This is a genomic window from Rhizobium sp. P1_C7 (genome assembly GCF_056406295.1).
The window spans coordinates 114096-170610 of record NZ_JBFUAL010000008.1 but is presented as its reverse complement, the minus strand read 5'-3'; the positions used below and the strand labels follow the sequence as shown (position 1 = coordinate 170610).

The window sequence follows — 56515 nt, the reverse complement described above, 5'->3', positions numbered from 1 at the left end:
TATAGAGGTGCCAGAGGCCCTTGAGGTAGATCTCCCACGCGGTCATGTCGACTGCCGAACGTCCGCGAAGGGCAGCGAATTCGATGGTGCCGAGTTCCGGTTCGATCGTCCCGGTAATCTCGGAAGCGATTTCGTCCTGAACGTCGAAAATGTCAGCGAGCGTGCGGTCGTAGCGCTCCGCCCAGAGCAGCGTTCCGTCGCTGCCGTTGAGCAGCTGAGCCGTGATCCGGATCTTGGTGTTCGACCGTCGAACGCTGCCTTCCAGCACGTATTTCACGCCGAGCTCTTCAGCGACCCTGCGGGCATCCATTGCGCGTCCCTTATAGCTGAAGGACGAGTTGCGCGCGGCCACGAGCAGCCACCGGCAGCGCGCAAGCGTTGCGATCAGCTCGTCGGTAAATCCGTCCGAAAAGTGTTCCTGCCCTTCCACGCTCGACATGTTGGCGAACGGCAGGACCGCAATCGAGGGTCGCTTCTGGATCGGCAATGGAGCGGCAGTGGGCACCTCGGGGACGGTCTCGTCCTGTCCGGCCGGCGACCAACGCCAAACACGCACGGGATGATCGATGTTCTTGAGCCTGCGGTTGCCAAAGTCGGTTGCCCTGAAGTCCAGTTGGGAGCTGACCTGATCGCAAACCTGTTGCGAGACGCAGATCCCGCCCGGCGGAGCCAGCCCCTGCAACCGAGCGGCGACGTTGACCCCGTCGCCGTAGATGTCGTCGTCTTCGGCCAGGATGTCGTCGAGGTGGATGCCGATGCGCCAAAGCATCCGGCGCTCCGTGGCGACGCCCTCGTTGCGCAGGACGATTGCGTTCTGGATCTCCATCGCGCAGCTCAGGGCATCCACAACGCTGGCGAACTCCGCAAGCGTCCCGTCGCCGATGAATTTCACGACATGCCCGTTGTTGCGCGTGATCGCGGGAACGATGATCTCGGAGTTGCGCGCCTTCAACGTCGCGAATGTCCCTGCTTCATCGAGGCCCATCAGCCGGGAGAAGCCGACAACATCGGCATCCAAGATTGCTGCCAGTCGCCGCGTCATCCGCCAACCTCCTGGTCCGAAGAGGATATCACGGGACGAGGGGAAGTTCCATCAAACGAACCTGTGTGCCGTCTCGACCACGGCATGGGGCGGCTCGCCGCTGGCCGATGGAGGCAAGAAATGCGGTACGTACGTCTTGCGGGCGAGGGCATGCCGTGATTAAGTCCGGACCTTCGATTTTCGCCCACTGGGCAAATCTGCCGTCCAGCTGGAATCGGCTTGCGGACGGCAAACTAAGTGGTAGAACTCTACCAGAAACGTTTACGGTCAATGTTCAGGGAGGAATCTGACATGAAAACGATCAAAGGCCCCGGCTTGTTCCTCGGGCAGTTTGCGGGCGATGCTGCACCTTTCAACTCGTGGGATTCGATTACCAAATGGGCCGCCGACATCGGTTACAAGGGCGTGCAGGTTCCTACCTGGGCGAGCCAGCTGATCGATCTTAAGAAGGCTGCGTCTTCCAAGGATTATTGCGACGAGTTTGCCGGCAAGGCGCGTGAAAACGGCGTCGAGATCACAGAGCTTTCGACCCATCTGCAGGGGCAGCTGGTTGCCGTTCATCCGGCCTATGACGAAGCTTTCGACGGCTTTGCCGCACCCGAAGTGCGTGGAAACCCGAAGGCCCGTCAGGAATGGGCGGTCGAGCAGGTGAAGATGGCACTGACAGCCTCCAAGCACCTCGGTATCAAGGCCCATGCGACCTTCTCGGGCGCGCTTGCCTGGCCGTTCATCTATCCGTGGCCGCAGCGCCCGGCCGGTCTTGTCGAGACCGCCTTCGACGAGCTTGCTCGTCGCTGGAAGCCGATCCTCGATCACGCCGATGCCAACGGCGTCGACGTGTGCTATGAGATCCATCCCGGCGAAGACCTGCATGACGGCATCACCTTCGAGATGTTCCTCGAGCGTGTCGGCAATCATCCGCGCGCCAACATGCTCTACGATCCGTCGCACTATGTCCTGCAATGCCTCGACTATCTCGACAACATCGACATCTACAAAGACCGCATCAAGATGTTCCACGTCAAGGATGCCGAGTTCAATCCGACGGGACGTCAGGGCGTCTACGGCGGTTATCAGGGCTGGGTCGAACGTGCCGGCCGCTTCCGGTCGCTCGGCGATGGCCAGGTCGATTTCGGTGCGGTGTTCTCGAAAATGACGGCCAACAATTTCGACGGCTGGGCCGTGGTCGAATGGGAATGCGCGCTGAAGCATCCGGAAGACGGTGCCCGCGAGGGCGCCGAGTTCGTCAAGGCGCACATCATCCGCGTCACCGAGAAGGCGTTCGACGACTTCGCCGGCAGCGGCACGGACCAGGCGGCGAACAGACGGATGCTCGGGCTTTAAAGACAAGACCCCTCCCCAACCCTCCCCACAAGGGGGAGGGACGTGGCTGCGGCGCTGCCGCGAGTCTTCTCCCCCGCGGGGGAGATGCCCGGCAGGGCAGAGGGGAGATATCTCGAGCTATCAGATTTTCAGGAGGAACCAATGGCAATCGAAGCATCATCGGAACATACGCGCGAGCCGCGCATCCGCCTCGGCATGGTCGGCGGCGGCGCCGGCGCCTTCATCGGTGCGGTGCACCGTATCGCCGCCCGCATCGACGACCAGTATGAACTCATTGCGGGCGCGCTGTCGTCCACGCCTGAGAAGGCGATGGCATCGGGCCGCGATCTCGGTCTCGACCCGTCACGCACCTATTCCAGCTATCGCGAGATGGCGATCCGCGAAGCAAAGCTGAAGAACGGCATCGAGGCGGTCTCGATCGTCACGCCGAACCATGTGCACTACGACGCTGCCAAGGAATTCTTGCGCCGCGGCATCCATGTCATCTGCGATAAGCCGCTGACGTCGAACCTGGCGGACGCCAAGAAGCTGAAGAAGGTGGCCGACGAGAGCGGCGCGCTCTTCATCCTGACGCACAACTACACGGGCTACCCTATGGTCCGTCAGGCGCGCGAGATGATCGCCAGCGGCGAACTCGGCGATATCCGCATCGTGCAGGCCGAGTATCCGCAGGACTGGTTGACGGAAGCGGTTGAACAGAGCGGCGCCAAGCAGGCCGTCTGGCGCACCGACCCGGCTCAGTCGGGCGCGGGCGGTTCGACAGGCGACATCGGCACGCATGCCTACAACCTCGCCTCCTTCGTTTCCGGTCTCGAACTCGACAGCCTTGCTGCCGATCTCGACAGCTTCGTCGAGGGCCGCCGTCTCGACGACAACGCTCACGTCATGCTGCGCTTCAAGGCGAAGGGCAGCGAGAAGCCGGCCAAGGGCATGCTCTGGTGCAGCCAGGTGGCGCCCGGTCACGAGAACGGCTTGAAGGTGCGAGTCTACGGCACCAAGGGCGGTCTCGAATGGGTGCAGGCGGATCCGAACTATCTCTGGTACACGCCGTTTGGCGAGTCGAAGCGCCTGATCACTCGCAACGGTGCAGGCTCCGGGCCGGCTGCGGCCCGCGTCTCGCGCATTCCGTCGGGTCACCCCGAAGGATATCTCGAAGCGTTCGCCACGATCTATACGGAAGCCGCTCATGCCATCAACGCCCACAAAAAGGGCAAGGCTGTCGACAAGGACGTGGTCTATCCGACAGTCGACGACGGCGTAAAGGGCGTGGCATTCGTTGACGCCTGTGTTGCGTCTTCGAAGAAGAACGGCGCCTGGGTCAAAGTCTAGGCCTCAATCGGCTTTGGCACGCTCCGTCTGACTTGCCAATTGTCTCGAAATGGATCCTCGCCTCAAGAGGCGAGGATGACGGAGTGATCGCACTTGTTCATTCACCCGCGCATGCGCGGGGTGCTTTGCTGTGACGAGCGAGGGGTGAGGGAGGTCGTGGGGGGGGGCGCAGCAGACTGCCACCATTTTGCGCAGGGTTGGCTGTCGGGGTACGATCTGAACAGTTCCACACCGATCTGCAACGTTGCAGTTTTGTCATGGACTCTCTGTACTTTGCGATCCGTCTTGGCTAAACCGCCGCCAAAATGGTCAATCCACAACTTCAAGGACGGGATTCCAGATGATCGCTCCGAAGACTCTCGCCGCCCGCTTTCCGGGCGATTTCACCTTTGGCGTCGCAACGGCCGCCTTCCAGATCGAGGGTGCCAGCAAGGCCGATGGCCGAAAGCCGTCGATCTGGGATGCGTTCTGCAACATGCCGGGCCGCGTCTATGGCCGCCACAATGGCGACATCGCCTGCGACCACTACAATCGTCTCGATCAGGACCTCGACCTCGTCGCATCGATGGGTGTCGACGCCTATCGCTTCTCGATCGCCTGGCCGCGCATCATTCCCGACGGAACGGGTCCGGTGAACGAACGTGGGCTGGACTTCTACGATCGTCTGGTCGACGGATGCAAGGCGCGGGGCATCAAGACGTACGCCACGCTCTACCACTGGGACCTGCCGCTGACGCTGATGGGCGAGGGTGGCTGGACCGCCCGCTCGACGGCCCATGCCTACCAGCGCTACGCCAAGACCGTGATGGCGCGCCTCGGCGACCGTCTCGACAGCGTCGCGACCTTCAACGAGCCGTGGTGCATCGTCTGGCTCAGCCACCTCTACGGCATTCACGCCCCGGGCGAGCGCAACATGCAGGCAGCGCTCCATGCTATGCACTACATGAATCTTGCCCATGGCCTCGGGGTCGAAGCGATCCGTTCTGAAGCGCCAAACGTGCCCGTCGGCCTGGTGCTCAATGCTTCGTCGGTCATTCCGGGATCGGATAGCGCTGCCGACCGGGCGGCTGGCGAACGCGCGCACCAGTTCCACAATGGTGCCTTCTTCGATCCTGTGTTCAAGGGCGAGTATCCGAAGGAGTTCCTGGCCGCGCTGGGCGAGCGCATGCCGATCGTCGAGGATGGCGACTTGGCGATCATCAATCAGAAGCTCGACTGGTGGGGCCTCAACTATTACACGCCCCTGCGCGTTGCCGACGATCCCGCAAAGACCGGAGACTTCCCCTGGACGATCGAAGCGCCGCGGGCCAGCGACGTAAAGACCGACATCGGCTGGGAGGTCTATGCACCTGGTCTGAAGAACGTTGTCGAGGATCTCTATCGCCGCTACGAACTGCCGGAATGCTACATCACAGAGAACGGCGCCTGCTACAACATGGACGTTGTCAATGGTGAGGTGGACGACCAGCCGCGTCTCGATTACTACAGCGATCACCTCACAGTTGTCGCCGACCTGATCAAGGACGGCTATCCGATGCGCGGCTACTTTGCCTGGAGTCTGATGGACAATTTCGAATGGGCGGAGGGCTACAAGATGCGCTTCGGCCTCGTTCACGTCGACTACGATACGCAGGTACGCACCGTCAAGAAAAGCGGCAAATGGTATGCCGACCTTGCGACGCAGTTCCCGAAGGGCAATCACAAGCGCGCCTGAGGGCGCGACCGATGGCGCGAATCGTCGTCGTGCTTTAAACCGGGCTCATGGATCGGAAACCCCTCTTCCTCTATGCGCTCTGTGGCAGCCAGCGAAAGGCCTCGACCAATCGCCAGCTGCTCGAAGCTCTCAGGGATCATGCGCCCGAGGGTGTAAGCATTGAAATTTGTGAGTTGATCGGCGACCTGCCGATCTTTAATCCGGACCTGGAGGGCGAGAATACACCCGCGATCGTCAGCCGGTTCGCCGCAAGCGTCCGCGCTGCCGACGGGATCGTCGTCGCTTGCCCGGAATATGCGCACGGGTTGCCGGGCGGGCTCAAAAACGCGCTTGATTGGTTGGTCTCTGGGGACGAAGTTCCCTTCAAACCCGTCATGATTGCCCACGCCTCGCATCGCGGCGGCATTGTGCTGGAGCAATTGACCGAGGTGTTGAGGACCATGTCCCTTTCTCTCGTCCCGGCTGCATTTTTGCGTGTCGGTCTGCTCGGCAAAACCGACAGCGCGCGGGCGGCCTGCCTCCGCGAATGCTCTGAAAAGGGCATCTTGACCGCGGCACTTACAAGTTTCTGCGATGCAATCGATCACACCAAGCGCTGAGCGCTTCGGCGATTGCTATTCAACACATTGAAGCACAAGCGTTTCCCTCGATATGCATATGATAAAAAAACGTTGAATGGTGACCCGTCGTAGCACCGCCTTAACCGTTTTTTGAGTGTTGCCGGCCAGTATTTCCCGACTGGGGAGAATGCATGGCGTCGATTTTCAGCATGAAAAGACGAGTTTTAAGTGCCGGCCGTCACACAACCGTGACGGGCGTGTTGTTTTCCTTTGCCATCGTCGTGGCCGTTGTCACCACGATGGTCCTGAACGCTTTGGATCACGTGGCCCAGAAATCCAATGTGCTGGATGACGAGCGCTCGCGGGAGACGATGTCGGGCGCCTTGCAGACCTTCGTTGCGCAGCTCGCAGCCACGCTCAACGATTATGCGGCCTGGGACGATGCCGCCGCCAACGTCTACGCCGAGGACGGCCTGTCTTGGACCATTTCGAACTACGGCGAGATGTCCGTCAACAGTTCGCTCTTCGACATGGCGATCGTGGTCGGCGACGACCGGAAGCCGATCACGGCCTATCGCGACGGCAAGCCGATGGACGGTTCGCTCGATGACTTTTTTGCCCCGTCGCTCTGGACGCTCTTTGACAAAGTGAAGGCGGCGGGCCCGCGGGATACGCCGGAGGCAAGCGGCTTCGTGGCAACGAAATCCGGTATCGCCGTCGTCGGCGTGGCACTCGTGCGTGAAAAGTCAGGCGCCCTCGACGTCCCGCCCAACCGCCATCGGTATCTGATATTTGCCCGGCATCTCAATGCCCACAGGATCGAGGAGCTTGGGACGACCTATGTGATCGCCGGCCTGAGGAAGGTCGCGCCCGATTTTGCCGCGGGCTACTCCGTTAACATCGAAGATGCACAGGGCAAATCCCTTGGAAAACTCATCTGGACGCCGCGAGCGCCCGGCGACATCGGATACAGCGAGGTGCGGCCGAAGGTCGTACAAGCCCTCTGCCTGGTCGGGCTGTTCTTCTTCGTCCTTCTCATCATCGGCTGGATGGCGGGTCGCCGACTGAAGGCCGAGGAGGTCAACGCGCGCGCGGACGCGCTTCGCGACCGATTGAGCGGTCTTTTGAACCGGGATGGGCTGCGGCAAGCTGTGGACGCCTTGGTCGCAACCGCGGCGCAGACGCAGCAGAATGTGCAGGTTCTCTATCTCGATCTCGATGGCTTCAAGGAGGTGAACGATGCCTACGGACATGGCACGGGTGACCAGTTGATCCGGGCCGTGGCGGCAGGCCTCAAGGTCCTCATTCCCCATGGCGCAGTGCTGGCGCGCATCGGTGGCGACGAATTCGCGATCGCCTTTGCCTCGAAAGACGCGGAGGCCGCCGCGCTGCAGCTCTCCGAACATATCCTCGACTTCCTTGCCGAGCCGCTGGAAATCGGCCGTCGCGTCGTGGTAATTGGCGCAAGCATCGGGATAGCGGTGTCACCCGGCGGCACCGTCGAACGCGAAGAACTGGTGCGCCGCGCCGATCTGGCGATGTATAAGGCCAAGGAGGCCGGCCGCGCTCGCATGACGCTCTACGATCCGGCCATGGACGCGGATCGTGAGGAGCGCAACGCCCTTGAGTTGGACCTGCGCATGGCAATAGAAGGCGGCGACCTGACGCTTGCCTACCAGCCGCTGATCGATGCTGCGAGCCATGAAATGACGGGCGTCGAGGCGCTGGTGCGCTGGAACCGCCCCGGACATGGGCCGGTATCGCCGGAGGTCTTCATTCCCGTCGCCGAAACGAGCGGGCTGATCGAGGCACTCGGCCTCTTCGTGCTGCGAAAGGCGTGCGAAACTGCCAAGCAATGGCCGGAGCTGCGCATTTCAGTCAACGTGTCGCCCGGCCAGTTCCGCAATCCCGCCTTCACCGACTATGTCCGCTACGTGCTGCGGCAGACCGATATCGAGGCAAAGCGCGTTACGCTTGAGGTCACCGAAGGATACATGATCCAGAATCCCCAGCGTACGCGCCAGTCGATCGAGCGGTTGAAGACGCTTGGCGTCGCCATTGCGCTCGACGATTTCGGCTCGGGCTTCTCATCCATCGGCTATCTGCGCCAGTTCGGCTTCGACCGCATCAAGATCGATCGTTCGCTGGTGATGCAGATTCAGGAAAGCGACAGCCAGCGCGAGATGCTGCAGGCAACGGTCGCGCTGGCGCGTTCGCTGGATATTCCGGTGACAGCCGAAGGCATCGAAACCGAAGAGCAGGCCATCATCGTCCGGCTTTTCGGTTGCGACACCCTGCAAGGCTATTTCTTCGGCAGGCCGATGCCGGCCGAACAGATCACCGAAAGGCTGCTTGAAACGCGCGCCCGCAAAAGGAACAGGCATCGCACGAACGCCGCCTAGGCTAAATCAGGATGAGGCGAAAACCGCGCGCACCTTTCGCCATCCCCTTCTACGTCCCGATATGTTTCTGCCCGCGCTGCTTGGCGAGCGCTATCTGATGCTGGCGCTGGCGATAGCGCAACCGGTCGTCTTCACTGCGCGTGTCGTAGCAGTGGCTGCAGGAAACGCCTTCCTCGTAGTAGGGGGAGGTAATCTCTTCAGCGGTGATCGGGTTGCGGCAAGCGTGGCAGAGCTTGTGCTCGCCTTCCTTCAGCCCGTGCTCCACCGAAACCCGCTCGTCGAAGACGAAGCAGGCGCCATCCCAGAGGCTTTCGTCCTGCGGCACCTCCTCAAGGTACTTCAAGATGCCGCCCTTGAGGTGATAGACCTCGTCGAAGCCCTGATCCTTCATGAAGGCGGTCGCCTTTTCGCAGCGGATTCCGCCGGTGCAGTACATGGCGATCTTCGGCTTGTTGTGCAGGCCGGTGTTCTGGCGCACCCATTCGGGAAATTCGCGGAACGTCTTCGTCTGCGGGTCGAGCGCGCCACGGAAGGTGCCGATCGCCGTTTCATAGTCGTTGCGGGTATCGATGACGATCGTATCGGGATCTGAGATCAGTGCATTCCAGTCCTGCGGCGCGACATATGTGCCGACCACCTTGTTGGGGTCGATGTTATCGACGCCCATGGTGACGATCTCTTTCTTGAGCTTCACCTTCATGCGCAGGAACGGCATCCGCGATGCGCGGCTTTCCTTGTGCTCCAGGCTCGCAAACTCGGGCTGATCGCGCAGATGGGCAAGCACCGCCCTGACGCCGTCGTCGGGGCCGCCGATGGTGCCGTTGATGCCTTCGTGGGCGAGCAGGAGCGTGCCCTTGACGCCGTTCTTCTCGCACAGCGCCTGCAGCGGCTCACGCAAGCTCTCGAACCGCGGCACGGAGACGAAATGATAAAGGGCCGCGACGAGGAATGGGCTCGCCACGGACGTCGGTTGGTTCACAGGGTCTGTCATGCGGCTGGAAATACAGGTTTCAGCGCGCAAGCGCAATCGTCGTGCATTCGACGATAGTCAGGCGCCGTAGGCGATCCAGAGCAGTTCGATGCGGCTTGCTTCGTCCTGCGCATTGTCGCCGAAAATATCCTCGGCGGCATCAAGGGCGGCTTGCCGGTCCTGCTGTTGATGGAAAATGATGGCGTATAGCAGATGAGCGAGATCATCGGCATTGTCGAAATGGTGATGCTCGGTTTCCACGAGGTCGCAGAGCAATTCGAGATCGTAGACGCGGCCGAGCAGGTCGATCAAGTGGCTCACGACGTCGTGTTTTGCAGCCATCGCGGCGGGCCAGAGCGGGCTGAGAAGCTTGTGAAAGGCTCGATAGTCCTGGGTCCGCTTGCGCAGCGTGTGAAATGCTTCCGACGATACTCTTGCCTGACACACACCAAGCGCTTTGCGTGCCTTGCGGATCGTATCGCTCCAGCCTCTCGCCATCAACCGTCCGTGCTTTTTGTGGCCTCCGGCGAAATGGATTTCGCCGGAGGCGTTGATTGCGGCCTTCAGCGCCACGATCGTTTCAGGCACCATTGCTTCGACATCGGTGTGGGCGGCGGCAATCTGATCGCGTCGAGCGGCGAGTACCGCGACGATGCGGCCAATTGCCTCAGCCTCGTCGGCATCGCGCGCGCGGTCTTGCAGATAGGTTGCCGTCTCCACCAGTGCCGCGGCGTCGCGGAGGGTCGAGAGTGATGCCGCAATATCGCGCAGGCGCGCGTTCTCCCGCGCGTAGAATTTTGGCATTTCCCTTGAAGCGAGACGGTAGAGCGAGCGGACGCGCTTCAGCCGCTTGCGGGCCTCGTGGATGGCGTCATCAAGACCCTGCGGCCGTTCATCGAGAATCTTTATCGCGTGACGCAGCTGGCGCCGCGCGGCCTTGTGATACTGAACCGTGAAGGCGCGGTCAGGCCGTATGCTGAAGGGCATGCCGGTCGCGCTCGAATTCCGTTGCTAGCGCCTGATTCGAGTAACGAAAATCGCCGGTTACCTCGCGGCCCAGCCATGCCGGCAGTTCGGGCTTGTCGCTTTCCGACCGCATTTCGACTTCGGCGATCACCAGTCCGCCGTGCCGGCCCGAAAACACGTCGACTTCCCAAACGAAACCTTCGTGCGGGACACGGTAGCGCGTCTTTTCGATCACCACGCCGATCGCATCGTCGAGAAGCTGCTCGGCATCCGCAACCGGGATATCGTATTCGAATTCTTCCCGGGTGATGCTGCTGCGGCCGATTTTGATCGTCAGCCGAGCCTTCTTGTCGTCGAGCACACGGACGCGGACGGAGCGATCATCCATCGACGCGATATAACCCTGCCGCAGGATGGATTTTCCTTCGGCTCCGGCGCGCCAGCCATCGTTGCGTACCAGGAATTTTCGCTCGATCTCTTTCGCCATGTCTGGTGTACCTTCTGTGACGATTGTAACACGCTAGCGCAATTCTTTCGACGTTGATACCCATTCCATTCCAAACATGGCTTCGGTCTCGACAAAGTCTACCCTTGGCGTTATTCGGAACTCGGATTTCAATCGTTTAGAAGGAAACATCGGCTATGGGCGAGAAGACAGAAAAGCTCCTTTCAATCCTGAAACTTCAGCCTGTCGTTCCGGTTCTCGTCGTCGACGACGTCAAGTCGGCCGTGCTTTTGTCGCGCGCGCTCGTTGCCGGCGGCCTCAGAGCGATCGAAATCACCATGCGCACGCCGGCCGCCCTCGATGCCGTTCGCGCCGTGGCGGATGAAGTCGAAGGCGCCGAAGTCGGTGCGGGGACGATCCTCAACGTCGCTCATTGGGAAGCTGCGGTTGCGGCGGGCTCCAAATTCATCGTCAGCCCCGGCACGACGCAAGAGCTGCTCGACGCTGCACGAGCTTCCACCGTACCCCTTCTGCCGGGTGCCGCCACGGCGAGCGAAGTGATGGCGTTGCGCGAAGAGGGCTACCGGGTTCTCAAGTTCTTTCCGGCTGAGCAGGCAGGGGGCGCCGCCTATCTCAAGGCGCTTTCCTCGCCGCTTGCCGGCACGCTCTTCTGCCCGACCGGCAGCATCTCGCTGAACAACGCCCGCGACTACCTGTCGCTGCCGAACGTTGTCTGCGTCGGCGGCTCGTGGGTCGCTCCCAAGGAATTGATCGCTGCGGGCGACTGGGCCGGGATCACCAAGCTTGCTGCAGAGGCCGCTGCGCTGAAGGCCTGAGGCTTGTCGTTTGCCATCCGCTGCATACGGGCGGCTTGCCGCCCGTAGTTGTATTTGCGCTATCGCTTCCTATCTCCCTTTAGCTTTTAAAGACAGGGAGACGATGAGGAATGTTCGACGCGAAGAAGCTTCTTGAGCAGTTTCTGGGCTCGCAGGTGCCGGGCGTGGGCGGCAGCGTCCGCGACCGGGCCGGCGGTGTGGTCCAGATGGCAAAGGATAATCCCTGGAAGACCGGCGCGCTCGCTACCGCGATCCTCGGTACGAAGACGGGACGCGATATCGCCGGAAATGCGCTGGCCATCGGCGGCCTTGCTGCGATTGCGGGCCTCGGATACCAGGCCTACAAGAACTATCAGGCCGGCCAAGCGCCCGCCCAGGCACCCGTCACGCCTGCAGATGCTCCGGCCACGACGCACGCAGTTCTGCCGCCACCGTCCGATTCCGGATTCGGCGCTGCATCCCCCGCCCAAAGCAACGAATTCGTCCTGGTGCTGATCCGGTCAATGATTGCCGCCGCCAAGGCTGATGGCCATATCGACGACGCAGAGCGGGCGCTGATCTTCGACAAGATCAAGGCTGCCGACATCAGCGGCGAAGCGGCGGCTTTCGAACGTGAACTTACGCAGCCGACCGATCTGGATGCACTAATTGCCGCGGCGGTCACCGAAGAGCAGCGTGTCGAGCTCTACACAGCCTCGCGGCTGACGATCGATCCGGATTCGCGGGCCGAGCGCGGTTATCTTGATCTGCTTGCCGGGCGCCTCAGGCTTCCTGATGCGCTGGTCGATCATATCGACGCCACCGTGTCTTCCGCTAAGATCAGCCTTTGAGTGTGACGAGCGGGCCGGTTGCCTTTCGCGGGCAGCTGGCCTAAGGCCATCTCCTCATCGAGAGGAGTGCATGGCATGGCTGATCTGAAATCCGAAAGTCGTTCGCAGGCAATTGCCGCGGCCGTCATCCTCGTTTGCGCCGGCCTCGTCATCTACTTCATGCCGGCGATCGTTCTCTGGATCGGAAATTATTCCCCTTGGCTCGCAACGGCTGTCGGCATCTGCCTGGTGATGGCCTTTTTTGTCGTCTTCTGGTTGCGGGCGCGGTATCAGCGGAGCAAGGGGCGCTAGGTTCTGATGCTCGGCGTCTCTGCGGCTCCCCTCATCCGCTTGCCGCCACCTTCTCCCCGCCGGGGAGAAGGGTTTCGTGGCGGCATCCCGATCGGATCTCTCCTTTCTCCGCAGCCGGCAGAAAGCAGTGCGAAGGGTCGGATATGGGGGTGGCGGCATGACACAGCCAAAACGGTAGAGCTGCCTAACCTTGCAAGGAGGCGCCGAGCAGCAGGGAACCCATCGTAATAACCAGCACGGCACCGAGGATCTCGATCGCGTTGCCGATCCAGACCGAGGCCCTGGAGCCGCGGCCGGCGAGCCGCATGGCGGTGCCCTTGGCCGTGACGGCAAGAGTTGCGAGGATGGCGACCGTGATGGCCGTGCCCAGCGACATGGCGAAGACCGAGAGGATGCCGCCGAGATAGAGGCCGTTCAGCATCGAGAAGGTCAGCACCAGCAGTGCGCCCGAGCAGGGGCGAAGGCCAACCGCGACGATGGCCGACCAGGCCTCGCGGATGCTGAACGTCTCCGCTCCGAGCATGGTCGGATCTGGCATGTGCGACTGGCCGCAGGTCTCGCAGGACATGCCCGAAATGAACCGGTGCCCCGCCTGAAGCGCCTGCGTTTCGCCGAAGGCGTGGGTGTTCTTGCGGGCGTCGGCATCCTGCCAGTCGAGCATCATGCTGACGGGGCCGGCCGATATTGCCACCACATCGCGGCGTAGCATGCCTGTCATCATCGGGCGAAGCTTGCGGACGAGGAGCCAGATGCCGAAGAGGATGACCACCACGAAGCTGGCGATCTCCATCGCCTGCGTTGCAGCCGTCAGCGTTATGCCGGTGCCGCGCAACGCCACCCAGGCTACGCCGACGAGCAAGATCGCGACGATCCCCTGAACAAAGGCGGAGACGAAGGAGATCGCGACGCCGCGCTTCAACTCGATTTCGTTGGCTATCATGTAGGATGAAATCACCGCCTTGCCGTGACCGGGACCGGCGGCGTGGAAGATGCCATAGGCAAAGGAAAGCCCGATGAGCGCCGCAAGCTGCCGCGGATCCTCGCGCATGGCTTTCAGCGCGCCGGTCAAAGCGCGGTAGAAGGACTGCTGTTCGGCGTTGACGTAGAGCAGAAGCGGAGCGAGTGGGCCGCCGGTTGGTTGAAAACTCGGCTCCGAGCTGCCGATGCCGAGCGGCGATTGCGCATGTGCGGCGACAATGCCTGCCACAAGCGTCAGGGCGACAGTCCACAGGATCGGCCGAAGACGGTGCTTCAGCATGTCACGTCCAGTCTTGTGGCAAACAGCTTGGACATGTTGGTGCCGGTCGGATCGTTGAAGAAGGCATCCGTCAGCGACTGCTTGTTTTCGGCGATCACCTGGTCGGCGTCCGGCCGGACGACTTGATGCTTGCAGCTCTTCAGGGCGTCGCCGACCAGGACGAGCTCTTTGTCGGTCGGGAAGTCGATGGATGTGTAGAGTGTGGGATCGTAGACGCCGAAGGTCAGGCGTCCTTTGAGCGGCATCGTTTCCGCGGGCTTGACGGCAAAGAACATCAGAAGCTGTCCCTGCTTGTAGTCGACGTGGATGATATCGGGCTTCTGAACCTTGATGTTCTTCCCGTCGATCGTGAGATTCATGTAGTAGTCGTAGTCCACCAGCGAATCCCGCACCGTCTTGCCGACCTCGGCAAGCTCGTTCGGGTCCAGCTTCAGGTCGGTGTTCTTGTCGAAGTCCATGACGACGGAGGAGGAAAAGACCTCGTCGAAGCGCCAGACGTTTCGCAGCTCCGAAATGGTGCCGTCATCGCCGGCGACGACTTCCAGCCGAGCCTCGACGAAGACATGCGGATGCGCGAAGGCAGCGGCAGGCAGGAGCGACAGCAGCGACGCCGTCAGGAGGGTTGATTTTCTCATACGTCCGGTTACCGCGCGATCCCGTTGTTCAGTTTGATTCCTAGCAGAAATTGGGACGGAATTGGGACCGGCCCCCTGCGACAAACCTGTCAGGGATGCTTCTTGAACCAGTTGTGAAGATAGTCGACGAAAATGCGCACTTTGGCAGGCAGGTAGCGGCGGTGCGGGTAAACGGCATAGATGCCGCGATCTGTTGGCATGTAGTCGTTGAACAGCGTTACCAGCTCGCCGCTCTCGATCGGCTTACGGGCGATGAAGTCGGGGATGAAAGCGATGCCGATACCGGCCAGAGCCGCGCGCAAGGTCGCGTGCGGACTGTTGACCTCCAGCGGACCTGAGACTGCGACCGCAAAGGAGGTATTGTCCGGATTGTGGAAGCGGATGCTCCCCTGGGTGCGCGAATTCGTATCGACAACGAACGGCACGTTGGAAATATCCGAGGGATGCTGGATGTTGGGATAGCGCTCCAGGAACTCCGGCGTCGCGCAGAGATGGATGCGAAAATCCGAGATCTTGCGGGCGATCATGCCTGAATCCTCAAGCTTGGTGACCCGCACCGCGACATCGAAGCCTTCCTCTATCAGGTCTACGAACCGGTCGTCGGCGGCGATCTCCAGCGACAGATCCGGGTTCTCCTTGGCGAAATCGATCAGCGACTGGCCGACGTCGGCATCGACGAAGGTACGCGGCACCGAGACTTTCAACCTGCCCTTCAGCTGAGCGTTGTTCTCGCGTACGAGATCTGCGAGGTTGTCGATCTCTTTCAGGATGTCGGAAGCGGTGCGATAATAGGTATGGCCGGCCTCGGTCATGGAGAATTGGCGGGTGGTGCGGTTGAGCAGCAGAGCGCCCAATTCGTCCTCCAACTCGCGCACATACTTGGACAGCAATGCCTTGGAGCGGCCGGTGCGCCGCGCCGCGGCTGAAAAACCTTCCGCTTCAACGACATCGATGAAGGCCCGAATGCGGGTCAAGGTATCCATGGCTGTCCTCCGTTGTTGAGGAATATTGAACAAAATAAGCACCGTTGTTCAATTTATTTTTTTATGGGAGGGGCAAAAAAAATCTTGATTATGACGTCGAATATTCTTATCTCGACATCAGCCCAAAGTCGCACGTGCCCATGGGTGTCCGCCGAACCCTCGAATTGGTGAGGAAATCGGTAAGGTACCTGGAATTAACCCCTCCAGTCGCTATTCCGGCCAACCGGAAAATGCGAGGACGCCTGAAGCAACGACGGTGCGGGCCTTTTTGTTCTCTCCCTGCTTTCCATCAGCGGGGGTTACTGAAGAGGCACACCTTCATTGCCGGAAGTGCGGTAGGGAACTCCCTCCAATCCATGGCAGACAAAGCCGGATTGATGTCGCTTTCGCGGCGTTGATCCATCATTCGCGCTATCAAGCGCTTGCAAAGGTTCCGGGGTCTCCACCGGCTGGTTCCTGCGCAAGTGGTTGGTTGCCCTTTGTCCTCCGGTGTTTCCGGAGCTCTGGAATTGGAAGAGGGATTGATATGACCACTCAGCGCATCCGCGACTTTCTCGCAACCCGACGTCCCGATGGTCCCTGCCTCGTGGTCGACCTCGACGTCGTGCGCGACAACTTCTCCGCCTTCCGGCATGCGATGCCGGACAGCGCGATCTACTATGCCGTCAAGGCAAACCCGGCTCCGGAAGTCCTGAAGCTGCTCGCCGACATGGGTTCCAACTTCGATTGCGCGTCCGTCGCCGAAATCGAAATGGCGCTCAATGCCGGCGCTACCGCCGCCCGTATTTCCTACGGCAACACGATCAAGAAGGAACGCGACGTCGCCCGTGCGCATGCGCTCGGCGTCAGCCTTTTTGCGGTCGACAGCCACGAGGAAGTCGAGAAGATCTCGCGCGCCGCTCCCGGTGCCCGCGTGTTCTGCCGCGTTCTCACCGATGGCGAAGGCGCCGAATGGCCGCTGTCGCGCAAGTTCGGCTGCGTGCCGCAGATGGCTGTCGACGTTCTTGTCTATGCTCATCAGCTCGGTCTGGAATCCTACGGCGTGTCCTTCCATGTCGGCTCGCAGATGACCAAGGTGGATGCCTGGGATTCGGCTCTTGCCGATGCCAAGCGCGTCTTCGTTCAGTTGGCCAAGCAGGGCATCCACCTGCAGATGGTCAATATGGGAGGCGGCTTCCCGACCAAGTACCTGCGTGACGTTCCGTCGGCCGAGGCTTACGGTCGTGCGATCTACCAGAGCCTTCGCGATCACTTTGGCAACCAGATTCCGAAGACGATCATCGAACCGGGCCGTGGCATGGTCGGCAATGCGGGCGTCATCAAGACGGAAGTCGTGCTGATCTCGAAGAAGTCTGACAACGATGCTGCCCGCTGGGTGTTCCTCGACATCGGAAAGTTCGGCGGTCTCGCCGAGACGATGGACGAAGCCATTCGTTACCCGATCCGCACGACGCGCGACGGCGACGAGATGGAGCCCTGCGTCATTGCCGGCCCGACCTGCGATTCGGCCGACGTGCTCTACGAAAAGAACCTCTATCCACTGCCGATCTCCCTTTCGATCGGCGACGAGATCCTGATCGAAGGTACCGGCGCCTACACGACCACCTATTCGGCGGTCGCGTTCAACGGCTTCGAGCCGCTGAAGGCCTACATCATCTAATTAGCGCCGGCCCCGTAACCAGCCGGGGCGGCACCCTCACAATTTCCATTCACCGCCGCTAATAACGGTTTTGGGTACGGGAGGCCACGATGGCCGCTGTTCTTGATTCTGTCCGCGCATTCTTTGCGCCCTCTGTCTTCACCATCGACGCCGAAAATCCCGGCGACGTCGTGGCGCGCGAAGCGCTGCTTGATCGCGCCATGGGTCCTCACCGCCGCAGCAAGTCGTCGGAAAAGATCCGCCGCAGCCGCATTCCGGCGGAAGGCTTGGCGATTGTTGCGCGCGACCAGGACGGCCATGTGATCGGCACGGTGCGTCTCTGGAACGTCGAAGCCGGCGTCAATGCCGAGGGCACGCCGATCAATGCGCTGCTGCTCGGGCCGCTGGCCGTCGATGCTGTCTATGAAGGCAAGGGTGTCGGTTCGGCGCTCATGCGTGCGGCGATCCTTGAAGCGAAGAACCGCGGCCACGGTGCCATCCTGCTTGTCGGCGATGCGCCGTATTACGAGCGCTTCGGCTTCTTCGGAGAGAAGGCCCGGCACCTTGTCATGCCCGGTCCGTTCGAACGTTCGCGCTTTCTTGCGCTCGAGCTAACCGAAGGCTGGCTTGACGGCGCAGCCGGCATGATCGTCCCGTCGGGACGGATGCTGACCAGCGCGCCGATCCGCAGGGCCGCCTGAGCGACCGAGCCTGTCCCGGGCGGGGAAGGCATTTTGTGGCATCCCATCGTGGGAAACCAGATCTCAGGGGCGCCGGAAGAGCCGGCGGGTAATCCCTTATAGGTTGAACAGGCTGCGTACCTCTTGGCGTTTCCGGCTACTTGACGACGCTTGCGTCAACGAGCTGGGTTCCGGCGGTCTGAACGACATTTTCAGGTATGGCGGCAATGAAAAACATCGTGAAAGCATAGACTGCGAAGATCGTCGCTGCCCCTGTGGCTTTTAGAATCATCAATGCACTCCTATTCTCAGGAGCTTAATGTGGGCTCAAAAACTGGCTTTCCCAAGAGTTTTCTGAACGCCAGATGAACAAAAAACTGTGAGAGTAAATATTAACGATATTTTAGCAACACCTCAGCCACGACCCTCCGGCGACGAATTTCATGGTTTGTTCTGCTGATATTGCAACAAATTCAATCACGTAGCTATTTTTTTGTGCAATCTTTTTCCTCCCCCTGCGTGAGTTCCTCTATGATTGGATGGTCATCGGACAGGGAGCCGGGTTCATGAACCCGTACGCCTACCGTTCATATTTCGGCGCACGATGACGGTCGCAGAAGATGAATCAGATGCTGTCAGGCTGGATGAGTGACCGGGGGAACCAGGTCGGCAGACGCTCCTGCCGGACTGGAGACGCCGGAACATCGAATGTGATCGGGCGGGCCGAACAGCATGACGCCCAATGCCTATAGCAGTACCGCCTGCCTGTTCCCACTGCTGCAGACTGCCACGGAGGCTTTTCCGGCGCGGCTTTTCGTGCTGGCGAGGGAGAGGCCCGCCCGACGCCCCGACCGACAGACCTTTAAAATCTTAGAGGTGCTCCCAATAAAATTGCAAACGTCCCCGCATATAACAGCACCACTTCATCTCGGGGATTTCGATGATTCTGGATCTGCGGACGATCTACGTCGTTTCTGCAATGACATGCTTCGTGCTGGGGAGCGTTCACCTCGCGGCCTTTTACACTGGGCGTTTTGGACGTTGGCCCGCTTGGTGGGGGGCGAGCAATTTGCTGGTCGGCATCGGATCTTTCTTCGTCTCCCTGCGCGGGACGGTTCCTTCTTTCGTTTCATTCGATGCCGGTAACGTCACAACGATCGCCGGCTACCTCCTGATGTTCTTCGCCGTTCGAATCTTTGCTGACCGGCCGGTCGACAAACGCTATTGCGGGCTTGCCATTTGCTCCATCAGCCTGTTCGTTCTGATCTTCACGATTGATCCGACGGCGGTGTCCGCGCGGGTTTTCTATGTTTCCGTCGTTTGCTGCCTCTGCGATCTTGCAATCCTTCGAGAAGGGGTCGGCATCTTCAGGCGCGAAAAACTCTTCTCGGCCGGTGTCCTTGCCTGGCTCTACTTGCCGACAGCGGCAATCTTTCTCGTTCGAGGTCTTCTTGCGGCTACAGGGGATATTGCCGGGCCGAATCCTTTTGGAAGCAGCCTAGCGCACGGCTGGATGGCGGCGACCGCGGTGGTCTTCATCGCGCTGCGCAGCATGGTTATTGTGCTCATGGCGGCCGAGCGCAGCAGGAACAGACTTGTCGAGATAGCGCATCACGATCCGCTGACTGGCGTGCTGAACCGGGGTGGCCTGATGCAGCATCTTCCCTTGTCAAAGGTGCAATCGCTCGCGTTGCTGGCCATAGACATCGATCATTTCAAGCAGCTGAACGACCGGCATGGCCATGTTGTCGGCGATGACATACTTCGGCTCTTCGCCCAGGTCGCTCAGGCTGCACTGCGCGCTGGCGATCTCCTGTCCCGGCAGGGCGGCGACGAGTTCCTCGCGGTGCTGAAGGATGTCCCGGAGGATGGCGCCGTGGTCGTGGCCGAACGCCTAAGGCTGGCTTTCTCGGCTGCCGCTTCGCACGTGCCGGGGCTGGCAATGTCCCCCACACTCAGCATCGGCGTTGCAACAAGCAGGCAGTCAGATGTCGATTTCGAGCGGCTCCTAAGTCAAGCGGATGAGGCGCTCTATTCCTCAAAACGCCAGGGCAGGGACCGGGTCGAAGCGTTCGTGGAGCAGGAACACGCTGCCTGAGGGCTCAAACCCATTGTTGTGACAGAGACTCAAACGTCGCGAGTCCGTGTCAGGGCGTTGTTTCCTGCAGCTCAGATATTCTGATCCATGGTTTCCGCCGGGATTTCGTCGGCGCGGTGGATACGCACGACTTCCGCCGGCACTCCCGCGACCGTGCAGTGGGCCGGAACCGTCTTCACCACGACGCTGCCGGCAGCGACCTTGCTGTAGGCGCCGATCTCGATATTGCCGAGGATCTTGGCGCCGGCGCCAATCATGACCCCGCGACGGATTTTTGGATGCCGGTCACCGGTTTCCTTTCCGGTGCCGCCAAGTGTGACGTTCTGGAGGATGGAGACGTCGTCCTCGATGACCGCTGTTTCACCAATGACGATGCCGGAACCATGGTCGAGCATGATGCCGGAGCCGATGCGGGCCGCCGGGTGGATATCCGGGCCGAATGCCAGGGAGGCAAGATTGGCGAGCCAGCTTGCCATTTCCACGCGGCCGGCATTCCACAGCGCATGTGCGATGCGGTGAATCTGCAGCGCGTGAAAGCCCTTTAGGTTCAGCAGCGCATGCAGGTATGTGGTGCAGGCCGGATCGCGCTGCCGGACCGCCATCAGATCGGCTTCGACACTCGCCAGAATGTCCAGCGTCAGGGTACCGGCCAGCAGATCGATGAGGGCCGACGTTTCGACCTGAGCCACGGAAAGCCGCGAGGCGAGCACGCGCGCGACGATAACAGCATTATTTTCAGCGTCGATGATTTGCGATTGCAGGAGGTGCCGCAGGACGGGCTCGCGCTCGGCCAGTGCGGTTGCCTCCGTACCGATCGCCACCCACGCCGAGGGATCGTTGGCAATGGCAGGGATGATCTCGGCGAGGGCGTTTCCGGTCTGCGGCATGTCTTTTTCCTACGCTGCGATGTCGACGACGCCGCAATCGCCCGCTTCCGAAGCGAAGGCAAGCAGCTTTCCGTCCTTGTTCCAGCTCATCGACGTGATAGCGCCCTTGCCGGGGCGGCGAAGCAGGGCTTCCTTGTTGTCCGCGAGCCGAACCGCCAGGATCATGCCATCGATGAAGCCGATGGCAAGGATATCCTCGGCCGGGTGGAACTTTACGGATGTCGCCATGATGTTGGCGCGGGTGCCGAGCTCGAGCGGCGCCTTGCCCATCGGGCCGTCCTTGCCCTGGAACGGCCAGACGATGGCAGCGGGGGCGCCCGATGAGGCGAGCCATTTGCCCTTTGCGGACCAGGAGAGCGATTTCACCTTGGCGGGGTAGCCGGTCATGCGCATGTGGCGGGCTTCAGCGCCTGGCTTGGCATCCAGCTTCCAGCCGTGCAGGGCATTCTCCTGCATGGTGGTGACCAGAAAATTGCCGTCCGGCGAGAAGGTGACGCCGGTGTGGGCGCCTTTCCATTCGAGATCGACGGGCTTTGCAGCGGTGCCGACCCAATGCATGGAGACGCCGTTGTAGCGCGCAGCGGCAATTCGCAGTCCCTTGGGTGCAAAGGCGAGACCCTCGACTGTGCGCTCCTCGGTGAATTCCTTGGTCGTGCCGTCGGACAGGCGCACGAAGCTGCTCTTGCCGAAGGAGTAGGCGATGGCACCCTGCGGGCCGGCTGCGACCTGCGAGATCCATTTGCGCGGTGCGCTGGCAAGCTCGGTGACGCCGGCGTCCGCCGATATGCGCAGCACCTTGCCGTCTTCGCCGCCCGAAATCAGGCCGTCGCCATAGGGGTCGCGGATGCAGGTGATCATGCCCTGGTGGGCTTCGGAGACCTTTTCGCCGCCGTCCAGCCGATGAAAGCTGCCGCTGGCGTTCGCGAAGAAGGGGATATCACCTAGAAATTCGACGGCCAGAATATGGCCGTCGAGATCAAACGGGGCAACTGTTGGCATCAGGCGGCTGCCTCGCACGCCTTGAAGGAGGCTTCCAGCTTTTCGCGGTCAAGTTCGCGGCCGATGAAGACGAGACGGGTCTCGCGCTTCTCGCCATCTTTCCAAGGGCGCTGGTGATCGCCCTCGACGATCATGTGCACGCCCTGAACGACATAGCGCTCGGCGTCGTCCTTGAAGGCGATGATACCCTTCAGGCGCAGGATGTTCGGCCCTTGCGTCTGGGTGATCTTCTGGATCCAGGGGAAGAAACGCTCAGGGTTCATTTCGCCGCCGCGAAGCGATACCGACTGGACCGTCACGTCATGGATCGGCGACACGGCGCCGTGGTGGTGATGCTCATGCCCGTGATCATGATCGTGGTCATGATGATCGTGCCCGTGGTCGTGACCGTCCGCATGATGATGGTGGTCGTGGCCATGGTCGTGATCGCAATCCGGACCGCAGACGTGGTCGTCATGGTCATGATCGAGGAAATGGGGGTCGTTTTCCAGTGCACGCTCGAGATTGAAGGCGCCCTGATCGAGCACGCGCGCGAGATCGACGCCGGAACGGCTGGTCTTGTAGACGCGGGCCGACGGGTTGATGGCGCGAACGATATCCTCGATTTGCGCCAGCTCTTCCGGCGACACGAGATCGATCTTGTTGATCAGCACGACGTCGGCAAAGGCGATCTGGTCTTCCGCCTCGCGGCTGTCCTTGAGGCGCAGCGGCAGATGCTTTGCATCCACCAAGGCCACGACAGCGTCGAGCTCGGTCTTGGCCCGCACGTCGTCGTCCATGAAGAAGGTCTGGGCGACCGGCACAGGATCGGCAAGGCCCGTCGTTTCGACGATGATTCCGTCGAAGCGGCCTGGGCGGCGCATCAGGCCCTCGACGACCCGGATCAGGTCGCCGCGCACGGTGCAACAGACGCAGCCGTTGTTCATCTCGTAGATCTCTTCGTCGGACTCGACGATGAGGTCGTTGTCGATGCCGATCTCGCCGAACTCGTTGACGATCACAGCATACTTCTTGCCGTGGTTTTCCGACAGGATGCGGTTGAGCAAGGTCGTCTTGCCGGCGCCGAGGTAGCCGGTGAGAACGGTAACGGGAATTGGCTTTGGCTGCGTGGAGATTGCGTCGGTCATGAGAACCTCGAAAGATGGGGGCTCGCCCAAAGCCGGAGGCCAAGGGCTCAGAAATTTCGTCGGTTTCATATAAGGAGTTGAGCGCGGCAGTTCAAAGGGTTTTGTATGTTATAAGATCACATTACCTGGGTGATGCGGCTATACGAGTTGCGAGGCATCAAACGCATCCACATCCTGTAGCAGCTCCACCAGGCCTTTCACCGCGTGCGCGATCAGCGCTTCGCCCTTTTCCGCAGTCGCTGCGGCGGCGTTGCCGGCGACGCCCTGGGTGCTGAGGTCTGACATCCTCCAGCCGAAAGCATGCGGGCCATAGGCGCGCAGATGCTGGAAGCGGGCGGCAAATTCGGTCTGGCGCGAAGGGAAATTTGCAGCCCTGGTCATGTCGACCTTGTCTGGATCGAGTGCCAGCATCACTGACGTTTCGATGTCGCCGCCGTGGATGTCGATTGACTTTTCCTCCGGCGGGATGATGCCCGGGGGAATGCCGAAGCGGCTCCAGCTGGTGGCGACGGCCAGCATGTCGAAGCGGACGCGAGCCTCGGTGGCAACGATCGTCATCAGCGGCGAATTGCCCCCGTGGGCATTGAGCATGACGAATTTGCGGATGCCCTCTGCGAACAGTTGCTCCGCGATCCCTAGCCAGCGATCGATTGCCTCGTCGTAGCTCAGGGTTTGCGTGCCCGCCACATCCATATGTTCGATTGAGTAGCCGACGGGCTCGGTCGGCAGAAACGTCGCCGGCAGTCCGGCTGGCAGCGCCGTCTTGAGCCGGGCAACGATGCCTTCGGCGATCAGCGTGTCCGTGTCGAAGGGCAGGTGAGGGCCGTGCTGTTCGTGCGCGCCAAGCGGAAGGACGGCGATCCAGCGCCTGCGGTCATCGGCCGAAAGGTTCGGATCGTTATCCTCGAAGTCGAGTGTAGGCGCGATCATCCGGCTAAGGCCCCTTGTTTATGACGAGATCATGCGCAATGTCATAGCGCAGCGCTTTCAAGGCTTAAAGATCAAAGGGATGGCGATGGGCAAGAAGCACAAGGACGGCAAGAAGCAGAAGTCCAAGAAGAAGGACCAGACCGAGTATACGGTCGCCGATCTTTCGCCGGCTCTCACCCAGGCTGCGCGCTCCATGCGCACCGTTCTGTCCCGCAATCTGCTCGATAGCGGACTTTACGCCGGCCAGGACGGCGTCATCCTGTCTCTTGCCGAGAGCGACGGCATGACAGCCGGTGGACTGGCGCAGAAGCTCGGCGTCAAGGCGCCGACGATGACGCGCACGATCGGCCGTATGGAAGCCCAGGGCTTTCTGGAGCGCAAGGCGGACGCAGACGATGCGCGGCTCACCAAGGTTTACTTGACGGCCCTTGGCCGCGGCAGCGTAAAGGCCATCGAAATGGGATCGGCCGTATGTGACGCGCTTGCCACGCAGGAGTTCTCGGAGAAGGAAATCCGCAATCTCGTTCGAATGCTCAAGGCGATCGATGCCAACCTGCAGACGGAAGCCATTGCGCTGGATGAACCGGATGAAATCTGACAGATTTGTGAAATTACGAATTGCCTCCCCCGATTTAATCTTTTAATTAAACATTTTAAGAGCGCTTGGCTTTTCCTATGGCCGAGGCGCCCAAGAAAAACCCGCGCGTTGCCTGGGGAGGACACGTGGCTCAAAAGATCAAGCTGTCGACGATTGCCGAAACGCTCGGCATTTCCACTGCAACCGTATCTCTTGCCTTACGCGACAGTCCGCTGGTCGCAGGCACGACGCGAGACAAGATCAAAGAGCAGGCGCGGGCGCTCGGCTATATCTACAACAGGCGCGCCGCCAGCCTTCGTACCTCGCGTTCCGGCATCATCGGTGTGGTCGTGCACGACATCATGAACCCGTTCTACGGCGAGATCCTGAAAGCGATTGAGAGCGAGCTCGACCGCAGCCGCCATACCTTCATTCTCTCCAACCACTACGACTCGGTCGAAAAGCAACGCACCTTCATCGAGACGCTGCTGCAGCTCGGGGGCGACGGCGTGATCATGTCGCCCGCCATTGGTACGCCGCCGGAGGACATGCAGCTTGCCGAGGACAACGGCATGCCAGCGATCCTGGTTGCCCGTTCAATGGAAGGCTCCGCCCTGCCGACCTATCGCGGCGACGACAGCTACGGCATTTCGCTTGCCACCAACCACCTGATCGGCCTCGGCCATCGCTCCATCGCCATGATCGGGGGTACGGACCAGACCTCGACCGGCCGCGATCGCTACCAGGGCTATGTCAATGCGCTTCGCAAAGCGGAGATAGACGTCGATCCGGGCCTTCGCATTCCTGGCCCGCGCTCGATGCAGGGGGGCTTCGAGGCGGCGGTGCATTTCCTGTCTCTGCCGCAAAAGCCGACGGCGGCGGTCTGCTGGAACGATCTCGTGGCCATCGGGCTGATGAACGGGATTGCCCGCGCCGGCCTCGTGCCGGGCAGGGACATTTCCGTCACTGGCTATGACGATCTCGAGGAAGCCTCGATCTCCATGCCGGCCCTGACGACCGTGTGGAACGGCCAGGCAGAAGTCGGTCGGCTTGCCGCCCGCGCGCTTCTCGACCGCCTGGCGGGCAGTCACGAGCCTGACGGCATTCATCTCATCAAGCCCGAGATGCGTATCCGTCAATCGACCAGCCCGTATCGGGCCCGGACATAAATCAAAGAGGAAATGCCATGTCCCGCATCGCCGTTCTCGTCCCGGGGAATATACACGAGCGCGTTCTTGTGCGCCTGAAGCAGCGCTACGATGTCATCCAGGCGGACGCGCTGACGCTTGACGCCGAGACCGCTCAGCGCATTCGCGGCGTCGCTGTTTCCGGCACGCTCGGGGCCGCGGCGATCGACAGGCTTGCGAATGTCGAGCTGATTTCCAGTTTCGGCGTCGGCTATGACGGGGTCGATGCCAAGCATGCAGCCTCGAAGGGCGTCGTGGTGACCAATACGCCCGATGTCTTGAACGACGAGGTCGCGGATACGGCAATCGGTCTGCTTCTGAACACGGTCCGCGAATTTCCACGCGCCGAAAACTGGCTGCGAGACGGAAACTGGAAGCCGGGGCAGAACTATCCGTTGTCGCGGTTTTCGCTGAAGGGCAGACATGTCGGGCTGTACGGGCTTGGCCGTATCGGCCAGGAGATCGCCACCCGCCTCGAGCCGTTCAAGGTGAAGATCAGCTACCACACCCGTTCGCGCCGCGCCGATGCTCCCTACGACTACTATCCGACGTTGCAGGGTCTGGCGGAAGCCGTCGATACGATGATCGCCATCGTTCCGAAGACGCCGCAGACGCACAAGACGGTAAATGCCGAGATCCTGTCTGCGCTTGGTCCCGATGGCGTTTTTGTCAACGTCGGCCGCGGCTGGACGGTGGACGAGGACGCGCTTGCAGCAGCGTTGACGTCAGGCGCGCTCGGCGCCGCTGGTCTCGATGTCTTCTATGACGAACCAAACGTGCCGGCTGCCCTTTTGGCTATGCCAAATGCCGTTCTTTTGCCGCATCTTGCCTCCGGCTCCGTCCCGACGCGCAACGCGATGGCCGACCTGGTCGTGGACAATCTGATCGAGTGGTTCGACAACGGCAAGCCACTGACGCCGGTTCCGGAAACGCCCGCGAACTCATAAGATCCCAGAACGATCCTGCGGGCATGGCGGGCTTCGGCTCAGGCCACGACCTTCGACAGCAGCGACACGGACCTCTTGCCCGCATAATCCCGAACGGCGTCGCCGAATGCCGCGAAGATCTGATTCGACGGCTTGTCGGTCTCGGCCCAGTACTCGGGGTGCCATTGCACGCCGACGGCAAAGGCTTCGGCGTCGATGACGGAGACGGCTTCGATCGTGCCATCTTCCGCCACGGCCTCGATCTGCAGGCGCGGCGCCGTTTTCGCGATCGCCTGGCGATGCAGCGAGTTCACCTGAACCTCGCCGGGGCCGATGATGCGGGCGATGCAGGAGCCTTCCTTGACGAAGACGCTCTGGCGAATCGCATACATGCCGTCGCGGTCGACGTCGGCGGGCTTGCGGTGGTCCCAGATGCCCGGCTGTTCCTGGATTTCGCTGGCGAGCGTGCCGCCGAGCGCCACGTTCAGCTCCTGAATGCCGCGGCAGATGGCGAGCAGCGGTACGGCGCGGTCGATCGCACGGCGGATCAGGGGCAGCGTCGTCGAGTCGCGGGCAACGTCGAAGGGTCCGTCGGCATCTGTTGACTGCCTGCCGTAGAAAGACGGGTGGACGTTGCTCGCCGAACCGGACACGAGAACGCCATCCACCCGGTCGAGGATCGCATCGGTCTCATAACCTTCCTCGAAGGCAGGGATGATGAAAGCCATGACGCCGGCGGCATTCAACGCGGCGCGGACATACTGATGCTGAACGACATGCCAGCTGGCACCGTCGAAAATGCGGGTATCTGCAGGAACGGCGACGACAGGCTTCATTTTCACCCCGGGAAAAGATGGTATCGGCTATGTGAAAGACCAGAAAGGCTCCGAAGTCAACGTTTCGATGCAAGGTGGGTGCAATTGCGACGGCCAGCGGCACCTTCCCTGAAAGCGTCGCTAAGCTTCTGATTTGGATGGATATGCCCTTGTCTTCAAAATGGCGCCTTGATCTCCCAAGATTGAGAGGTAGACGCTTTTGCGTCAGCATGCTTAGTTCATTTTCATGCTGCGGGCAGGGATAAGGGTATGCCACGCAGCGCCATCTAATTGGAGGTTTTTGATGGATCGTCGTTCATTTATGAAGAAGGCAGGAACCGCCGGCGCCGGTGCGGTGGCTGCAACTGCGCTGGCGGCTCCCGCCATCGCACAGGAAAATCCGAAGATTTCGTGGCGCATGACGTCGTCGTTTCCGAAGAGCCTCGATACGATCTACGGTGGGGCGGAAGATATCGCCAAGCATATTGCTGCATCGACGGACGGCAATTTCACCATCCAGCCTTTTGCCGCCGGCGAAATCGTTCCCGGCCTGCAGGCGGCGGATGCCGTCAGCACGGGCACGGTCGAGGCGGCCCACACCTGCTCGTACTACTTCGTCGGCAAGGACCCGACCTACGCGATCGGCACCGCCATCCCGTTCGGTCTCAACGGACGTTTGACCAACGCGTGGTTCTATCAGGGCAATGGCAATAGCTTGATGAACGAGTTCTACGCGACACAGGGCATCTATGGCCTGCCGGCCGGCAATACCGGCGCCCAGATGGGCGGCTGGTTCCGCAAGGAGATCAATACGCTCGATGACCTGAAGGGCGTCAAGATGCGTATCGCTGGCCTCGCCGGCCAGGTGATCAGCAAGGTCGGCGTCATTCCGCAGCAGATCGCCGGCGGCGACATCTATCCGGCGCTGGAAAAGGGCACGATCGATGCATCCGAGTTCGTCGGCCCCTATGACGATCTGAAGCTCGGGCTGCACAAGGTTGCCAAGTACTACTACTATCCCGGCTGGTGGGAGGGTGGCCCGACAGTCCACGCCTTCTTCAATCTCGAAAAATGGAACAGCCTGCCGAAGCACTATCAGGCGGCACTCAACGATGCGTGTGCCTTTGCCAATACCAACATGCTGGCAAAGTACGACATCAAGAACCCGCCGGCGTTGAAGCAGCTGGTGGCGGAAGGTGCCACGTTGCGCCCATTCAGCCAGGAGATCATGGAGGCCTGCTTTCAGGCCGCACTTGGAATCTATGGCGAGATTTCAGCGTCGAACCCGTATTTCAAGAAGATCTACGAGGATCAGACCGCGTTCAAGCGCGACGCCTACCTCTGGATGCAGCTCGCGGAATACACCTTCGACACGTTCATGATGATCCAGCAGCGGGCAGGTAAGCTTTAAATGGGGCGGGCAGGGGCCTTTTGGGTCTGAATCCCCGGGGGCGCGCGCGGTCATGCCGCGTGGCCCTCACCTATGCTCTCCCAGTTGCCGGCTGGCGACGACACGTCGCAACCGTGCGGTAGATCCCTCCCCGCCGACGAGGAGGGCTGCCGGCAGGCGGACGAGGGAGTTTCTTTTTGGTCTATTGAAAAGCCACGGATTTTGTCCGTGGTTTTTTTGTCACTTGATCACCGGCGGCTGGCTTAGGTCGGTCGGCGGAGGCGCGGGCTTCGCCTGGTTTGGCAGGCCGTTCATCGGGGGCAAGGTGAGGCCGGGGACACCGGAGCCGCCGCCCGGTGCCATGGGCGGCAGCGACAGGCCGTTGCCTCCGAAGCCCGGCACTTCGATCTTGATCGAGTTCGGGTCGATCTGCGGACCTTTGTTGAGCCAATAGGTCACCGACTGCGGCCAGAAGATCACGATGGCGACGAGGATCAGCTGCATGCCCACCCAGGGAAGGGCTCCCATGTAGATGTCGGAGGTCTTCACATCGCGGCTGGCGATGGAGCGGAGGTAGAACAGCGCAAAACCGAAGGGCGGATGCATGAAGCTCGTCTGCATGTTCACGCAGATCAGCACGCCGAACCAGATGAGGTCGATGCCGAGGGCCGATGCGACCGGCGCCAGCATAGGGATGACGATGAAGGCGATCTCGAAGAAATCGAGGAAGAACGCCAATACGAAGATGAAGATGTTGGCGAAGATCAGGAAGCCGACCGGACCGCCGGGAATGCCCGAGAGCATGTGCTCGATCCAGCGCGAGCCGTCCATGCCCTGGAAGACAAGACTGAAGCAGGTCGAGCCGATGAGGATCATCACCACCATGGACGTGATGTGCGTGGTGGAGCGCATCGCCTCCCGTATCAGCGGCCAGGTGAGGCGGCGGTGCATGGCTGCAAGGATCATGGCACCGACTACGCCGAGCGCTCCGGCTTCCGTCGGCGTGGCGAGCCCCATGAAGATGGTGCCGAGCACGAGGAAGATCAGCACGATCGACGGTACCATGCCGGCCAGCACCTTGAGGATCAGCGCCCAGGTGAAATCGCCGCGGACTTCTTTCGGCAATGGCGGCATCGACTTTGGCTTCATGATCGACAGGATCAGGATGTAGCCCATGAAGATCGCCACCTGCAGGATCGAGGGGCCGATTGCGCCGAGATACATGTCGCCGACTGACTTGCCGAGCTGGTCGGCAAGGATGACGAGCACCAGTGAGGGGGGAATGACCTGCGTGATCGTCCCTGAGGCGGCGATCACGCCGGTGGCCAATCTTGGGCTGTAGCCGTAACGCAGCATGATCGGCAGCGAAATCACGCCCATGGTGATGACGGAGGCGGCAACCGTGCCGGTAATCGCGCCGAGCACGGCGCCGACGAGGATGACCGCATAAGCGAGGCCGCCGGGAATGCGGCCGAAGAGCTTACCCGTTCCTTCGAGCAGGTCCTCCGCCAGGCCGCAGCGCTCAAGGATGGCGCCCATGAAGGTGAAGAATGGAATGGCGAGCAGCAGGTCGTTGGACACGATGCCGAAGAAGCGCAGCGGCAGGGCCTGCAGGAAGGCTTCGCTGAAATGGCCTGTGGCGATGCCGATAATGGCGAAGAACAGGCCGACGGCCGCGAGCGAGAAGGCGACGGGAAAGCCGTAGAGCATGAAGACAACCATGCCCACGAACATTGCCGGCGGAATAATGCCGAAATCAAACAAAAGTGTTCCTCCCGGGTGGGCCTACTGAAGCGGCTTTTCGTATTTTGTGTCGATCTGGACGTGGCCGCTCAGGGCGGCGATCCGTTTGATCAGTTCCGAAATGCCTTGCAGGGTGAGGAGACCGAAGCCCAGCAGAAGGATGAGCTTGACTGGCCAGCGGATCAGGCCACCGGCGTTGGCCGATACTTCCTGCTGCTGAAACGATACCCAGAAGAAGGGCCAGCAGAGCCAGGTGAGGAAGATGCAGGCAGGAATCAGGAAGACGATGAGACCGATCGTGTCAATCCAGATCTTTGCCCTCTCCGACACCGCGCCGTAGATCAGGTCAACGCGCACATGCTCGTTCATGCGCAACGTGTGGGCAGCGCCAAGGACGACGACGAAGGCGAAGAGATACCACTGGATTTCCAGCCAGCCGTTGGAACTGTAGTTGAACGAGTAACGGATCAGCGCGTTGGCGGCGCTGATCAGGCAACAGGCGAGCACCAAGTATTCGGACAGCCTACCCACGAACTGACTGATCGAGTCGATCAGCCGGCTGACGGTCAAAAATGCCGGCATGCCTTTCCCCCTTTTTGTCGTGCCTTTTGCGGCACGCTCTCCCTTTAGTAGTGGTTTAGACTAGGGGTTTTCAAATTGGAAGGACAATGCCCCAATGTTAGAGTATGGTTTTATACGCCGGCGAAAGCAGCACGAGGCGATTTGCCGCCTTGTATCTCCGGCGGCACGGCGCTATGCCCGGTTCGGGACAAAACATCCCCTTTAAGCTGCGTAAACACTTACGAAACCACGATATTCGCGTTATGGTTTCAAAAAATTCCACCAAATCCATGGTTTACCCGAAATCAAATTTTAAAGGGTTAGCGGTATGGTTTCGCCGCACAGGGAAAGTATGGATGAAGCCACATAGCCCGGATAGGGTACCCACTGATGTGTATCTGTCGTTTGTAAGTTCTCTTTCCGGGAACCGCATGACGCTTTTGGCTGGCGTCATCGTGCATGTCGCGACCTTTCTCGCGGTCGCAGCGAAAACGCAGTCTTTCCTCTATGTCGTGCTGTCCATCGCCATTTCCCTGGTTTTCATTGCACGCATGGCCATCTTCCGGCAGTTCGATCGCGTGGACAAGGAGACATTGTCGCGCGCCGGAATAGAGCGCTGGGAGCGGATTCTGGTCGCCGGCGCAGCCTGCACCACCACTCTCCTCGGCTTTGCCAGCGGTTACGCCATTTTCATCCTGCGCGATTCCTTCGCGGAGCTGGCCTGCATTTCCGTAACCATGGCGACGATGGTCTCCGTCGTCGGCCGCAACTACGGTTCGCGCATTGCGGTAGACCTGCAGACGTTTTCCTGCTGCCTGCCGATGATCATCTGCAGCCTGATGGCGCTGGATTTCTATCGCGGCATTCTGTCGATCTTCCTCATTCCCTTCTGGCTGACGACGCGGGCAATGGCCAACGGCGTGCGCGAGTTCCTTTACGAAAACGTCATTGCGCGCCGGGAAATCACATCGATCGCCGACCGTTTCGATACGGCGCTCAACAACATGCCGCATGGGCTGGTCATGGTCGATCCGGAAAACCGGATCCAGGTGATCAACCGCAAAGCCTGCGAACTCCTGAAGATCGGCGATCCGGAGCGGCTGAAGGAGCGCGACCTTGGCGCCGTGTTGCGTTATGGCGCACGCTACAGCTTCATGGATTCCACGCAGCCGGAGCTGATCCTTCGTCAGATGACGCATGTTGCAGAAGGCAAGCTGTCGCGAACGCTCATTCATTTCCCCGAGGATCTGTCGCTTGAGTTCTCGGCCAGCCGTCGCGCCGACGGCGGCGCGGTGCTGATCTTCGAAGACGTATCGAGCCGTGTGAAGGCGGAGCAGAAGATTCTGCACATGGTGCGTTTCGATGCGCTGACAGGCTTGCCCAACCGGCAATATTTTGGCCATCTCGTTCAGGAATATCTCGACAGGAACCCGAAAAAACGTGGCCCGCTCGGCTTCATGGTGCTTGATATCGACGAGTTCAAGCATGTCAACGATATGCGCGGCCACATCACCGGTGATCATCTGCTGTGCGCGATTGCCGCCAAGGTCAGGGCCGTTTCGGGCAAGGCCATCGTCGGCAGGTTGATGGGCGACCAGTTCATCCTGTTCTTCCCGCATGCCAAGGACGTCGATGTGCTCGAAGCCGAGATCCGCCGCGTGCACGCCGATCTCCAGGGCAATTACGAGGCCGACGAGGTCAAGTTCCTGGTATCGTTGAGCGCCGGCTATGCCATCCTCGAAAGCGATGCCTTCGCGATGGACGAATGGAGCATCAAGGCCGATCTCGCGCTCTTCGAAAGCAAGTCGCGGCTGCGCGGCGGGATTACCGGTTTCGAACGCGAGATGGACGGTCGCTACATCGAGCAGCAGAAGCTGAAGGCGGATCTGCGCGAGGCCGTCGACAGCCGGGGTCTGAGCGTCGCCTACCAGCCGATGTTCAAGGCCGACGGCTCATCCATCGAATGTGCCGAAGCGCTGGCCCGTTGGGTACATCCGGAGAAGGGCTCGATCCCGCCCGATGTTTTCATTCGGCTTGCCGAAGACATGGGCATCATCTCCGATATCACCCGTTTCATACTCTTCAAGGCCTGCAGCGATTGTATGACCTGGCCGGATCATATTGGCGTTTCAGTCAATCTCTCCGCGCGCGACCTTCGCGACGCGGATATACTGTCGGTCGTCCTGGAGGCGCTTGCGCATTCAGGCCTCGACGCCCGCCGGCTGCACTTGGAAGTGACCGAAAGCTGCCTCATCGACGAGCCGGCCGCCGTGCGGACGATCCTTGCCGAATTGCGCTCACGCGGCATCACCATCGCCATCGACGATTTCGGCACCGGCTTTTCCAGCCTCAGTTATCTCGATACGCTGCCGCTCGATATCGTCAAGATCGACCGGTCCTTCGTGCGCAACATCGTCGAGGATTCGCGCCGTCTGAAGCTCCTGCGCGGGACCGTCAACCTCGCCCGCGAGCTCGGCCTGAAGATCGTTGTCGAGGGTGTGGAAACGCAAGAACAGCTCGCGGTTCTCAACAAGCACCGCAGTGCCGATCTCGTCCAGGGCTACGTGTTCTCGCAGCCGGTTCCCTCGCAGAACATTTCTATTCTGTCCCAAAACCTGAGCCGCCGCGCGTCGTCGAAACGCCGCCCCAGAGTCGCCTGACCTCCACAATTTGACTGAACGAAAGGCCCGCACAGCGTGCTTATGGGTCGGCGACCGTTAACCTTAATAATTCAAATATAACGTAAATTGTCTTAGTTCCTTGCCCCGCGTCTCATTTTCATATGATTAATGCTTCGTTAACTGACGAACGGGGCATTGTGGTGAGTACTCCTGTGACGACAAGCGATTTCAGCAACAAGCTTCTCGAGATTCTGGACCATGTCGAGTATCGGCGCATCGAAAGCAACGAGGACATGGTCGAGATAGAGCGGCTGCGCTACAAGGCCTACAAGGCCCGTGACACGTTGGCGCTCGCACCGAAAGGCCTCTTGGACGCCAGCGATTTCGACAGCCATGCCCATGTCTTCGGCCTGTATTATTATGGCGAACTGGTGAGCACGATACGGCTCCATTATGTGACACCCGAGCATCGTGTCAGTCAGTCCGCCGGCGCATTTCCCGAGGCGATGGATGCGCTCCTCGATGCCGGTCTTACCCTGATCGATCCGGCGCGCTTCGCCGCCGATCCGGAGCTGACCGTCGATCTGCCGTGGCTCCCCTATCTCACGCTGAGGCCGAGCATCGTCGCCGCGGCGTATTTTCGTGCCGACCGCGTCCTTCAGTTCTGCCGACCGCCACATGCCGCATTCTACAAGCGGGTCTTCTATGCCGATACGATCGTTCCCGGCCGGCTGGCGAAGAACTACGGCATCGACATGACGCTGATGGCGACGAATGTGATCGAGGTCGGGCGCAAGCTCCTGACGCGCTATCCGTTCTTCATCTCCAGCGCCAGTGAACAGCGCCTGATGTTCTCGCGCAATCCGGCCGATACCTTGCCGCCGCTCACCATTATCCCCACCGCACGCTTCGTGCCGGAGGGCGAATTCGGAACCGATCTGCCGCTTTGATCCCATGCGCTCAATTGCATGAGAATGCCGCTCGCCTGCGGCATTCTCATGCATTGCGCTTTCTGTGCGCTTTGTGTATGGCCTCTCAAGGGAATGTTCCTCGTGGGACCGAGGGAAGCATGGCAGTCGCGTGGCCGCACCATCATGTCGGCCGGGATTTTTGAGGGAGACGATATCATGGCCGAACATCACACCGGACCTGCCGAAGTTGGCGCGGCGATGGACTACAAGGAACATGAAAACACTTACAACATGTTCCTCGCGGCCACGAAATACGGCACCCTGTTTCTCGTAGCCCTGTTGCTCGGCATGACGGCGGGTTTCTTCACCGGTGCGGGCTTCCTCGGCGGTCTTGTCGTTCTTCTGATTGTATTTATCGCCGGTATCGTTCTGCTGCGCTAGGCGCTGCCACGAGAGAGGCGACTTTTCAAAAGAATTTAATGACGCTTGAGCGAGCAGGGAGACCTGCTGCGGTCTTGCTGACCCGGAGGAGGGGGCGGTTGGGCAATATTATTTTCGTGGCCAAAGAAACCACGGGGGACGAGACGCGTGTTTCCGCGTCTCCTGAAACCATAAAGAAGATCAAGGCCCTCGGGCTCGACGTTGTCATCGAGGCGGGCGCGGGCAAGCTTTCCAGGATACCCGACAGCGAATACGAGGCCGTCGGGGCACGGATCGGGTCGGCGGGAGATGCGGCATCCGCGGATGTCGTCCTCAAGGTACGGCGCCCAACCGAGGTGGAAATCGGCGGCTACAAGAGCGGCGCTGTCGTTATCGCCATCATGGATCCCTACGGCAACGACGAGGCGATCGCCGGCATGGCGAAAGCCGGTCTTTCCACATTCGCCATGGAACTGATGCCGCGCATCACGCGCGCGCAGTCGATGGACGTTCTCTCGTCCCAGGCCAATCTCGCTGGCTATCAGGCTGTCATCGAGGCAGCGGCGGTCTATGACCGTGCCATGCCGATGATGATGACCGCCGCCGGTACCGTTCCGGCCGCCAAGGTGTTCGTCATGGGAGCGGGCGTTGCCGGCCTTCAGGCCATCGCCACCGCGCGGCGCCTTGGTGCAGCGGTGTCCGCCACCGACGTTCGCCCCGCTGCCAAGGAACAGGTCGCCTCACTCGGGGCGAAGTTCATCGCCGTCGAGGACGAGGAGTTCAAGAGAGCGGAGACGGCAGGCGGCTATGCCAAGGAGATGTCTGGGGAATACCGGGCCAAGCAGGCGGCACTCGTTGCCGAGCACATCGCCAAGCAGGATATCGTCATCACCACGGCACTGATTCCAGGACGCCCGGCGCCAAAGCTGGTCTCGCGGGAGATGTTGAAATCGATGAAGCCGGGTGCGGTCGCAGTCGATCTCGCAGTCGAGCGCGGTGGCAATATCGAGGGCGTCAAGCCAGGCAAGGTCGCCGATGTCGATGGCGTCAGGGTAATCGGGTTTGCCAACATGGCAGGCCGCATCGCGGCCAGCGCCTCGGCGCTCTACGCCAAGAACCTCGTCACCTTCCTTGAGACCATGGTCAACAAGGAAACGAAGGCGATCGCCTTCAATCCCGAGGACGAACTGATCAAGGCGACCATGCTGACCCACGCCGGCGATGTCGTGCATCCGGCATTCGGCGGCGCGAAGAAGGGGGACAAGTAATGGCTACGGAACAAATGGACCGGGCGCTGGATCAGCTCAACCAGGCCGTGAGTGCAGTTGCCTCGGCTGCTGCCAATGCGCCGGAGGTGGCGAGTGCTGCGACCGGGGGCGTGATCGACCCCTTCGTCTTCCAGCTGGCGATCTTCGTGCTGGCGATCTTCGTCGGCTACTACGTCGTCTGGTCGGTGACGCCGGCGTTGCATACGCCGCTGATGGCCGTCACCAACGCGATTTCATCCGTCATCGTCGTCGGCGCGCTGCTTGCGGTCGGCATCTCGACCAGCGGGCTGGCGACCGGCTTCGGTTTCATCGCGCTCGTGCTCGTCTCGGTGAACATCTTCGGCGGCTTCCTTGTCACCCAGCGGATGCTGGCGATGTACAAGAAGAAGGACAAGTGAGAACCGCATGACCAGTATCGCAGCCTTCCTCTACCTCGTCTCCGGTGTCCTCTTCATCCTGGCGCTACGCGGACTTTCCCACCCGGCAACCAGCCGCAAGGGCAATCTCTACGGCATGGCCGGTATGGGGATCGCCATCCTCACAACGCTGACGCTTGCCACGCCGTCGTTCGGCGGCTTCGTGCTCATCATTCTCGGTCTTGCGATCGGTGGCGGTGCGGGCGCCTATATCGCCCGCGTCATTCCGATGACCTCGATGCCGCAGCTGGTGGCCGGTTTCCACTCGCTGGTCGGCCTTGCCGCGGTTCTGGTCGCGGCATCGGCACTCTACACGCCGGCCTCCTTCGGTATTGGCAACATAGGAGAAATCCACACGGAAGCGCGCATCGAAATGGCGCTCGGTGCGGCAATCGGTGCGCTGACCTTCACCGGCTCGATCATCGCCTTTCTGAAACTCGACGGGCGCATGTCGGGCAAGCCGATCATGCTGCCGTTCCGCCACCTGATCAACGCGGCGCTTCTGGCACTGATCGTGTTCTTCATCGTCGGATTGGGGGCTTCGGAAAGCCATTTCGACTTCTGGGCCATCGTGGTGCTGTCGCTGGCGCTCGGCGTTCTGCTGATCGTTCCGATCGGCGGAGCCGACATGCCGGTCGTCGTGTCGATGCTGAACTCCTACTCGGGATGGGCGGCAGCCGGCATCGGTTTCACGCTCGGCAACCTGGCGCTGATCATCACCGGCGCACTGGTCGGCTCGTCGGGTGCGATCCTGTCCTACATCATGTGCAAGGGCATGAACCGCTCCTTCGTGTCCGTCATCCTCGGCGGCTTTGGCGGCGAGGCGTCGTCCGGCACCACCGACAATTCCGACAAGACGGTGAAGCTCGGCTCGGCAGAGGATGCGGGCTACCTGATGGCAAATGCCTCCAAGGTCATCATCGTGCCGGGCTACGGCATGGCAGTGGCACAGGCCCAGCACGCACTTCGCGAACTCGCCGACAATCTGAAGAAGAACGGCGTCGAGGTGAAATACGCGATTCATCCGGTTGCCGGCCGCATGCCCGGCCACATGAACGTGCTGCTCGCCGAAGCCAACGTTCCCTATGATGAAGTCTTCGAGCTCGAAGACATCAATTCGGAATTCGCCCAGGCCGACGTTGCCTATGTCATCGGCGCTAACGACGTCACCAATCCGGCGGCACGCGACGACAAGACCTCGCCGATCTACGGCATGCCGATCCTCGACGTCGACAAGGCCAAGACCTGCATCTTCGTCAAGCGCTCGCTCGGCTCCGGTTACGCCGGCATCGACAACACGCTGTTCTACAAGGACGGCACGATGATGCTGCTCGGCGACGCCAAGAAGGTGACCGAAGAGATCAACAAGGCGATCAACCACTGAGGCATTCGCCAAGCCTGAGGGCACTGACCAGGATTGAGGGCGCGGAAACGGCGCCCTTTTTCGTGTCCGCCGGATGCCATGATGCCAGTTGAGAGGTTCGCTATCTTCATTCCGGTAATGGCTTTGCAGCATAGGCGCGGCTGCAATCGCCGTCAGGCCGTGCCCACCGGTGATGTCGTGCGTTCGAGTGCGCGGCGTGGTGCTGTCAGCTCCCAGCGGAGGCCCTTCGGCAGGAACTCCACCTGCACGGTGCCGCTAAAGGCGGCGGCGGCGTGGTTCTTGATAACAGTGGTGCCGAACCCGGACCGCTCCGGAGGTTTCACGGGTGGTCCGTTCTGCTCTTCCCAGGTGACGCGCAGCATCTCTTCGCTGTGGTCGTCTTCCTGGAGATTTTGCCAGTAAAGCCGGACACGGCCCTGCGGTATCGAGAGCGCGCCGTATTTGATCGAATTGGTGGCAAGCTCATGCAGGGTGAGGCCGAGGTTCTGCACGGCCTCCGGCTTCAGCATGAAATCCTTGCCGAAGATGTCGATCTGCTGAACGGCCTGCGGGAAGGCCTTCAGGTGGATGTCGATCACGCGTCGAAGCGATGCGCCGGCCCAATTCTCGCTGGTCAAGAGCTCGATGGAGCGCGAAAGGCCGTCAAGGCGATCGGCGACCGCGGCCTGGAATTCCTCCACGGTTCCGGCCTGCTTGGCCAGCTGACGCATCATCGCCTGGGCGAGCGCCAGCAGGTTTTTGGTGCGATGGACAAGCTCGTTCATCACGAAATGCAGCCGGTCTTCGGTCTGGCTGCGGTCAAAGGAGGCATTGGAAAGCGCGATGGCGACCTGGTTCGCCTCGATCACGCTGGTGTCGATCGGCGCGACGATCTGGCCCTGACCCATCCGGTTCGCCATGTCGGCGATGGACCTTATGGTGGTGCGGACCTGGCGGGCGACCGCATAGGCGGCCAAGATCGCCACCGACAGGAGCGCGATGCCACCGATGACCAGGAAACGCCAGGTCGTCAGGATCGAGGCCTGGGCACTCGCGACGGGCCCCCATATGACCGCCTTCCAGGACCAGCCCGGAATCTGGGCATAGCCGAGCATGGTCTTCGGCAACACGGTGCTGTTTTCATAGACCCCGCTCGATTCGATCAACGACGGCAAGATGCGCGGGTCGAACGGCTGGCCGAAGCCTATGCTGCTCGCGCCGGCGGAGGCGACGACATGGCCGCCCTGATCGACGACGGCAGCAGACCAGTCGGCAGGCAGTCCTTCCGTCGAGACAAGCTTGGCGAGATCCTTGGCGTTCTGGGTGATGATCAGCGCAGCGACGCGACCAAGTTGCAACGGCATGGTGACGTTGTAGACCCATTCGCCGCTGGTTCGGCCCTGAAACACATCAGAAGCCTCGATGCGCCCGGACTTGATCGCCGATCCGATGGCCGCCATATTGGCGGTCTTGCCCAGGGGTATGCCGTAGTCAACCCGCGTGTTCAGCAGTTGCTGACCACTGGCGTCCATTGCGATGACATAGAGCGTGTCTGCACGCAGCGCCGTTTCAGTTCGGTTGTGGAAGGCGGCGAAGTCGTTGCTCTCCAGCTCGGGCGAGGTGGACAGTAACCTCAGGGTTGTAGCCATGTCCTGGAGCTGGCGGTCGATGGACCGGGCGAGGGCGGTGGCGTCCTGGGCCGTTTCCCGCTTCAGGATCGAACGCTGGTTGTCCTCCAGCTGCCCGAGCAGCAAAGCGACCAGCGCGAATATCGGTAGCGACGTCGCCAGTGCCATGGCGATCAGATAAGTGCCGATCGATGCCTTGGGAAACAGCCGCGCGGAGATCTTCATCGGCGCATTCTTCGCATGCTAGGCGCACAGACGCTTGCGCCCTCGGCCCCTACGAGCATGAAAGCAAAGAACTGGATCACTGCGATTGCCCTCAATGCGCCCTCTATCTTGCCGATAGCCTGCTATCGAAACAGCTGCATGTTAGGGACAGCTCCAAATCCTTGCAACCTGCTAAAACATGTCGTCGGCATTTAGCGGGCTTCTGTGGCGAAGATGTTCAAGCGAATCTGGCGAGCCTGAACGGCGCTAGGGCAGGGTCTTCGGTGCCGGTCAGAATCTCGCTTGACGCGAGTAGTCCTGCAATCGGTGCCAAAGTTACGCCGGAGTGCATGACGGCGATATAGAGCCCCTCGCAGGCATGGCCGATGATGGGCAGGCCGTCTTTCGGGGTCGGGCGGTATCCGACCGTGAAGAAGTCCATGGTGAGCGACTGGCTCTCCAGCAGGCTTTGCCTAAGCTTGGCGAAGAGTGCCGTTGCTGTCGCCTGCTGGTCTGCCCCAGGTTCGGCCCCACCGAAATCACTTCCGGCAACAATGCGGCCCTCGGCCGTCTGGCGCATGTGCAGCGACGGCGCCATGACAAGGCCGGTCAGGCGCTTTTCGTAGGGCCGGGAATGGACTAACAGGCCAGGCGGCGTTTCGATGGGAAGTGCCATGCCGATGGAGGCCGCCAGCGGCGTGCTCCCGGCACCCGATGCCAAGACGACGTGATCGGCCTCGATCATTCCGGCTGAGGTGACGACGCCGGAGATTCTGTCGCCGCTGCGTATCAGTCCGCTGACTGCCGCGGTCATGAATTTCGCGCCGCGTGCCCCGGCATCGGCGAGCATCAGCCGGGCGGCGGCGACCGGCTCGACGGCGCCTTCCTCGGCAACCGAAAGCGCAAGATCGGGGGCTGTTTTCAGAAAAGGCTCGCGGGCGACAATCTGGTCGCGGCCGATGCGCTCGACGCCGTAACCCCAGCTGATCTGCTCTGCGGCGAAAGCTTTAAGCTTGTCCGGCGGCAGGTCCCAGCTGATGCCGCCGTTCCAGGAGAGTGGCAGGCCGGGCAATTCCCTTGCCAGCCTTCTCCATTCGCTCATCGAGCGACGGCGGAAATGAAAGTAGAATTCCGGATTGCCCCAGCTGGCATTGATCCAGGCAAAGGAACAGGGCGTGGCGACACCGCCGGTGTCTTCGGCCACGACTGTCACGCTCGCGCCGTCGCGCGCCAGATGCCAGGCGATAGAAGCACCGACAATCCCCGAGCCGACGACGACCACATGCTGTTTGGTTGCCATCGTCGTCGCCCCGATCTGCTAGTCGTTAGCCGGCGGTGGGAGCGCCTACGCGCGCAAGGCCGTCTTTCGCGGGCTGGTACTTCGCATCCAGGCCGATAGCGTGGCGGTAGGAGCGGGCGGCTTTCTGCTTATCGCCCTTGCGCTCGTAGACCAGCGCCTGGTTGGCCCAGGATTCGGCGACGTTGCCATTGAGCTCGATCGCATGGTTGAAATCGGCAAACGCGTTGTCGTCGTCGTTGAGCGCAATATAGGAGATGCCACGGCCGTTGTAGGGCTCGGGGGAATTCGGAGCGAGAGAGATCGCTTTCGAGAAGTCGTCGATCGCCTTATCCTGCTGATTGCGCTTCTGATAGATGAGGCCACGATTGTGGTAGGCGCGGCCGTCGGTCGTCCCGAGCTGTATCGCCTTGTTGAAATCGTTGAAGGCGGCGTCGACCTGACCGGCGGTGCGGTAAACATTGCCGCGGCCGATGAGCGCCACGTCGTAGTTCGGATTGATCTGCAGGGCGGCGTTGTAGTCCTGGATCGCCTGCTGCTGCTGGCCCATGTTGCGATACACAAGCGCGCGGTTGGCGTAGGCCTGATAGAACCTCGGATTGATCTGCAACGCCGTGTTGAAGTCATTCAGCGCCTGGCGGAAATCGCCGCCGCGCCCATAGGCCGAACCGCGCACGTTATAGCCTTCGGGATCTCTCGGGTTGGCGTTGATAACCGAGGTCAGCGAGGCAATATTCTCCTGCGAACCCTGCGCCTTGTCGATGCGGATAACGGCATCCGACATGTTGTTGGTCGTGCAACCGGCGAGGCCGAGTGCGGTGACGACAGCCAGTGCCGGCAGAGTGGCAATTTTCGGCAAACGCAAGGAACGGGTATTCGACATGATATCAGCCATGCGGGCTTGTTTTCCCCCGGTGCAGCCGGTCCGGCGAGGGACTGGCAAGCTTCAGCAGCAAATTAAAAAGGCGGTGGCGACATAATCGCCCCCGCCAACATACATTTGAAAACGTCGAAATAACGACAGCAGCGCTTAGCGTGCCGCAACGCCGCTTTCGCGCTGTGCCCGCTTGCGAGCCAGCTTGCGAACGCGACGAACGGCTTCGGCCTTTTCGCGAGCGCGCTTCTCCGAGGGCTTCTCGTAGTAGTCGCGCATCTTCATTTCGCGGAAAATGCCTTCACGCTGCATCTTCTTCTTGAGAGCGCGGAGAGCCTGGTCAACATTGTTATCGCGGACAAGTACCTGCACGAGAGTCACGTTCCTTTGGTTTGGTTGAGGCCTGCTTCAGCACGGCGCCAGAGGCAAAAATGTTCACTTCGCGCGGCTGCGGCCTTGCGATTGGGTGCGGGATAACAGATCATGGCGCGGAAGTCCATACGAACCAGCGGATTTGGACGGAAAAATCCGGAATGCGCCAGTCGTGGTGATTTCCGCGGTTTCATTCGAAGCGTGGCCGACGGCCCGATTGTTCGCACGCCGGACGCTGCCGGCGGCTGTGCGAAAGCGCCTAATTCCGGTTCATTCCTTGCATCGGCCGCCGTTTGCTCTATAGTGAGGCCATCGACCATTGCTTGTGACCTTTGTCAAAGAGCCAAATCGCTCCGTCAGATCTCCTCTCAAAATCGATCAAACCCAGCGAATCCTCGCCGGGTACTAACGACCATTGAAAGGCGATCGTTATGAATTCAGGTACCGTAAAGTGGTTCAACAGCACAAAGGGCTTCGGCTTCATTCAGCCGGATGACGGTGCTGCTGACGTTTTCGTTCACATTTCGGCGGTTGAGCGTGCTGGCCTGCGCGGTCTGGCCGACGGCCAGAAGATTAGCTACGACCTCGTGCGCGATCAGAAGTCCGGCAAGAACTCTGCAGACAATCTGCGCGCCGCGTAATTGTCATTCGCCTTGGCTGACCACGGATGTACTGGCAGCTGCAGGCAATGACGGAAGAGGTCGGGGTTACACCCGGCCTTTTATGCTTTTCAAGAATCACGACGATGGCTCGGTGAGAACACTATGGCACGCACTCCCAGATTTGCTGTCGGAGACAAGATAGTCCTGAAGGACGGATTCGTCCGTACGGATACAGCAGGAAGAACTTGCACGATCGCCAGCGTTCTTCCGTTCGACGGCAGTCGTGCGCAATACCGGGTCCGCTTCGAGACCGAGAATTTTGAACGTCGGATCGTCGAAAGCGATATCGACGTCATTCAGTCGGCATCTTCGGTGCCAAACATTGAAACCGTGGCGAGTGCGGAGACTGGCTCCTGGCTGAAGTCTTCCAGCATCAAGGTCAGGAAGTAATTTCCGGCTTCGCCGTCTAACTGGCAATCACGATTGCCGCATGAAAGGAAAGAGTTTGCAGGTTCTCGTCAGGGATAACAATGTCGATCAGGCGCTTCGCGTCCTGAAGAAGAAGATGCAGCGCGAAGGTCTCTTCCGCGAGTTCAAGGCGCGTAGCGCTTATGAAAAGCCGTCTGAGAAGCGCGTTCGTGAAAAGGCCGAAGCAGTCCGCCGCCAGCGCAAGCTCGCGCGCAAGAAGCTTCAGCGCGAAGGGCTTCTGCCTGCTCCGAAGAAGGCCGTGCGTCCGGCACGCTGATCTGCCCCCACCGGGCAGGCTTCGTCTAGATAGAGAGAGTGCAGATGACTTCAAAGAACGAATTCTTCAATCCGGCCAAGCTCTCATCACGCGATAAAGCGGCTGCGACCGACACGACTGCGAGAGCAATCGTGTCTGCCGAAGCCGCCGCTCGCGAAAAGAAAACGGAAAAACTGAAGGCCCTGCGCTTGCAGCAGGCCGCCGAAGCCCCGCCTGAGGCCGCCCCCGTGAAGAAAAAGCGTGCGGCCTCCAAGACCGCGTCTTCGTCCTAAGGTGTCGCACGTCCATCGGGCGTGCCACGATCAATCCATGTATCTCAAAGTGCACAATGGCATCAGGCCCTCCGGGCCTGTGCCACTGCTTGCGTGCCTCACCCGCGCCGCGCCGCTTCGATCGCCCCGACATCGATCTTACGCATCGTCATCATCGCATCAAAGGCGCGCTTTGCCTGATCACCGCCTGCCGCAAGCGCTTCGGTCAGTACGCGCGGCGTGATCTGCCAGGATACACCCCACTTGTCCTTGCACCAGCCACATTCACTTTCGTGGCCGCCATTGCCGACAATCGCCTTCCAGTAGCGGTCGGTTTCTTCCTGATCGTCCGTCGCAATCTGAAATGAGAAGGCTTCGCTATGTTTGAACGCGGAGCCGCCGTTCAAACCGATACATGCGACACCCGCAACGGTGAATTCAACGACCAACACGTCTCCCTGCTTGCCCGCCGGATAGTCTCCAGGTGCACGGATGACGGCACCCACAGCGCTGTCCGGAAAGGTCTCGGCATAGAAGTGCGCGGCGGCCTCAGCCTCTTTGTCGTACCAGATGCAGATCGTGTTCTTCGCCATTGCGTGATCCTCTCGCTGTCCGTTTCCCAACTTCTGCCTGAAATAAGACCGAGACCGACTTTCTCCAGCCCCAGGCAAAGCATTTCACTCGGACATTGCCGCTGCTGTCCACTTTACCGATCGCGGCCTTCATCAAGTTGCCTGCCCTCTTGGGCTAGCCCCATCGTGAGAACCGGTACACAGTTGCAGGCGGCAGGTTGAGCCGATGCGTCCCAGATTGGCAACCCGCAGGCCAGGCGATCGAAGGACCGGGTCGTCAACCGCGCATCTATAGCCATAGGTAAGCTGGTAGAAAGTGCCGCTCAGAGGCATGAGGGAGAAGGCGCCGGCCGTGATCGCGTGAACGGTCTCTTGGCTCATGTTGCGTAGCGGCAGGCGGGCCGCTGACGACGGAACTGAAACCCTCGCATTCGAGCCCCGGCACGCGGCGTGCATCGTGCTGGAGCACGGTGATCTGCGGAAGTCGGCGCCGCAGCAGTGCGACAACGCTTCTTTCGATTTCGATCACTGTCAGGTTCGCCGGCGATACGCCGCGGGCGAGCAATGCTTCTGTGACGATACCGGTTTCCGGGCCGAGCTCGAGAACGCGTCCGCTGCTGTCGATGCTCTTCCAACATTGCGGGGAAAATGACGCGCGGGCCACGACTGATCTCACTCGTGTCAAAACAAAAGCCCATTCACGTCGCAAAAGAAACGTTGTGCCGCTTTTGGATTTGCGATTTGTATGGCCGACGAGACGGGATCGTTCCCCCGAAGGAGATGAAGGCGGATGCGCAGATACTCGGTTTTTGCCGTGGCACGGGAGGCTCTGAGGGGTCACAAGGGCTGGGAGAGGCAGTGGACTTCGCCGGAACCTCGCGCCGAATACGACGTCATCATCATCGGTGGCGGCGGGCATGGTCTTGGTGCGGCATATTACCTTGCCAAGGAGCACGGCATCACCAATGTCGCGGTCCTGGAGAAGGGCTGGCTCGGCGGCGGCAACACCGGCCGTAACACGACCATCATCCGCTCGAACTATCTCTACGAAGAGAGCATGCACATCTACGAGCATTCGATGAAGCTCTGGGAGAACCTGTCTCAGGATCTCAACTACAATGTGATGTATTCGCCGCGCGGCGTGATGATGCTCTCGCACAATGTTCACGACCAGCAGTCCTTCAAGCGGCATATCCACGCCAACCGGCTTTATGGCATCGACAACGAGTGGCTGACGCCGGAGCAGGCGAAAGCCTATTGTCCGCCGCTCGATATTTCCGCCAGCGCCCGCTACCCCATCAATGGTGCCGCACTGCAGCGTCGCGGCGGCACGGCGCGTCACGATGCGGTTGCCTGGGGTTATGCCCGTGCGGCATCGGATCGCGGCGTTCACATCATCCAGAACTGCGAGGTGACCGGCATCCGCCGCGGCTCCGACGGGCGCGTCACCGGTGTCGAGACCAATCGCGGCTTCATCGGCGCCAGGAAGGTCGGCGTCTCGGCGGCTGGCCATACGACGACGATCATGAAGATGGCTGATGTGCGCGTGCCGCTGCAATCGAGCCCGTTGCAGGCGCTCGTGTCGGAACCGCTGAAGCCGATCTTCCCCTGCGTGGTCATGTCGAACACGGTGCATGCCTACATCTCGCAGTCCGACAAGGGCGAACTCGTCATCGGCGCGGGCACCGACCAGTACAATTCCTACAGCCAGACCGGCGGCCTGCAGATCATCACACATACGCTTGATGCGATCTGTGAACTGTTCCCGATGTTCCGCCGCGTCAAGATGATGCGCCAGTGGGGCGGTATCGTCGACAACACGCCGGACCGTTCGGCGATCCAGTCGAAGACGCCGGTTCCGGGGCTCTACGTCAACTGCGGCTGGGGCACCGGTGGCTTCAAGGCGACGCCGGGTTCGGCGAACCTGTTCGCGCATCTGATCGCTCGCGACGAGGTGCACAAGTTCAATGCCGGGCTGACGCTCGATCGCTTCCGCACCGGACGCCTGATCGATGAAGCTGCCGCTGCTGCCGTCGCGCACTGACCCGAGGACATCATGCTTCTGATCTATTGCCCATACTGTCAGGAAGAGCGCTCCGAGCTCGAATTCCGTGGTGCCGGCGACGCCCATATTGCGCGCCCCCAGAATATCGCCTCGATTTCCGACGAGGAGTTCGAGCAGTACTTCTTCCTGCGCGACAATCCCAAGGGGTTGATCTTTGAACGCTGGCGCCACCAGCACGGTTGTGGACGCTTCTTCAATGCGGCGCGCGACACCATCAGCGACAAGTTCGTCATGACCTACAAGGCAGGCGAACCGAAGCCCGAGATCGGCGCGGCCTCCGTTCCGCACGCTCCCGTCGAAACCTATGAAGCGACGGAAGGAGAGGCACAATGAGCGGTACGAACCGGATACCGGGCAAGGGTCGCCTGACACCTGCCAGAACGGCGCGCTTCACCTTCGACGGCAAGAGCTATACGGCGCTCGAGGGCGACACCGTCGCCTCGGCGTTGATCGCCAACAACATTCATCTGGTCGGCCGCTCGTTCAAGTATCATCGCCCGCGCGGCATTCTGTCTGCCGGTGCAGAAGAACCGAATGCCCTGATCGACGTCGCCCGCGACAGCGCCCGCAAGCAGCCGAACGTCCGTGCCACGGTCCAGGAAGTCTTCGACGGCATGATCGTGCAGTCGCAGAACCGCTACCCGTCGCTCGCCTTCGATATCGGCGGCATCAACAACCTGATGTCGCCGTTCTTCGCGGCCGGCTTCTACTACAAGACCTTCATGTGGCCGAAGGCGGCATGGAAGCACATCTACGAGCCGATGATCCGCCGTGCGGCCGGTCTCGGCGTCGCGCCCACGGAAACCGATCCGGATCACTATGCCAGCCGCTATGCCCATTGTGACGTGCTGGTGGTCGGCGCTGGCGTAGCCGGCCTTTCGGCGGCGCTTGCGGCCGCGCAGGCAGGCGCCAAGGTGTTCCTCTGCGACGAGCAGGCGGAAGCGGGCGGTGCGCTGCGTTTTGACAGCACCGTCAAGATCGACGGCATCGATGGCTACGAGTGGGCGCAGAAAACCGTCGCCGCGCTCAAGGCCATGGAGAACGTGCAGGTCCTGACCCGCACCACGGCTTTCGGCTACTACAACCACAACTTCGTCGGCCTGGCCGAACGTGTGACCGATCATATCGCCAACCCCGGCCGCGACCTGCCGCGCGAGCGTCTGTGGCAGCTGCGCGCCAAGCGCGTCATCCTCGCCAACGGCGCGATCGAGCGTCATATGGTGTTCCCGAACAACGACCGCCCAGGCATCATGCTGGCGTCGGCCGCGCGCATGTACCTCAACCAGTACGGCGTTGCCGTCGGCCAGAAGGTGGGCGTCTATACGGCGCATGACTCGGCCTATGAGGCAGCCTTCGACCTGAAACGTGCCGGTGTCGAGATTGCGGCTATCGTGGATTGCCGCCAGACGCCGGGCGCCGCCGTGCTCGCGGAGGCGCGTTCGCTCGGCATCGACGTTCTCGCCGGTCAATCCGTAGTCACCACCTCGGGCAAGCTGCGCATCTCCTCGATGACGGTCGCCCGCAACGGCGGCGGCTCGCCGCGCAAGATCGCAGTCGATGCGCTGCTGGTTTCGGCCGGCTGGACGCCATCGGTGCATCTGTTCTCGCAGTCGCGCGGCAAGGTTGCCTTCGAGCCGGAGACCCAGCGTTTCCTGCCGGGCACCTATGCGCAGGACTGCCTTTCGGTCGGTGCCTGCAACGGCACGGACGACCTGCAGCAGACGATCGAGGAATCGCTGGCTGCCGGCGAGCTGATGGCCCAGGCGGTAGGCAAATCGGCAGGCGGCAAGATCAGCCTCTCGGCAGAGCAGGCGCATCAATGGACGGGCGGCATGATTGGCGCCGCCGAAGGCGCAGGTCCCGAGACCAGCGCCAAGGCGTTCATCGATTTCCAGCACGACGTCTGCGCCAAGGATATTCGCCTGGCAGTGCGTGAGGGCATGCACTCGATCGAGCACATCAAGCGCTTCACGACCAACGGCATGGCGTCTGACCAGGGCAAGCTCTCCAACATGCACGGTCTGGCGATTGCAGCCGAGATGCTGGGCAGGGAGATTCCGAAGGTCGGTCTCACCACCTTCCGCGCGCCGTACACCCCCGTTACCTATGGCACGCTGGTCGCCCATTCGCGCGGGCCATTGTTCGATCCGACGCGCAAGACGCCGCTGCACCAGTGGGAGGAAGCCCACGGTGCCGTGTTCGAGGATGTCGGCAACTGGAAGCGAGCGTGGTTCTATCCGCGTGCCGGCGAGACGATGCACCAGGCGGTTGCTCGCGAATGCAAGACGGCGCGCGACGTCGCAGGCGTGTTCGATGCGTCGACGCTCGGCAAGATCGAGATCGTCGGACCCGATGCCGCCGAATTCATGAACCTGATGTACACCAACGCCTGGGACACGCTGAAGCCGGGCAAGTGCCGCTACGGCATCATGACCCGCGAAGACGGATTCGTGTACGACGACGGCGTCGTCGGGCGCCTCAGCGAAGACCGTTTCCATGTGACGACCACGACCGGCGGGGCGCCGCGTGTGCTCCACCACATGGAAGACTATCTGCAGACGGAGTTCCCGCACCTCAACGTCTGGCTGACGTCCGTCACCGAGCAGTGGGCGGTCATCGCCATCCAGGGTCCCAAGGCGCGCGAGATCATCGCGCCGCTGGTCGAAGGCGTTGACATTTCCAACGAAGCTTTCCCGCATATGAGCGTTGCCGAGTGCGCGGTCATGGGCGTGCCTGCACGTCTGTTCCGGGTGTCGTTCACCGGCGAAGTCGGCTTCGAAATCAACGTGCCGGCCGATTACGGCCAGTCGGTGATCGAAGCCGTCTGGGCCAATGCCGAGCCGCTCGGTGCCTGCGTCTACGGCACGGAAACGATGCACGTTCTCCGCGCCGAGAAGGGCTATATCATCGTCGGCCAGGACACCGACGGAACCGTGACGCCTGACGATGCCGGTCTTTCCTGGGCCGTTTCCAAGAAGAAGGCCGATTTCGTCGGCATTCGTGGACTGAAGCGTCCGGATCTCGTCAAGGAAGGGCGCAAGCAGCTCGTCGGCCTCGTCACCAAGGATCCGCAGCTGGTTCTCGAGGAGGGCGCGCAGATCGTCGCCAACCCGAACGAGCCGAAGCCGATGACCATGCTCGGGCATGTGACGTCGTCCTACTGGTCGGAAAATCTCGGCAAATCGATTGCGTTTGCGCTGGTTGCCGGCGGACGCGCGCGGATGGGCGAAACGCTCTTCGTGCCGATGCCTGACAAGACGATCGCCGTCGAGGTGACCGACATGGTGTTCTTTGACAAGGAAGGAGGCCGCATCAATGGCTGATACGGCAATTCGCAAATCCGCTCTTGCCGGACGTCATGGCGGTTCTGCCAGCGTACGGCTGACACCAGCGCCTGACGCAATCCGCGTGGCGCTTCGCGCTCCGGCGGGTTCGCTTAAGGCTCTTTCTTCCGCCCTCGGCGTGACGATCCCGGTCGCACCCAAGACTTCGGGCCGCAAGGAGGGCCGTTCGGCCCTCTGGCTCGGACCGGACGAATGGCTGGTCATCGACGAGAGCGGCGGCGACCTGATGACGGCGCTCTCCAAGAGCGGCGCGCTGCATTCGGCGACGGATGTCTCCCACCGAAATGTCGCGATCGTCGTATCCGGCCCCGGAGCCGAAGCGACGATTTCGGCGGGCTGCCCGCAGGACCTGTCGCTCGGCGCCTTCCCGGTGGGCTGCTGCACGCGCACCCTCTTCGGCAAGGCCGAGATCGTTCTGTTCCGGACGGAGGACGATACGTTCCGCGTCGAATGCTGGCGGTCGTTCGCCGACTTCGTCTTCGGGCTGCTTGCCGAAGGCGCGGAAGACGCCGCTCACTGACGGACAAGCGGAGAGGAAGGTGTTGAAAGGCTGGGGCGCGGTTTGCACGGCTTGGCCTTTGCGACCTCAAACCTTCCGCATGCATGCCATTGCTGGCTTGTCACGGCGGGTTGCTGGCCCTAATCTGCGGTGCTTCCGGGTGCGCACACTCTGCCTACGATCCGGGGGACTCCTTGCGATGATGCTGCATCACGTTTCCATTGTCACCGCGGATCTGGCACGGTCCGTTGCTTTCTACAGCGGTGTCTTCGGTCTCCGGCAGATCGAGCGGCCGCCGTTCCCTTTTCCGGGCGCCTGGTTCGCTTGTGGGACGCTGCAACTCCACATCATCGTCAACCCTGACGGTAGCTTCCGAAAGACGGCGTCCATCGATAGCGCCGATACGCATTTCGCTCTTCGAACGGAAGATTTCGAGATGGTGATCCGCAGCTTGGCCGCAAAGGGTTTCCGCGAGGATGCCGTTGAAGGCGATCCCTGGCGGCTGGTCGTCAACCGCAATGGTCTTGCGGGGTTCCCGCAAGCCTTTCTGCTCGATCCGGATCGAAACGTCATCGAAGTGAATGGCGCGCCCTGAGGGTAGCGGGTTGCGCATTCAGACGCTCTCCACCAAAGTCGTGTTGCCCCGGGCTGCGTCGGGCGGCTATCCTGCCCGTAGTTTGGGGAGGAGTGCATGAGAATCCGTGCTGCGGTACTGCGTCAATCACCCGTCTCGCCGCCGTTTGCGCTGAGCAAACCGCTTTCCATCGAAGAATTGGAGCTCTCGCCACCCGGCCGGGATGAGATCCTCGTGCGGATCGGTGCTGCCGGTCTTTGCCATTCCGATCTGTCCGTCATCAATGGCGATCGACCGCGCCCCGTACCGATGGCGCTGGGTCATGAGGCGGCAGGGACCGTCGAGGCGGTGGGTACCGGTGTGGACGATCTCGTTCCCGGCGACAGGGTGGTGATGTGCTTCATGCCGAGTTGCGGCCATTGCCTTTTCTGTGTGGAAGGGCGTCCGGCGCTGTGCGTTCCCGGCGCCGAGGCGAACGGCAGGGGCACACTGCTATCCGGTGCCCGGCGACTGAGCTGCGATGAGGTGCCTGTGCACCATCATCTCGGTGTCTCCGGCTTCGCTACCCATGCCGTTGTCTCACGCCGCTCGGCAATCAGGATCGACCCTGATCTGCCGTTGGCCGAGGCGGCACTGTTTGGCTGCGCCGTCTTGACGGGCGTCGGCGCAGTGGTGAACACGTGCCGGGTGCAGCCAGGACAGACCGTCGGGGTGGTCGGTCTCGGCGCCGTCGGGCTTGCGGCTGTCATGGGCGCTGTCGCTTCCGGGGCGGAACGGATCATTGCCGTCGACCTCATGCCGGCCAAGCTCGAGATGGCGGTATCCCTCGGGGCGACCGATATCTTTCTTGCAGGCGATGACGTCGTCGAGCAAGTCCGTGAGGCGACGAAGGGCGGGGTCGATCATGCGCTCGAGATGGCGGGATCGGTGAAAGCCTTCGATCTTGCCTACGCTATTACCAGGCGCGGCGGCACCACGGCCTCGGCGGGGCTCGCTAGCCCATCGAGCAAGATTGTCATTCCGGCGGTCAGCCTCGTTGCCGAAGAGCGACGCGTTCTCGGCAGCTATCTCGGCGGCTGTGTTGCGAGCCGCGACATCCCGCGCTTCATTGGGCTCTACAGGAGAGGGAAACTGCCGGTAAACCGGCTGTTGTCGTCGACCGGCCCGCTCGACGAGATCAACGAGGCCTTCGACCTGCTCCACGAGGGCCGTGTCATCAGGCACGTGATTGATTTTGACGCGGGCTACTGACTGGCGGGCGACCGCGCTTCAGGCGTTTTCCGGCCGATCCTTCGGGTCGAACTGGATGATGGTGATCCATTTGGCCGTCAGTGCCGGCTTTCTCTCGTTCTCGATCTCGATCGACACGTCGTAGGTCGTCATCAGCATCCCGGCGCCGCGGAAGCGGGCTTCGGAGAGGATGAAGTGACCACGGATGCGGGCTCCTACCTTGACCGGAGCGACAAACCGGACGGTGTCGAATCCGTAATTGATGCCCATGGTCTGCTCGCGCACCCTGGGCAGGCAATTGTAGTTCATGGTCGAGAGGAGCGAGAGCGTCAGGAAGCCATGCGCAATCGTGCCACCGAAAGGGCTTTCTGCGGCGCGCACCGGATCGACATGGATGAACTGGTGATCGTCCGTCGCATGGGCAAAGGCATCGATCATGGTCTGGTCGACAACGATCCAGTCCGAGAGGCCGGTTTCAGTGCCGATCAGCCCACGTACGTCCGCGAGCGAGATTTCCTTAACCATTGATTCCCCATGAAAAGGCCGCTATTCAAAGCCATACAACGGCATTGTGACGATTGCGACAAGGATTTTGTTGCAACCATGAAGCGGGTTAATTTTCCAGATAGAATGCGACGGAGCGTTGCGGCACGATGGCCTGCTCCACGCTTTTCTGCGTCCCGCCGGCAGAGAGCCGACGCCAGGATGCGCCCTCTCCGGGCAGTGAAAATGTCCGCTTCGTCGCGGAGCGATTGAAGAGCAGGGCGAGCCGCACCCTCTTGCGATTGCTGCCGTCGACGGTCGAGAGAACCATGCCCAGCGCCGGAAAGTCGGGCGTCTCCCAGTCGGACACCGTCATCGACTGGCCGGACGGCGAAATCCATTCCACATCGCCTTTTCCAGAGAAGAACGAGGCTTGCGAAAACACCTCGAAGCGTTTTCGCAGCGCCGAAACAAACGCGGTGTGAGCCATCAACTCGTCGTCCAGGGCTTCCCAGTCGAGCCAGGTGATGTCGTTGTCCTGGCAATAGGCGTTGTTGTTGCCGCGTTGGGTGCGGCCCCCTTCGTCTCCTGCGGTCAGCATGACGCTGCCGCGTGTGACGAAGAGGGTCGACAGCAGCGCCTTTACGTCGTCGCGGCGTTTCCTGATGATGTCGCGATAGCGGGTTTCTCCCTCGGCGCCGTTGTTCCACGAGTGGTTCTCGTTGTGGCCGTCGCGGTTTTCCTCGCCATTCGCCTCATTGTGCTTGCCGTCGTAGGAGACCAGGTCCTTCAGCGTGAAGCCGTCGTGGGCGGCGAGGAAGTTGACGCTGCGCGTCGCGATGGCGCCGTTGCGCGCGAAGATATCGGAGGAGCCGGCAAGGGCAGAGGCGAGCGGCCCGGTCTTGTAGACATCGCCGCGCCAGTAGCAGCGCAGGTCGTCGCGTGCGCGGTCGTTCCATTCCAGGAACGGAGCCGGAAAATTGCCGAGCTGGTAACCGCCGGGACCGATGTCCCAGGGTTCAGCAATCATGACGCGATCGGCCAGCACGTCGTCGGCAAGCATGGCCGCCAGGGTCTCACCATGCGCCTCGAAACCGGTGGCGGTGCGGCCGAGGACCGGAGCAAGATCAAATCGGAAGCCGTCGATACCCGCCCCTAGAACGAAATGGCGGAGGCTGTCGATGATCAGTTGCCTGACATAGGGATGATCGCAGGCAACCGTGTTGCCGGTGCCGGTATCGTTGACGAGTTCTCCGGGACGATCAGGAAGGTGGCGGTAGAGGGAGAGATTGTCGAGCCCGCGCAGCGAGAGCGTGGTGCCGTTGCGATCGCTCTCGCCGGTGTGGTTGAAGACCAGATCGAGTATGATGCCGATGCCTGCGGCGTGGAGCTTGGCCACTGTCTCGCGCAGTTCCGCCATGCCGCCGGGAACGATCCTCGGATCGAGTGCCATGAAGGCGACGGGGTTGTAGCCCCAGCCGTTCGTCAGGCCGAGCGGTGGCAGATGACGTTCGTCGATCCAGGCGGTAACGGGCATCAGTTCGACAGCATCGACGCCGATGCGTTTCAGGTGCGCGATGACGGATGGATGGGCGAGCGCCGCCACGGTCCCGCGTTGTGCCTCTGGCACGTCGGGGTGCAGCATCGTGTAGGGTTTGACCGCGACCTCGTAGATGAAGCCGCCCGGCCTGAAGAGTGGCTTTTGAGGTTTCACATACACATCGCGCGTCACGATCGCCTTCGGCATGAGATGCCGGGTGTCCGCGCCGAAGGTGCCGAGCAGCGGGTCGTGGCGGAACGGCCGGTCGAGCTCCTTGGCATAGGGATCGACAAGCAGTTTGGACGGATCGAACCAAAGACCGTTGTCCGGGGCGTAGATACCGTCGGCGCGATAGCCATAGCGCGTGCCTTCCTTCAGGCCGTCGACGAAAAGGCGATGCACGTGATCATCGCCCCGCCCCATCCGCAGGCGGGTGAATTCCTTGTCGCCATCGTCAAACAGGCAAAGCTCGATCTGTGTGGCATGGTGCGACCAGACGGCGAAATCGACGCCGGTTTCGAAGATGACCGCCCCGCCTTGCCCCGAATGGTTCGCCGCCATGTCGCTCCGGTCAGGTCACAACGGATGGCGCGTCGCGCCCCGTGCGGCTGCGAATATCGGCAATGTCCTCAGCCGCTGCGATCAGATCGGCAAGCGCTTCCTGGGTCTCGATGTTGTGACGGCTGGAATCCGCTTCGTAGCGCTCGATATAGACGCGCAGCGTGGCGCCCGACGTGCCGGTGCCGGAGAGGCGGAAAACGACCCGCGAGCCGCCTTCGAACAGGATGCGAATGCCCTGATGCTCGCTGACCGACCGGTCGACAGGATCGTGATAGGCAAAATCATCGGCCGCTTCGACCTTCAGCGTGCCAAAAGTCTTTCCCGGCAGCGTGGCCAACTGGCTGCGAAGGTTGTCCACGAGGCCGTTTGCCGCGTCGGTGTCGACGCCTTCGTAGTCGTGTCGCGAATAGTAGTTGCGTCCGTAGGTCTGCCAATGCTGGGTGACGATGTCCTGGACGCTCTCGCCGCGCACGGCAAGGATGTTCAGCCAGAGCAGGACGGCCCAGAGACCGTCTTTTTCGCGGACGTGGCTGGAGCCGGTGCCGGCACTTTCCTCGCCGCAGATCGTCGCCATCCCGGCGTCGAGCAGGTTGCCGAAGAACTTCCAGCCGGTCGGCGTTTCGTACATGCCGATGCCGCGCTTTTCGGCGACGCGATCAGCCGCTCCTGATGTCGGCATGGAGCGGGCGATGCCGGCAAGACCGCCGGAATATCCGGGCGCGAGATGGGCATTGGCCGCCAGGATCGCCAGGCTGTCGGATGGCGTGACGAAGATGCCGCGACCGATGATGAGGTTGCGGTCGCCGTCGCCGTCGGAGGCTGCGCCGAAATCGGGGGCGTCGTCTCCCATCATCTCGTCGTAGAGTTCCTTGCAGTGGACCGGGTTCGGATCCGGGTGATGGCCGCCGAAATCAGGCAGCGGCATGAAGTTGCGAACCGAACCCGACGGCGCGCCGAGTCGATTTTCGAAGATTTCCTTGGCATAGGGGCCGGTGACGGCGCTCATCGCATCGAAAGCGATGCGGAAGCCGAGGCTCACGAGATTGCGGATAGCGCCGAAATCGAAAAGCTCTTCCATCAGTGCCGTATAGTCCTCGACCGAATCCAGAACCGCCAGCATCATGCCGCCCGGCATTTCGTCCTTGCCGATGCGGTCGAGGTTGACGTCGGGGAAGTCGGCGATCTTGTAGCTGTCGATCACCTTGCTGCGGGCAAAGATCGCGTCGGTGATCTTTTCCGGAGCAGGGCCGCCATTGCTGATGTTGTACTTGATGCCGAAGTCTTCGGTCGGGCCGCCCGGATTGTGGCTGGCAGACAGAATGATGCCGCCGAAGGCCTTGTACTTGCGAATGATATGGGATGCCGCCGGCGTCGACAGGATGCCGCCCTTTCCGACGATGACCTTGCCGAAGCCATTGGCGGCGGCCATCTTGATCGCCTTCTGGATGACTTCGCGGTTGTAGTAGCGTCCGTCGCCGCCGATGACGAGGCACTTGCCCTGGTAGCCTTCC

The 56515-nt window shown here is 61.2% G+C and carries 54 protein-coding genes (2 of these 54 only partly in view); 31 read left to right on the top strand and 23 right to left on the bottom strand.

Annotated elements, in window-relative coordinates; translation table 11 throughout:
* A protein-coding gene (locus AC1D2R_RS14845; protein ID WP_477968027.1) for an adenylate/guanylate cyclase domain-containing protein crosses the window boundary here: on the bottom strand, positions 1–1042 show its 5' portion. It extends 731 nt beyond the left edge of the window; only the first 1042 of its 1773 coding nucleotides appear in the window; it begins with the start codon at positions 1040–1042; its stop codon lies off the left edge, out of view.
* Positions 1043–1333: 291 nt separating this feature from the next.
* On the opposite strand from AC1D2R_RS14845, the gene AC1D2R_RS14840 reads away from it, so the two are divergent.
* From AC1D2R_RS14840 to AC1D2R_RS14820, 5 genes are all read left to right on the top strand, one after another.
* Positions 1334–2386 (top strand): sugar phosphate isomerase/epimerase family protein, encoded by a 1053-nt coding sequence (locus tag AC1D2R_RS14840; protein WP_057471453.1) that lies wholly within the window; start codon positions 1334–1336, stop codon positions 2384–2386.
* 141 nt (positions 2387–2527) lie between these two features.
* A complete protein-coding gene (locus AC1D2R_RS14835) occupies positions 2528–3715 on the top strand; it encodes a Gfo/Idh/MocA family protein (RefSeq protein ID WP_477968026.1) in 1188 nt (395 codons plus the stop codon).
* Positions 3716–4055: 340 nt separating this feature from the next.
* Positions 4056–5429 (top strand): GH1 family beta-glucosidase, encoded by a 1374-nt coding sequence (locus AC1D2R_RS14830; RefSeq protein WP_477968025.1) that lies wholly within the window; start codon positions 4056–4058, stop codon positions 5427–5429.
* 47 nt (positions 5430–5476) lie between these two features.
* On the top strand, positions 5477–6028 hold the full coding sequence (locus tag AC1D2R_RS14825; RefSeq protein ID WP_477968024.1) for an NADPH-dependent FMN reductase: 552 nt from the start codon (positions 5477–5479) through the stop codon (positions 6026–6028).
* 152 nt (positions 6029–6180) lie between these two features.
* Entirely contained in the window at positions 6181–8391 is a 2211-nt protein-coding gene (locus tag AC1D2R_RS14820; RefSeq protein ID WP_477968023.1) for a bifunctional diguanylate cyclase/phosphodiesterase, read from the top strand.
* A gap of 49 nt (positions 8392–8440) precedes the next feature.
* Here the strand turns inward: AC1D2R_RS14820 and trhO are convergent, their stop codons facing one another.
* The 3 genes from trhO to AC1D2R_RS14805 are packed head-to-tail and all read right to left on the bottom strand — an operon-like array spanning position 8441 to position 10814.
* On the bottom strand, positions 8441–9382 hold the full coding sequence (trhO, locus tag AC1D2R_RS14815; RefSeq protein WP_477968022.1) for an oxygen-dependent tRNA uridine(34) hydroxylase TrhO: 942 nt from the start codon (positions 9380–9382) through the stop codon (positions 8441–8443).
* A 57-nt stretch (positions 9383–9439) separates the two neighbouring features.
* Positions 9440–10348, bottom strand: coding sequence for a CHAD domain-containing protein (locus AC1D2R_RS14810; RefSeq protein WP_477968021.1), 909 nt, complete (start codon positions 10346–10348; stop codon positions 9440–9442).
* Positions 10326–10814 (bottom strand): CYTH domain-containing protein, encoded by a 489-nt coding sequence (locus AC1D2R_RS14805; RefSeq protein WP_477968020.1) that lies wholly within the window; start codon positions 10812–10814, stop codon positions 10326–10328. The genes AC1D2R_RS14810 and AC1D2R_RS14805 overlap by 23 nt, the downstream gene beginning before the upstream one ends.
* A 155-nt stretch (positions 10815–10969) precedes the next feature.
* On the opposite strand from AC1D2R_RS14805, the gene AC1D2R_RS14800 reads away from it, so the two are divergent.
* From AC1D2R_RS14800 to AC1D2R_RS14790, 3 genes are all read left to right on the top strand, one after another.
* Entirely contained in the window at positions 10970–11608 is a 639-nt protein-coding gene (locus AC1D2R_RS14800) for a 2-dehydro-3-deoxy-phosphogluconate aldolase (RefSeq protein ID WP_477968019.1), read from the top strand.
* A gap of 110 nt (positions 11609–11718) precedes the next feature.
* Positions 11719–12438 (top strand): tellurite resistance TerB family protein, encoded by a 720-nt coding sequence (locus tag AC1D2R_RS14795; protein WP_477968018.1) that lies wholly within the window; start codon positions 11719–11721, stop codon positions 12436–12438.
* 84 nt (positions 12439–12522) lie between these two features.
* Complete coding sequence (locus tag AC1D2R_RS14790) at positions 12523–12729, top strand: hypothetical protein (protein ID WP_477968131.1); 207 nt, start codon at positions 12523–12525, stop codon at positions 12727–12729.
* Between the two features lie 184 nt (positions 12730–12913).
* On the opposite strand, the gene AC1D2R_RS14785 is transcribed toward AC1D2R_RS14790, so the two are convergent.
* The 3 genes from AC1D2R_RS14785 to AC1D2R_RS14775 form a co-directional block, all read right to left on the bottom strand.
* Entirely contained in the window at positions 12914–13987 is a 1074-nt protein-coding gene (locus tag AC1D2R_RS14785) for a nickel/cobalt transporter (protein ID WP_477968017.1), read from the bottom strand.
* The gene (locus tag AC1D2R_RS14780; protein ID WP_477968016.1) at positions 13981–14622 is read right to left on the bottom strand and encodes a DUF1007 family protein; all 642 of its coding nucleotides are present in this window, start codon (positions 14620–14622) and stop codon (positions 13981–13983) included. The genes AC1D2R_RS14785 and AC1D2R_RS14780 overlap by 7 nt, the downstream gene beginning before the upstream one ends.
* A gap of 89 nt (positions 14623–14711) precedes the next feature.
* The gene (locus AC1D2R_RS14775) at positions 14712–15605 is read right to left on the bottom strand and encodes a LysR family transcriptional regulator (protein WP_477968015.1); all 894 of its coding nucleotides are present in this window, start codon (positions 15603–15605) and stop codon (positions 14712–14714) included.
* Positions 15606–16131: 526 nt separating this feature from the next.
* Here AC1D2R_RS14775 and odc2 point away from each other — a divergent pair.
* Both odc2 and AC1D2R_RS14765 read left to right on the top strand, forming a co-directional pair.
* Positions 16132–17265, top strand: coding sequence for an ornithine/lysine decarboxylase (gene odc2, locus AC1D2R_RS14770; RefSeq protein ID WP_477968014.1), 1134 nt, complete (start codon positions 16132–16134; stop codon positions 17263–17265).
* A gap of 89 nt (positions 17266–17354) precedes the next feature.
* Complete coding sequence (locus AC1D2R_RS14765; RefSeq protein WP_477968013.1) at positions 17355–17945, top strand: GNAT family N-acetyltransferase; 591 nt, start codon at positions 17355–17357, stop codon at positions 17943–17945.
* A 136-nt stretch (positions 17946–18081) separates the two neighbouring features.
* Here AC1D2R_RS14765 and AC1D2R_RS14760 read toward each other — a convergent pair whose 3' ends face one another.
* Entirely contained in the window at positions 18082–18216 is a 135-nt protein-coding gene (locus tag AC1D2R_RS14760) for a hypothetical protein (protein WP_477968012.1), read from the bottom strand.
* Between the two features lie 648 nt (positions 18217–18864).
* On the opposite strand from AC1D2R_RS14760, the gene AC1D2R_RS14755 reads away from it, so the two are divergent.
* Positions 18865–20022, top strand: coding sequence for a GGDEF domain-containing protein (locus AC1D2R_RS14755; protein WP_477968011.1), 1158 nt, complete (start codon positions 18865–18867; stop codon positions 20020–20022).
* Between the two features lie 71 nt (positions 20023–20093).
* Here the strand turns inward: AC1D2R_RS14755 and cysE are convergent, their stop codons facing one another.
* The 4 genes from cysE to AC1D2R_RS14735 all read right to left on the bottom strand — a co-directional run bounded on the left by cysE (position 20094) and on the right by AC1D2R_RS14735 (position 23965).
* Positions 20094–20909: a serine O-acetyltransferase gene (gene cysE, locus AC1D2R_RS14750; protein ID WP_477968010.1), complete on the bottom strand. Its 816-nt coding sequence runs from the start codon at positions 20907–20909 to the stop codon at positions 20094–20096.
* Positions 20910–20918: 9 nt separating this feature from the next.
* On the bottom strand, positions 20919–21908 hold the full coding sequence (locus tag AC1D2R_RS14745) for a WD40 repeat domain-containing protein (RefSeq protein ID WP_477968009.1): 990 nt from the start codon (positions 21906–21908) through the stop codon (positions 20919–20921).
* Positions 21908–23035: a CobW family GTP-binding protein gene (locus tag AC1D2R_RS14740; RefSeq protein ID WP_477968008.1), complete on the bottom strand. Its 1128-nt coding sequence runs from the start codon at positions 23033–23035 to the stop codon at positions 21908–21910. The genes AC1D2R_RS14745 and AC1D2R_RS14740 overlap by 1 nt, the downstream gene beginning before the upstream one ends.
* A 138-nt stretch (positions 23036–23173) precedes the next feature.
* A complete protein-coding gene (locus AC1D2R_RS14735) occupies positions 23174–23965 on the bottom strand; it encodes a creatininase family protein (RefSeq protein WP_477968007.1) in 792 nt (263 codons plus the stop codon).
* Positions 23966–23996: 31 nt separating this feature from the next.
* On the opposite strand from AC1D2R_RS14735, the gene AC1D2R_RS14730 reads away from it, so the two are divergent.
* From AC1D2R_RS14730 to AC1D2R_RS14720, 3 genes are all read left to right on the top strand, one after another.
* Positions 23997–24563, top strand: coding sequence for a MarR family winged helix-turn-helix transcriptional regulator (locus AC1D2R_RS14730; protein WP_477968006.1), 567 nt, complete (start codon positions 23997–23999; stop codon positions 24561–24563).
* 125 nt (positions 24564–24688) lie between these two features.
* Entirely contained in the window at positions 24689–25711 is a 1023-nt protein-coding gene (locus tag AC1D2R_RS14725) for a LacI family DNA-binding transcriptional regulator (RefSeq protein WP_477968005.1), read from the top strand.
* A 17-nt stretch (positions 25712–25728) separates the two neighbouring features.
* Complete coding sequence (locus tag AC1D2R_RS14720; protein ID WP_477968004.1) at positions 25729–26676, top strand: 2-hydroxyacid dehydrogenase; 948 nt, start codon at positions 25729–25731, stop codon at positions 26674–26676.
* Between the two features lie 38 nt (positions 26677–26714).
* Here the strand turns inward: AC1D2R_RS14720 and AC1D2R_RS14715 are convergent, their stop codons facing one another.
* Positions 26715–27491: a gamma-glutamyl-gamma-aminobutyrate hydrolase family protein gene (locus tag AC1D2R_RS14715; RefSeq protein WP_477968003.1), complete on the bottom strand. Its 777-nt coding sequence runs from the start codon at positions 27489–27491 to the stop codon at positions 26715–26717.
* A 283-nt stretch (positions 27492–27774) separates the two neighbouring features.
* On the opposite strand from AC1D2R_RS14715, the gene AC1D2R_RS14710 reads away from it, so the two are divergent.
* The gene (locus AC1D2R_RS14710) at positions 27775–28881 is read left to right on the top strand and encodes a TRAP transporter substrate-binding protein (RefSeq protein WP_477968002.1); all 1107 of its coding nucleotides are present in this window, start codon (positions 27775–27777) and stop codon (positions 28879–28881) included.
* A 219-nt stretch (positions 28882–29100) separates the two neighbouring features.
* On the opposite strand, the gene AC1D2R_RS14705 is transcribed toward AC1D2R_RS14710, so the two are convergent.
* Positions 29101–30624 carry a TRAP transporter large permease gene (locus AC1D2R_RS14705; RefSeq protein WP_477968001.1) on the bottom strand — a complete coding sequence of 508 codons (1524 nt, stop codon included), beginning with the start codon at positions 30622–30624 and terminating at the stop codon, positions 29101–29103.
* Between the two features lie 21 nt (positions 30625–30645).
* On the bottom strand, positions 30646–31185 hold the full coding sequence (locus AC1D2R_RS14700) for a TRAP transporter small permease subunit (protein WP_477968000.1): 540 nt from the start codon (positions 31183–31185) through the stop codon (positions 30646–30648).
* A 335-nt stretch (positions 31186–31520) separates the two neighbouring features.
* Here AC1D2R_RS14700 and AC1D2R_RS14695 point away from each other — a divergent pair, with 335 nt between their 5' ends.
* From AC1D2R_RS14695 to AC1D2R_RS14670, 6 genes are all read left to right on the top strand, one after another.
* On the top strand, positions 31521–33824 hold the full coding sequence (locus tag AC1D2R_RS14695; RefSeq protein ID WP_477967999.1) for a putative bifunctional diguanylate cyclase/phosphodiesterase: 2304 nt from the start codon (positions 31521–31523) through the stop codon (positions 33822–33824).
* Positions 33825–34036: 212 nt separating this feature from the next.
* Entirely contained in the window at positions 34037–34735 is a 699-nt protein-coding gene (locus AC1D2R_RS14690) for an N-acyl amino acid synthase FeeM domain-containing protein (RefSeq protein ID WP_477968130.1), read from the top strand.
* 177 nt (positions 34736–34912) lie between these two features.
* Positions 34913–35137 (top strand): aa3-type cytochrome c oxidase subunit IV, encoded by a 225-nt coding sequence (locus AC1D2R_RS14685; RefSeq protein ID WP_477967998.1) that lies wholly within the window; start codon positions 34913–34915, stop codon positions 35135–35137.
* A 98-nt stretch (positions 35138–35235) separates the two neighbouring features.
* Complete coding sequence (locus AC1D2R_RS14680; RefSeq protein ID WP_477967997.1) at positions 35236–36384, top strand: Re/Si-specific NAD(P)(+) transhydrogenase subunit alpha; 1149 nt, start codon at positions 35236–35238, stop codon at positions 36382–36384.
* Positions 36384–36782 carry a proton-translocating transhydrogenase family protein gene (locus tag AC1D2R_RS14675; RefSeq protein WP_477967996.1) on the top strand — a complete coding sequence of 133 codons (399 nt, stop codon included), beginning with the start codon at positions 36384–36386 and terminating at the stop codon, positions 36780–36782. The genes AC1D2R_RS14680 and AC1D2R_RS14675 overlap by 1 nt, the downstream gene beginning before the upstream one ends.
* Before the next feature lie 7 nt (positions 36783–36789).
* A complete protein-coding gene (locus tag AC1D2R_RS14670) occupies positions 36790–38184 on the top strand; it encodes an NAD(P)(+) transhydrogenase (Re/Si-specific) subunit beta (protein ID WP_477967995.1) in 1395 nt (464 codons plus the stop codon).
* 152 nt (positions 38185–38336) lie between these two features.
* Here AC1D2R_RS14670 and AC1D2R_RS14665 read toward each other — a convergent pair whose 3' ends face one another.
* The 4 genes from AC1D2R_RS14665 to rpsU (AC1D2R_RS14650) all read right to left on the bottom strand — a co-directional run bounded on the left by AC1D2R_RS14665 (position 38337) and on the right by rpsU (AC1D2R_RS14650) (position 42538).
* Complete coding sequence (locus tag AC1D2R_RS14665) at positions 38337–40016, bottom strand: sensor histidine kinase (RefSeq protein WP_477967994.1); 1680 nt, start codon at positions 40014–40016, stop codon at positions 38337–38339.
* Between the two features lie 217 nt (positions 40017–40233).
* The gene (locus tag AC1D2R_RS14660) at positions 40234–41295 is read right to left on the bottom strand and encodes an NAD(P)/FAD-dependent oxidoreductase (RefSeq protein ID WP_477967993.1); all 1062 of its coding nucleotides are present in this window, start codon (positions 41293–41295) and stop codon (positions 40234–40236) included.
* Between the two features lie 25 nt (positions 41296–41320).
* Positions 41321–42187, bottom strand: coding sequence for a tetratricopeptide repeat protein (locus tag AC1D2R_RS14655; protein WP_477967992.1), 867 nt, complete (start codon positions 42185–42187; stop codon positions 41321–41323).
* Between the two features lie 135 nt (positions 42188–42322).
* Positions 42323–42538 (bottom strand): 30S ribosomal protein S21, encoded by a 216-nt coding sequence (gene rpsU / locus AC1D2R_RS14650; RefSeq protein WP_115106955.1) that lies wholly within the window; start codon positions 42536–42538, stop codon positions 42323–42325.
* Between the two features lie 431 nt (positions 42539–42969).
* Between rpsU (AC1D2R_RS14650) and AC1D2R_RS14645 the strand changes: the two genes are divergently transcribed.
* The 4 genes from AC1D2R_RS14645 (at position 42970) to AC1D2R_RS14630 (ending at position 44157) form a co-directional block, all read left to right on the top strand.
* The gene (locus tag AC1D2R_RS14645; RefSeq protein WP_477967991.1) at positions 42970–43179 is read left to right on the top strand and encodes a cold-shock protein; all 210 of its coding nucleotides are present in this window, start codon (positions 42970–42972) and stop codon (positions 43177–43179) included.
* 123 nt (positions 43180–43302) lie between these two features.
* On the top strand, positions 43303–43590 hold the full coding sequence (locus AC1D2R_RS14640; protein ID WP_477967990.1) for a cold-shock protein: 288 nt from the start codon (positions 43303–43305) through the stop codon (positions 43588–43590).
* Positions 43591–43645: 55 nt separating this feature from the next.
* Positions 43646–43885, top strand: a complete 240-nt coding sequence (rpsU, locus tag AC1D2R_RS14635; protein ID WP_007527643.1) for a 30S ribosomal protein S21 — start codon at positions 43646–43648, stop codon at positions 43883–43885.
* A 44-nt stretch (positions 43886–43929) separates the two neighbouring features.
* Positions 43930–44157, top strand: coding sequence for a hypothetical protein (locus tag AC1D2R_RS14630; protein WP_477967989.1), 228 nt, complete (start codon positions 43930–43932; stop codon positions 44155–44157).
* Between the two features lie 98 nt (positions 44158–44255).
* Here AC1D2R_RS14630 and AC1D2R_RS14625 read toward each other — a convergent pair whose 3' ends face one another.
* Positions 44256–44729, bottom strand: a complete 474-nt coding sequence (locus tag AC1D2R_RS14625; RefSeq protein WP_477967988.1) for a VOC family protein — start codon at positions 44727–44729, stop codon at positions 44256–44258.
* Between the two features lie 769 nt (positions 44730–45498).
* Between AC1D2R_RS14625 and AC1D2R_RS14620 the strand changes: the two genes are divergently transcribed.
* The 6 genes from AC1D2R_RS14620 (at position 45499) to AC1D2R_RS14595 (ending at position 52441) form a co-directional block, all read left to right on the top strand.
* Entirely contained in the window at positions 45499–46752 is a 1254-nt protein-coding gene (locus AC1D2R_RS14620; protein ID WP_477967987.1) for a sarcosine oxidase subunit beta family protein, read from the top strand.
* A 12-nt stretch (positions 46753–46764) separates the two neighbouring features.
* Positions 46765–47106 carry a sarcosine oxidase subunit delta gene (locus AC1D2R_RS14615; protein WP_477967986.1) on the top strand — a complete coding sequence of 114 codons (342 nt, stop codon included), beginning with the start codon at positions 46765–46767 and terminating at the stop codon, positions 47104–47106.
* Positions 47103–50096, top strand: coding sequence for a sarcosine oxidase subunit alpha (locus tag AC1D2R_RS14610; protein WP_477967985.1), 2994 nt, complete (start codon positions 47103–47105; stop codon positions 50094–50096). The genes AC1D2R_RS14615 and AC1D2R_RS14610 overlap by 4 nt, the downstream gene beginning before the upstream one ends.
* Positions 50089–50637 (top strand): sarcosine oxidase subunit gamma, encoded by a 549-nt coding sequence (locus tag AC1D2R_RS14605; protein WP_477967984.1) that lies wholly within the window; start codon positions 50089–50091, stop codon positions 50635–50637. Before AC1D2R_RS14610 ends, AC1D2R_RS14605 begins: the two co-directional genes overlap by 8 nt.
* Before the next feature lie 178 nt (positions 50638–50815).
* The gene (locus AC1D2R_RS14600) at positions 50816–51211 is read left to right on the top strand and encodes a VOC family protein (protein WP_477967983.1); all 396 of its coding nucleotides are present in this window, start codon (positions 50816–50818) and stop codon (positions 51209–51211) included.
* A gap of 96 nt (positions 51212–51307) precedes the next feature.
* Positions 51308–52441 (top strand): zinc-dependent alcohol dehydrogenase family protein, encoded by a 1134-nt coding sequence (locus AC1D2R_RS14595; RefSeq protein WP_477967982.1) that lies wholly within the window; start codon positions 51308–51310, stop codon positions 52439–52441.
* Positions 52442–52459: 18 nt separating this feature from the next.
* On the opposite strand, the gene AC1D2R_RS14590 is transcribed toward AC1D2R_RS14595, so the two are convergent.
* The 3 genes from AC1D2R_RS14590 to AC1D2R_RS14580 all read right to left on the bottom strand — a co-directional run.
* Positions 52460–52945, bottom strand: a complete 486-nt coding sequence (locus tag AC1D2R_RS14590; protein ID WP_477967981.1) for a MaoC family dehydratase — start codon at positions 52943–52945, stop codon at positions 52460–52462.
* An 88-nt stretch (positions 52946–53033) separates the two neighbouring features.
* The gene (gene glgX, locus AC1D2R_RS14585) at positions 53034–55004 is read right to left on the bottom strand and encodes a glycogen debranching protein GlgX (protein WP_477967980.1); all 1971 of its coding nucleotides are present in this window, start codon (positions 55002–55004) and stop codon (positions 53034–53036) included.
* 10 nt (positions 55005–55014) lie between these two features.
* A protein-coding gene (locus AC1D2R_RS14580) for an alpha-D-glucose phosphate-specific phosphoglucomutase (protein ID WP_477967979.1) crosses the window boundary here: on the bottom strand, positions 55015–56515 show its 3' portion. Its footprint extends 131 nt past the window's final position; 1501 of the gene's 1632 nt are visible here — the last part of the coding sequence; its start codon lies beyond the right edge, outside the window; it ends in the stop codon at positions 55015–55017.

Bases quoted from the DNA above. Each gene is read 5' to 3' on its own strand.
- AC1D2R_RS14595 (WP_477967982.1), top strand. From the start codon at position 51,308: ATGAGAATCCGTGCTGCGGTACTGCGTCAATCACCCGTCTCGCCGCCG.
- AC1D2R_RS14590 (WP_477967981.1), bottom strand. From the start codon at position 52,945: ATGGTTAAGGAAATCTCGCTCGCGGACGTACGTGGGCTGATCGGCACT.
- AC1D2R_RS14820 (WP_477968023.1), top strand. From the start codon at position 6,181: ATGGCGTCGATTTTCAGCATGAAAAGACGAGTTTTAAGTGCCGGCCGT.
- AC1D2R_RS14660 (WP_477967993.1), bottom strand. From the start codon at position 41,295: ATGGCAACCAAACAGCATGTGGTCGTCGTCGGCTCGGGGATTGTCGGT.
- AC1D2R_RS14655 (WP_477967992.1), bottom strand. From the start codon at position 42,187: ATGGCTGATATCATGTCGAATACCCGTTCCTTGCGTTTGCCGAAAATT.
- AC1D2R_RS14735 (WP_477968007.1), bottom strand. From the start codon at position 23,965: ATGATCGCGCCTACACTCGACTTCGAGGATAACGATCCGAACCTTTCG.
- AC1D2R_RS14640 (WP_477967990.1), top strand. From the start codon at position 43,303: ATGGCACGCACTCCCAGATTTGCTGTCGGAGACAAGATAGTCCTGAAG.
- AC1D2R_RS14670 (WP_477967995.1), top strand. From the start codon at position 36,790: ATGACCAGTATCGCAGCCTTCCTCTACCTCGTCTCCGGTGTCCTCTTC.
- AC1D2R_RS14740 (WP_477968008.1), bottom strand. From the start codon at position 23,035: ATGACCGACGCAATCTCCACGCAGCCAAAGCCAATTCCCGTTACCGTT.
- AC1D2R_RS14700 (WP_477968000.1), bottom strand. From the start codon at position 31,185: ATGCCGGCATTTTTGACCGTCAGCCGGCTGATCGACTCGATCAGTCAG.
- AC1D2R_RS14745 (WP_477968009.1), bottom strand. From the start codon at position 21,908: ATGCCAACAGTTGCCCCGTTTGATCTCGACGGCCATATTCTGGCCGTC.
- AC1D2R_RS14610 (WP_477967985.1), top strand. From the start codon at position 47,103: ATGAGCGGTACGAACCGGATACCGGGCAAGGGTCGCCTGACACCTGCC.
- AC1D2R_RS14730 (WP_477968006.1), top strand. From the start codon at position 23,997: ATGCGCAATGTCATAGCGCAGCGCTTTCAAGGCTTAAAGATCAAAGGG.
- cysE (WP_477968010.1), bottom strand. From the start codon at position 20,909: ATGCCGCAGACCGGAAACGCCCTCGCCGAGATCATCCCTGCCATTGCC.
- AC1D2R_RS14695 (WP_477967999.1), top strand. From the start codon at position 31,521: ATGAAGCCACATAGCCCGGATAGGGTACCCACTGATGTGTATCTGTCG.
- AC1D2R_RS14625 (WP_477967988.1), bottom strand. From the start codon at position 44,729: ATGGCGAAGAACACGATCTGCATCTGGTACGACAAAGAGGCTGAGGCC.
- AC1D2R_RS14805 (WP_477968020.1), bottom strand. From the start codon at position 10,814: ATGGCGAAAGAGATCGAGCGAAAATTCCTGGTACGCAACGATGGCTGG.
- AC1D2R_RS14825 (WP_477968024.1), top strand. From the start codon at position 5,477: ATGGATCGGAAACCCCTCTTCCTCTATGCGCTCTGTGGCAGCCAGCGA.
- AC1D2R_RS14605 (WP_477967984.1), top strand. From the start codon at position 50,089: ATGGCTGATACGGCAATTCGCAAATCCGCTCTTGCCGGACGTCATGGC.
- AC1D2R_RS14675 (WP_477967996.1), top strand. From the start codon at position 36,384: ATGGCTACGGAACAAATGGACCGGGCGCTGGATCAGCTCAACCAGGCC.
- AC1D2R_RS14840 (WP_057471453.1), top strand. From the start codon at position 1,334: ATGAAAACGATCAAAGGCCCCGGCTTGTTCCTCGGGCAGTTTGCGGGC.
- AC1D2R_RS14795 (WP_477968018.1), top strand. From the start codon at position 11,719: ATGTTCGACGCGAAGAAGCTTCTTGAGCAGTTTCTGGGCTCGCAGGTG.
- AC1D2R_RS14755 (WP_477968011.1), top strand. From the start codon at position 18,865: ATGATTCTGGATCTGCGGACGATCTACGTCGTTTCTGCAATGACATGC.
- AC1D2R_RS14600 (WP_477967983.1), top strand. From the start codon at position 50,816: ATGATGCTGCATCACGTTTCCATTGTCACCGCGGATCTGGCACGGTCC.
- AC1D2R_RS14630 (WP_477967989.1), top strand. From the start codon at position 43,930: ATGACTTCAAAGAACGAATTCTTCAATCCGGCCAAGCTCTCATCACGC.
- AC1D2R_RS14710 (WP_477968002.1), top strand. From the start codon at position 27,775: ATGGATCGTCGTTCATTTATGAAGAAGGCAGGAACCGCCGGCGCCGGT.
- odc2 (WP_477968014.1), top strand. From the start codon at position 16,132: ATGACCACTCAGCGCATCCGCGACTTTCTCGCAACCCGACGTCCCGAT.
- AC1D2R_RS14665 (WP_477967994.1), bottom strand. From the start codon at position 40,016: ATGAAGATCTCCGCGCGGCTGTTTCCCAAGGCATCGATCGGCACTTAT.
- AC1D2R_RS14780 (WP_477968016.1), bottom strand. From the start codon at position 14,622: ATGAGAAAATCAACCCTCCTGACGGCGTCGCTGCTGTCGCTCCTGCCT.
- AC1D2R_RS14615 (WP_477967986.1), top strand. From the start codon at position 46,765: ATGCTTCTGATCTATTGCCCATACTGTCAGGAAGAGCGCTCCGAGCTC.
- glgX (WP_477967980.1), bottom strand. From the start codon at position 55,004: ATGGCGGCGAACCATTCGGGGCAAGGCGGGGCGGTCATCTTCGAAACC.
- AC1D2R_RS14720 (WP_477968004.1), top strand. From the start codon at position 25,729: ATGTCCCGCATCGCCGTTCTCGTCCCGGGGAATATACACGAGCGCGTT.
- AC1D2R_RS14765 (WP_477968013.1), top strand. From the start codon at position 17,355: ATGGCCGCTGTTCTTGATTCTGTCCGCGCATTCTTTGCGCCCTCTGTC.
- AC1D2R_RS14775 (WP_477968015.1), bottom strand. From the start codon at position 15,605: ATGGATACCTTGACCCGCATTCGGGCCTTCATCGATGTCGTTGAAGCG.
- AC1D2R_RS14620 (WP_477967987.1), top strand. From the start codon at position 45,499: ATGCGCAGATACTCGGTTTTTGCCGTGGCACGGGAGGCTCTGAGGGGT.
- AC1D2R_RS14810 (WP_477968021.1), bottom strand. From the start codon at position 10,348: ATGCCCTTCAGCATACGGCCTGACCGCGCCTTCACGGTTCAGTATCAC.
- AC1D2R_RS14785 (WP_477968017.1), bottom strand. From the start codon at position 13,987: ATGCTGAAGCACCGTCTTCGGCCGATCCTGTGGACTGTCGCCCTGACG.
- AC1D2R_RS14830 (WP_477968025.1), top strand. From the start codon at position 4,056: ATGATCGCTCCGAAGACTCTCGCCGCCCGCTTTCCGGGCGATTTCACC.
- AC1D2R_RS14645 (WP_477967991.1), top strand. From the start codon at position 42,970: ATGAATTCAGGTACCGTAAAGTGGTTCAACAGCACAAAGGGCTTCGGC.
- AC1D2R_RS14685 (WP_477967998.1), top strand. From the start codon at position 34,913: ATGGCCGAACATCACACCGGACCTGCCGAAGTTGGCGCGGCGATGGAC.
- AC1D2R_RS14715 (WP_477968003.1), bottom strand. From the start codon at position 27,491: ATGAAGCCTGTCGTCGCCGTTCCTGCAGATACCCGCATTTTCGACGGT.
- AC1D2R_RS14760 (WP_477968012.1), bottom strand. From the start codon at position 18,216: ATGATTCTAAAAGCCACAGGGGCAGCGACGATCTTCGCAGTCTATGCT.
- AC1D2R_RS14800 (WP_477968019.1), top strand. From the start codon at position 10,970: ATGGGCGAGAAGACAGAAAAGCTCCTTTCAATCCTGAAACTTCAGCCT.
- AC1D2R_RS14835 (WP_477968026.1), top strand. From the start codon at position 2,528: ATGGCAATCGAAGCATCATCGGAACATACGCGCGAGCCGCGCATCCGC.
- trhO (WP_477968022.1), bottom strand. From the start codon at position 9,382: ATGACAGACCCTGTGAACCAACCGACGTCCGTGGCGAGCCCATTCCTC.